This window comes from Azoarcus indigens (assembly GCF_004361735.1).
GTDB lineage: Bacteria > Pseudomonadota > Gammaproteobacteria > Burkholderiales > Rhodocyclaceae > Azoarcus > Azoarcus indigens.
In genome coordinates this window covers 1-55876 of sequence record NZ_SNVV01000003.1, presented here as the reverse complement: position 1 = coordinate 55876, position 55876 = coordinate 1, and the positions used below count along the sequence as shown (strand labels likewise).

Below are 55876 nucleotides of genomic sequence, written 5' to 3'. Positions count from 1 at the left end.
CGGCGGAGGCAATCGGGTTGCTGGCCAGCCACAAACCGGCGGGCTGTTGCTCGGATTGGGCGAGGTAGTGGCTGAAGACCTCGGCGATGCTGTCGCCCTCCAGCGGCACCAGGCTCTGGTAGGGCTGGTCCAGCCCGGCGATGTCCAGGCTGAGCTGCAGCCGGCCGTCGCCCACGAGTTCGCCCAGCGTGCTGCCGTGTAGTGCGCCCTCCGCCTTGGCGTAGCCGCGCAGGTTGAGTTCCTCGGTACAGTCCACCACCAGCAGGCTGACCGGGCCGCGGCCCTGGATCTGGAAGGTGAGGCGGCCGGGCTGCTTGAGGTTGCCGGCGATGACGGCGGACACCGCACTCATCTCGCCCAGCAGGCGCGCCAGTTCCGGCGGGTAGCCGCGGCCTTGCTGCAGGGCTTGCCAGACATCGTCCAGGCGGACGACGGCGCCGCGGATGTCCAGCGCTTCGAGCATGAAGCGCTGCACGTAGCTGGAGGGAAGCTTGGGCTTGCTCATGCTTTTTCTCCGGCAGGAAGCGCAGCGGCATAGGCGGCGGGGTCGAAGCCCACCAGCAGTTCCCCATTGGGAAGGACGAGCACCGGCCGGCGGATCAGGCTGGGGTTCTCCACCATCAGGGCGACGGCTTCTTCATCCGAGCCGATGTTCTGGCGCTCTGCCGGAATCTTGCGCCAGGTGGTGCCCCGGGTATTCACCAGCGCCTTCCACCCCAGGCTGGCAACCCAGGGGCGCAGCAGACCGGCATCCAGGCCATTCTTGCGGTAGTCGTGGAAGCGGTATTCCAGGCCTTGGGCCGCGAACCAGGCGAAGGCCTTCTTCATGGTGTCGCAGTTGGGAATGCCGTAGCAGACCGGCACGCCGGCGGGCGCGGCGGCGGTTGGGGAAGAGGCTTGCATTGGATCTGTGTCCGGATTGAGTGCGGCGGAAGCGCGCTAGTTTACTACGCTCGCGTTGCTCCGCCGCCTGGATGCCCTGCTGCCCGCGGGCGGGACGCTCAATGCGGAGGATGGGATCGCCGGCGGGGCTTGCCATAGAGGGAGCGCAGCTCGTCCTTGGCTGCGTTCAGGGTGCGGCGGCGTTCGCCCGGCAGCCGCCGGCCGGCGCGGTTCAGGTAGAAGTTCAGCATGGACATGGCGGAGCGGAAGGGATCGGTCTTGCGGCTATGGCTGGCCTCGGCGGAGTGTTTCAGCGAGCGGGCGATCCGGCGCGGATCGTCGCTGCTGAACACGCCTTTCTCCAGGTCCATCGCGTGGCTGGTTTCGGTGACCTTCTGCGACCAGCGCCGGGGACGATGGCCTGCGTGCTTGCGGGTGCTCATGCGGGGTCTCCTTTTGCGGCCGGCCGTGGCGAAGGCATGCGTGCCCGCGCCGCGGCCGTCGGGGGGGATCTTCGTACGGGCATTTGCCGGCGGCACGGCGGTGCTCGCCGCGGTGCCCTCAGGCCAGCTCCTCCAGCAGCGCCTGGTTGAAGGCGGGGATGTCGTCCGGCTTGCGGCTGGTGACCAGCTTGCCGTCCACTACGACCTCCTCGTCGCGCCATTCGGCGCCAGCGTTGGCAAGGTCCTGGTGCAGGCTGGGCCAGCTCGTCAGCCGCTTGCCCTGGGCGACACCGGCGTCGATCAGCGGCCAGGGGCCGTGGCAGATGGCGGCGATGGGCTTGTCCTCATGGGCGAAGGCACGGATGAAGTCTATGGCCTCGGGGCTCAGGCGCAGCTGATCGGGATTGGCGACACCACCGGGCAGGACGAGCGCGTCGAAGCCGGTAGAGGCGGCGCCACGCACGTCCATCTCCACCGCGAAGCGCCCGGCCGGTTCCAGATGGTTGAACCCTTGCACGTCCGCCCCCTTGGGCTTGGGCGCGAGCAGGGTGACCTGGGCGCCGTGCTCCTCCAGGAAACGGCGCGGCTCGGTGTACTCGACCTGCTCGACGCCGTCGGTCATCAGCACCGCGATGTGCTTGCCCTGCAGGCTTTGTTGCGACTGGGTCTGCATTTCGGTTCCTCCTGTGGCAAAAAAGAAAGGGGAGCAGCCGCTCCCCGGCGTTTGCTCCCCTTTCCTTGCATTTGGCGGTCCCGGCCCGCGTCGGCCTGGATGGCCAGGCACGCGGGGTAGAAACGACAGCGCGGTGCAGCCCTCAGCGACCCTTGGCGCGGGCGAAGGCGGCGGCCAGCGCACCGCCGGCCGCAGGCCGCTGTTCTTCGCGGCGCTGCGGCGGGCGGTTGCCGCGGCTGCCGCCGTTGCCGTCGCGACGGCCATTGTCGTCGGCCCGCCGCGGTGCGACCTCGTCGGACAGGCGCATGGTCAGCGCGATGCGCTTGCGCTGCAGATCCACCTCCAGCACCTTGACCTTGACCACGTCGCCCGCCTTGACCACCGAGTGCGGATCCTTGACGAAGCGCTCGGACAGCGCGGAGATGTGCACCAGCCCGTCCTGATGCACGCCGATATCCACGAAGGCCCCGAAGTTGGTGACGTTGGTGACCACGCCTTCCAGCAGCATGCCGGGCGCCAGATCCTTCACCTCCTCGACGCCGTCGCGGAAGGTGGCAGTGCGGAACTCGGGGCGCGGGTCGCGGCCGGGCTTCTCCAACTCGGCGAGGATGTCCTGCACCGTGGGCAGGCCGAAACGCTCATCGGTGAACTCGGCCGGCTTCAGCGACTTGAGGAAGCTGCCGTTGCCCATCAGCTCGCGCACCGTCTTCTGCACCCGGCCTAGGATGCGCTCCACTACCGGATAGGCTTCCGGGTGAACCGCGGAGGCGTCCAGCGGGTTGTCGCCGGTGGGCACGCGCAGGAAGCCGGCGGCCTGCTCGAAGGTCTTCGGGCCGAGGCGGGCGACCTCCTTCAGCGCTTCCCGGTTGGGGAAGGGGCCGTTGGCGTTGCGGTGCTCGACGATGTTGGCCGCCAGCGTGGCGTTGAGGCCGGAGATGCGCGCCAGCAGCGGCGCGGAGGCGGTGTTCACATCCACGCCGACCGCGTTGACGCAGTCCTCCACCACCGCGTCCAGGCTCTTGGCCAGCTTGCCCTGGTTCACGTCGTGCTGGTACTGGCCGACGCCGATGGACTTGGGATCGATCTTGACCAGCTCCGCCAGCGGGTCCTGCAGGCGGCGGGCGATGGAGACGGCGCCGCGCAGCGACACGTCCACATCCGGAAATTCACGGGCGGCCAGCTCGGAGGCGGAGTAAACGGAGGCACCGGCCTCGGACACGGTGATCTTGGTCGCCCGCAGGTCCGGATGCCGCTTCAGCAGGTCAGCGGCCAGCTTGTCGGTCTCGCGCGAGGCGGTACCGTTGCCGATGGCGATCAGCTCCACGTTATGGCGCTTGGCCAGCACCGCCAGCGTGGCGATGGAGGCTTCCCAGTCGCGGCGCGGCTCGAAGGGATAGACGGTGGCGGTGTCCACCAGCTTGCCGGTGCTATCCACCACTGCGACTTTGACGCCGGTGCGGATGCCGGGGTCCAGGCCCATGGTCGGGCGGGCGCCGGCCGGCGCGGCCAGCAGCAGGTCCTTGAGGTTGCGGGCGAAGACGTGGATGGCCTCCTCCTCGGCGCGCTCGCGCAGCTGGCCCATCAGCTCCAACTCCAGATGCAGCGAGATCTTCACGCTCCAGGCCCAGCGTACCGTGTCGGCCAGCCAGCGGTCGGCCGGGCGGCCCTGGTTGCGGATGCCGAAACGGGCGGCGATGCGGCCTTCGCAGGGGTGGGGCGCGGTTTCATCCGGCCGGTCCACGTCCAGCGACAACTTCAGCACACCCTCGTTGCGGCCGCGCAGCAGCGCCAGCGCGCGGTGGGAGGGCATGGCGGCGACCGGCTCGGCGAAGTCGAACCAGTCGCGGAACTTGGCGCCTTCGTTCTCCTTGCCTTCGATGACGGTGGAACGCACCTTGCCGCTGTCCTGCAGGAAGCTGCGCAGCTCGCCCAGCAGCGCGGCGTCTTCGGCGAACTGCTCCATCAGGATCTGGCGGGCGCCGTCCAGCACGCTCTTGGCATCGGCGAAACCGGCCTCGGCGTTGAGGAACTTGGCGGCCTCCTGCTCCGGTTCCAGCAGGGGATCGGCGAGCAGGGCTTCGGCCAGCGGTGCGATGCCGGCTTCGCGGGCGATCTGCGCCTTGGTGCGGCGCTTCTGCTTGTAGGGCAGGTAGAGGTCCTCCAGGCGCTGCTTGGTGTCGGCGTGGTCCAGGTCGGCGCGCAGCGCGGGCGTCATCTTGCCTTGCTCCTCGATGGAGGCGATGACGCTGGCGCGGCGGTCTTCCAGCTCGCGCAGATAGCCCAGGCGCTCTTCCAGCGTACGTAGCTGGGTGTCGTCCAGGCCACCGGTGGCTTCCTTGCGGTAGCGGGCGACGAAGGGCACGGTGGCGCCTTCGTCCAGCAGTTGGACGGCGGCCATGACCTGGCGCGGAGAAACGCCGATTTCCTCGGCAATACGGTGTTCGATCGGAGGCAGCATGCTCTTGGGAATGGATGCCCGGGCTGAGGCCGGGTCGTTCAGGGAAGGCAGGAGGCGCCGCCAGGGTGGCGCCGGAGGAAGGCGGCGATGGTGCCAGCAAGGCGGCCGCGCGGGCAAGCCCGGCGGCGCCTGCGGCACCGGCTCAGCGATTGAGCAGCGCGGCCAGCTCGGCGCGGAACTCGCGTACCCGCGGGTCGGCACCCATGAGGTCGAACAGTTGCAGCATGGTCTTGCGGCCGATGTCGTCGCGATAGCCGCGGTCGCGGCGGACGATTTCCAGCAGATGCCGCAGCGCCGGCTCGTAGTCGGCCTGGCCGGCGAGCAGGGTCGCGAGGGCGAAACGGGCGTCGAGGTCCTCCGGCGCTGCCACCAGGCGGGCCTCCAGTTCGGTGGCGGAGGCAGCCTGCGGCTGGTTGTTGCGCAGGGCGAGGCGGGCCTGCAGGGTCTTCAGCCTGTCCTCGTCGCGGGCGCGGTATTCCAGCGCCTTGAGCAAGGAGGCGGCGGGTTCGAGGTCGCCGTTGTCGATGCGCAGTTCGATCTGGTCCAGCCGCGCGGCTTCGAAGGCCGGATCCTGGGCCAGGGCCTCGTCCAGCACTGCGAGCGCCGCCGGAATGTCGCCGGCTTCGGCGAGGCGGCGGGCTTCCAGCCGCAGCGGTTCGGCCAGGGAAGGCAGGTGCGGCTCGAGGAAGGCGCGGATGCGGCTTTCCGGCAGCGCGCCGCTGAAGCCATCGACGATCTTGCCATCGACGAACAGGCGCACGTCGGGAATGCCGCGCACGCCGTAGCGCTGGGCCAGCGCCTGCTCTGCGTCGGAATCGACTTTGGCGAGCCGGAAGCGGCCGCCGTACTCCTCGGCCAGCTTCTCCAGGATGGGTTTGAGTGCGCGGCAGGGGCCGCACCAGGCGGCCCAGAAATCCACCAGCACGGGAGTGTGATAGGAGGCCTGGATGACCTTGACCTCGAAGTCGTCGCCGCGGACGTCGTCTGCGTAAGGGTTCATGCGTGTTCTCCTGGTGACAACCACAAGGAGATGGGGATGCGGGCGCGAGTATCAAGCCCGGCGGCACTGAGGGCATGGAGCGGCGCGGCTGCGCCGCATGAAGGAGCGCCCCACGCGGCGGCAATGCCGGGTCAGAGCGCGATCAGCGTCTGCCGGCCCCACCAGCGCTGGCCGGGCGCCAGATGGATGGGGTGGTGGGCGGCGGCCGCCTCCACGCACAGCATTCGGCGGAAGCCATCCGGCGGCATGTCGGACAGCGCGGCGCAACGCTCTTCCCAGGGATTCCACACCACTACGTCTGGAAAGCCTTCGTTGTTGATGCCCAGGCTGCGGTCGTACTCGCGCACCAGCAACGGCCGCACGCTGTTGTGGTAGATGCGGTCGGTCTCGTCCTCGACCAGCACCGCTTCGCCGCTCTCGCGCTTGAGCTTGCCGCCGTCGGCGGTATCGCTGTATGTGAGGCCGTAGAGGCCTTCGAGGCGCGATTCCTCCACCTCGCGCACCCGCAGATAGGTGTGGAGCGCCGTGGTGAAATCGAACGGCGTATCGCCGGTGTTCTGCACGTCCAGTTCCATGTCCAGCCGGCTTTCCTCGACGATCACACTCAGTTCGAGCGCGAAGCCCTGCGGCCAGAGGGCACGGGTTTCCTCGTCGTCGCCCAGGCAGAGGGTGACCAGGGCGAAGTCGTCACCGGTGCGCTGCTCGGCCACGCTCCATTCCCGGTTGCGGGCGAAGCCATGCTTGGGTAGTGCGCCCTGGCCGGCGAACTGGGGGAAGCAGACCGGCACGCCGCCGCGGATTGGCGTGTGGCCGTCGAAAACCGCCCTGTCGCTGAGGTAGAGCCGTTCTTCCCCCTGGGCCGGTGCCCAGGAAAGTACCTGCCCGCCGAACAGGCTGACCACCGCGCGGGCACCGGCGCGGGTAGCCAGGCGCAGGGCAGGGACGCCGTGAAAATCGAGGGTGTCTATGGAAGGACCCATGCATCAATCCTGCAGGGAGAGGACGCCCAGCTTGATCGTGCTGTCGTCCGGGTCGTTGGAGAGCACGAAGCCCAGGCCTTGCACGAAGCGCAGCATGCGCTCGTTGTTGGCGAGGAAAACGCCGTTCATGTAGGTAAGGCCCTTGTTGCGGGCGGTTTCGATGAGAGTGCCCATGAGGCGTCGTGCCAGGCCGCGGTGCTGCCAGTCGTCGGCGACCACCACCGCGAACTCGCAGGACTCGCCGTCCGGATTCACCGCGTAGCGGCAGACGCCGATTTCCTTTTCCACACCGTCCTGCTGGACGGTGGCGAGGAAGGCCATCTCGCGGTCGTAGTCGATCTGGGTGAGGCGGGCCACCATGGCCGGCGGTAGCTCGCGCATGGTGTTCATGAAGCGGTAGTACTTGGTCTCGGCGGAGAGGCCGCGGACGAAGTCGATCTCCAGCTCCGCATCCTCCGGCTTGATCGGGCGGATGGTGATCTCGGTGCCGTCCGGCACCGTCCAGCGGCTGATCAGGTGGGACGGATAGGGGTGGATCGCCATGTGGTCGTAGCGATCCGCGGTGGGGGCGACGTTCTCCACCACGATGCGGGCATCCACCGCCACGGTGCCGGCTTCGTCCACGATCAGCGGGTTGATGTCCAGCGTCGCGATCCACGGCAGTTCGCAGACCATTTCCGACACCCGCAACAGCACCAGCTCCAACGCCTCCATGTTGATCGGCGGCAGGTTGCGGAACTGGCCGAGCAGGGGATAGACGCGGGTGGAGCGGATGAGGTCGTGCACCAGATAGTTGTTCAGCGGCGGCAGCGCGACCGCCAGATCGCGGTTGGCCTCGACCCGGTTGCCGCCTTCGCCGAAGGTGATCACCGGCCCGAACACCGGGTCGCGGCGCACGCCGACCACCAGTTCGCGGCCGTTGCGCTTGAGGATCATCGGCTCGATGGCCACACCGTTGATGGTGGCGTCCGGCCGGTTGCGCTTCACCTCGTCGAGGATTTCCTGGTAGGCGGTACGCACCGCCGCCAGGCTGCCCAGGTTGAGGCGAACGCCGCCGGAATCCGATTTGTGGATGATGGAGGGCGAGTCGATCTTCATCACCACCGGCAGGCCGATCTCCTCGGCCAGCACCATGGCCTCGGTGGCGGAACGGGCGATCACCGTCTGCGCGATGGGAATGCGGAAGGCGGCCAGCAGCGCCTTGGATTCCATCTCGTTCAGCACGTTACGGCGCTCGGCCAGCGCGGTCTCTATCACCAGCCGCGCGCTCTCGATGGATGGCGGCGACAGGTGGGACAGCGGCGCCGGCGTCTGCATCAGCAGCTTCTGGTTGCGGTAATAGGCGGAGATGTGGCTGAACAGCTCCACCGCCGGCTCCGGTGTGCGGAAGGTAGGAATGCCGGCCTCGATGAAGCGGTGGCGGGCCTTGATCACCAACTCGTCGCCCATCCAGCAGGTCACCACCGGCTTGTCGGCGGTGCGCTCCAGCTCGATCACCGCGTCGGCCACGCCGTCAGGGTCGGTCATCGCCTGCGGCGTCAGCATCACCAGCACGCCATCCACATTGGGCCCTTCCAGCACCGCCTGCAGCGCCTTGCGGTAGTGGTCTACGTTGGCGTCGCCCAGTACGTCCACCGGGTTGCCGCGCGACCAGTTGGGTGGCAGGCAGGCGTTGAGCTTCTCCATGGTCCCTTCGGAGAACTCCGACAGCGGAATGCCGAGGTCGCCGGCCCGATCGGCAGCCATCACACCCGGCCCGCCGCCGTTGGTGATGACGGCCAGGCGGTTGCCGCGCGGGCGGAAATGGGAGAACAGCGCATTGGCAGCGGAGAACAGCTGCCCCATGTTGTACAGCCGGATCACGCCGGCGCGGCGCAGCGCGGCATCGAACACCGTGTCGTCGCCGACCTGGGCGCCGGAATGGGACAGGATGGCGCGCGACACGTCCGGATGGCGGCCCACCTTCATCAGCAGCACCGGCTTCACCCGCGCGGCGCCGCGCAGCGCGCTCATGAAGCGGCGCGCATCCCGGATGCCCTCGACGTAGAGGAAGATGCTCTCGGTGCGCGGGTCGGAAATCATGTACTCCAGCACTTCGCCGAAGTCGATGTCGGAGGAAGAGCCCAGCGACACCACCGCCGAGAAGCCGACGTTGTTCGGCTTGGCCCAGTCCAGGATGGCGGCGCACAGTGCGCCCGACTGGGAGATGAGGCCGATGGACCCCTTGTTCGCCCGCGCATGGGCGAAGGTGGCGTTGAGGCCCAGTTCCGGCCGCATCAGGCCGATGCAGTTCGGCCCCAGCATGCGGATCCGATGGCGGCGGGCCGCCTCCAGCAGCTTGCGCTCCAGCAGGGCGCCGCGGGGGCCGGCCTCGGAGAAGCCGGAGGAAAGCACGATGGCCGCACGCACGCCGGCGCGGCCACAAGCGTCCATCAGGGCCGCGGCCTTTTCCGCCCGTACCGCGATGACCACCAGGTCCAGCCGGTGCGGCACATCCTCCACCGACTTGTAACAGGGCACGCCGAGCACGGTTTCGTGGCTCGGGTTGATGGCGAAGAGGCGGCCCTTGTAGCCCGCTTCCAGCATGTTGCGGATGAGCACGTTGCCGAGCGAGTTTTCCCGCTCGCTGGCGCCGATGATGCCGACTGAGCGCGGCTCGAAGAGGGAAGTGAGATAGTGTTTTTCTTTCATCGGACGACGACCTCGAAGGAAGCGGTTCGAGGCGGGCGGCGCCGTACAGGAAAGCTGCCGGGCGCGCCTCGCCGTGGCGCGAATTGTACTGCAGTGCACCATGTTACGTCCTGAGCACGCACGCTCACGGTGCATTCCAACGGACTTGCCCGGCCTGCGGCCGTTCCCTGTTCAGCTGCCCAGCGTGAAATAGAAGCGCGCGCCCTGTCCGGGTTTCGACTCCGCCCAGATCAGGCCGCCGTGGCGTTGGATGATGCGCTGTACGGTGGCCAGGCCGATGCCGGTCCCGCTGAACTCCCCACTATTGTGCAAACGATGGAAGGGCCGGAACAGGTTGGCGGCGAAGGCCATGTCGAAGCCGGCACCGTTGTCTTCCACGCAGAACACGCGGCGGTCGCGCTCCCGCTCGGCGCGGAAGGAGATGCGCGCCACCGGCTGGCGGGCCGAGAATTTCCAGGCGTTGCGCATGAGGTTCTCGATGAGGACGCGGGCCAGCGTGCGGTCAGCGGTGACCATCAGACCTCGCGTGATCTCGACCTCGACGATGCGCTCGGGCTCCTCGGCGCGCAGTTCATCGATGACCTGCAAGGCCAGCTCGGAGAGGTCGAAGGTCTCCTTGTGCAGGGACTGTCGGGTGAGCCGTGCCAGCTCGATCAGCGCGTCGATGAGATGCGCCATGCGCTGGGTGGCCTTGCGGATGCGCTCGATGTGGCCACGGGAGGCCTTGTCCAGCGCACCGTCCAGTTCCTCTTCGAGGATGCGGGCGAAACCGTCGATGGCACGCAGCGGCGCGCGCAGATCGTGAGACACCGAGTAGGAGAAGGCTTCCAGCTCGCGGTTGGAGGCCTCGAGTTCCGCGGTGCGCAGCCGCACCCGGGCTTCCAGCTCCTGGTTCACATTCTTCAGTGTCAGTTCGGCGACCTTGCGGGAGGAGATGTCGTCCAGCGTGCCGGCCAGGCCCTGCGGCATGCCGTCCATGTCGGTGACCGGCCGGCCGGCGGCCTCTATCCAGCGGATTTCGCCTTCGCGGGTGCGCAGGCGCAACTCGCAGTTGCACTCCGGCAGTTCTCCATTGCCGACCTTTGCCAGCTTGGTCTGGGCTTCCTCGCGGTCGTCCGGGTGCAGAAAATCCACCAGCGGCTTGCCCAGGCTCTGTTCGACGCGGTAGCCGCTGATGGTCTGCCAGAAACGGTTGAGGAAGGTGAGACGGCCGTCGGGATCGGTACGGAAGATCACCTCGTTCACCGACTCCACTACTTCGGAATAACGCTGCTGGCTCTCCTGCAGCGCGCGGGCGGTCACGATCCGCTCGGTCACGTCGCGGCCGATGCCGTGATAGCCGAGGAAGGTTCCCTTCCGCATCAGCGGGCGGCCGATCAGCTCAAGGTGGTGAATGCGGCCATCTGCACCGCGCAGGGCCAGCGTGCGGGTGACGGGCTCACGTTTCTCGATGCGTTCGCGGTAAGTGATCCAAGTGGCGGAAGTGGCGTCCACCCAGGGCAACTCCCAGGGACGCAGGCCCACCAGATCGGCCGGGACCAGTCCAGTGCGGTTGCGCAGGCCCTCGCCGACACGGGTGTAGCGATGCGAGACATCGGTGCTCCACGACCAGTCGGACGCCAGATCCACCAGTTCAGCGAGAGCGTGGGGATCGCCTTCCTCGCCCGCCTTGGCCGCGCTGCGTCGGCGGTCCACTAACAAACCGAGCGCGATACCCGTCAGCAAGGTCAGGAGAAACAGAACGTAAGACCACATCATCGCGACGGGGAGGAAAACCTTTAGAGGCCGACCCGGACAAGCGGTGCATCTGACTCGCCGTGGCGACGCGTTATAGATTCAGAGTATCCAGCGCCCGCGCGAGCCGGGCTGCGCATCTCTATAACATAGTTCCCGCCCTTCCGGGATGATCACCCGCCGGCATAGCCAGCTGTCGCGCAGCAGGGGCGGCAGGCGGGCTTGCTAGAATCCAGGCGTCTTCCGGTTCAGGGCCGGGAGCACTAGCCAAGCGCATTCCACCCGCTGCTCGTCTCGACCTGCAGGCCGGCGAGGTGCGCTCTTCCTTTCTGAGGATTGCCCTATGCATACCAGCCTGGCCACACCTTCTCCCTGGGTGATGCGCTTTGCCCCCCTGATCGCCGCCGGCGGCGAGGTTCTCGATTACGCCTGCGGCGGCGGCCGGCATGCTCGCTGGTTGGCGCAGCGCGGTTTCCGGGTGGAAGCGGTGGACAAGGACGGCGTGGCGCTGGAACTGCTGCAGGGTGCGCCGCACCTGCGCACCCGTCAGGCGGACCTGGAGCAGGGACCTTGGCCATACGGCGGCCGCCGCTTCGACGCGGTGGTGGTATGCAACTACCTCTTCCGGCCGCGCTTCGATCTGATGCTGGCGATGCTCTCCCCGGGCGGCGTGCTGATCTACGAAACCTTCATGCAGGGCAACGAACGCTTCGGCAAACCCAGCAATCCGGAATTCCTGCTTGCGCCGAACGAGTTGCTGGCGCGCCTGGGGCAGGGCTGGAGCATCGTGGCTTTTGAGCAAGGCGAAGTGGAAACTCCCAAGCCGGCAGTGATCCAGCGCATATGCGCGATCAGGGGCGAAGGCAGGGAGGCGGTCAAGCTCGGACGGTGACATGAAATAAATTTGCTATTTAATAGCGCACTATGTAAATTACTCGCCATGACGCTGCCAGAAAAAACCACGCCCTCCTTGCTTCTCGATCACCAACTCTGCTTCGCGCTTTACTCCACCGCGCTGGCGATGAACAAGGTGTATCGCAAGCTGCTGAAGGAACTGGACCTTACCTATCCCCAGTACCTGGTGATGATGGTGTTGTGGGAACGTGAGGGGGTGACGGTGTCCGAGATCGGCGAGCGCCTTTTCCTGGATTCTGCGACGTTGACACCCTTGCTCAAGCGCCTCGAAGCCGCGGCCCTGCTGAAACGGCAGCGGGCCGCCAACGATGAACGCCAGGTCATCATCACCCTGACCCCGGAAGGGCGCGCGCTGAAGGATCGGGCGACTGCAGTGCCAGCCGGCGTGCTATGTGCCACCGACTGCGAGCCGGACAAGCTCCTCGGCCTGAAGAACGAGCTGGAAACCCTGAGGCGTAATCTGATGCGCAGTGGATAGGCAATCCGTTTTTTTTTTCGCAAATACATAGCACACTATTTAATCGCATCAATTTACTCCGACATCATTTGCATGATGCCGGCTCATCCCCCCCTAGAAAGGAGTTCATCATGTCCATCGAAAAAGTCCTCTACCGCGCCACTGCAACTGCCACTGGAGGCCGCGACGGTCGCGCGCAGTCCTCGGACGGCGTGCTCGATATCAGGCTGACGACGCCGCGCGAACTCGGCGGAGCCGGTGGCGAAGGGACCAACCCGGAGCAGCTTTTCGCCGCCGGCTATTCCGCCTGCTTCCTTGGCGCATTGAAATTCGTCGCCGCGCGGGAGAAGGTGGCGCTGCCGGCGGAGGCCAGGATAGAAGGTCAGGTTGGCATAGGCGCCATCCCCACGGGTTTTGGCATCGAGGTGGAACTTCGAATCTCGCTGCCGGGCGTGGACGCTGGCGTTGCTGAGGACCTGGTGAAGAAAGCGCACGTCGTCTGCCCGTACTCGAATGCCACCCGCGGCAACATCGATGTGACGCTCACGCTGGTCTGATGCAACCCGCTGGCCGGGCCAGGCGCCTGGCCAGCGGCCTCAATCAGCCGCCAGGGCGCTCGCCGAGCCGGGTGGCGAGGATGTCTTCGGCCAGGCGGGCTATGCCGGCGGCCGAAAGATCTTCAGTGATGAAGCGCGGCGCACTGGTGAAGGCGCTGAAGTGGCTGGCCTGCGAGCGTCTGTACAGCGGGTCGTAATGCAACTCCATCAACTCGCTGAAAAGCTGTGGCAAGGCGCCGGCCTCGGCGAGCGAGAGCCAGCGCGAGATGGTCTCCTTGCTCTGCAGTTCCTTCAGCCGCTCCAGGCGCGCCTGCAGGGCGCCGACATCGTCGCCGAGGTAGGCGTAGTCCCGTACGAGGAAGGCGAGCCGGGCGTCGCGGCTGGCCTCCAGGACCGCGCAGGGCGCAGCCCGCATGGCCAGCACCAGCGGCTCCGGCAACTGGATGCGGCCGATCTTGCGGCTCTCAGCCTCGACGAATACCGGGCGGCCCGCGTCGAATCCGCGCATCGCATGATGCAGCTGCGTCTCGAAAGCCTTCTGGCTCGGCTGCTCGGCGCCAGGAATGGCGCCCAGTACCGAGCCCTTGTGCTGCGCCAGCGCCTCCAGATCCAGCACCTGCGCGCCGCGCGCGGCCAGCGCCTCCAGCACGCGAGTCTTGGCGCTGCCGGTCGGGCCGCAGAGCACCACGAAGCGCAACGCCGAGGTCAGCCCGTTCAGGCCATCGATGACGTGGTTGCGGTAAGTCTTGTAGCCGCCCTCCAACTGACAGGCGTCCCAGCCCACCATGCGCATCCAGGTGACGAAGGAGCCGCTGCGCATGCCGCCCCGCCAGCAGTACAGCAGCGGGCGCCAGTTCTTCGGTTTGTCGGCCAGGTGGCCGGCGAGGTGGCGGGCGATGTTCTCAGCCACCATGGCGCCGCCAACCCGGCGGGCTTCGAAGGCGGAGACTTGTTTGTACAGGGTGCCGACGATGATGCGCTGCTGGTTGTCCAGCACAGGTAGGTTGATCGCGCCAGGGATGCGATCTTCGGCAAACTCGGCCGGTGTCCGGACGTCGATGATCTCGTCAAAGGAAGACAGCTGTGCTACGGTCGCAACGCCTTTTCGCATACTTTCGGGCGCCGGTTCCGGCTTTCCCGCCTCGTTCTCATGGATCAAATCAAGCTCACCCAATTTTCCCACGGCGGCGGCTGCGGCTGCAAAATCGCGCCTGGCGTGCTGAGCGATCTGCTCGCCCGCATGCCGGCCGGCGTGCTTCCGGCAGATTTGCTGGTCGGCACCGATACCGCGGACGACGCCGCGGTCTATCGCCTGAACGACCGCCAGGCGGTGGTCGCCACCACCGATTTCTTCACGCCCATCGTCGACGATCCTTACGACTTCGGCCGCATCGCTGCGACCAATGCCCTGTCCGATGTCTACGCCATGGGCGGCACGCCCATCATGGCGCTGGCCATCGTCGGCATGCCGCTGGACAAGCTGCCGCCGGAAGTGATCGGCCGCATCCTGGAGGGGGGTGCCTCGGTTTGCCGGGAGGCGGGCATTCCGGTTGCCGGCGGCCATTCCATTGACGTGCTGGAGCCCATCTACGGACTGGTCGGCATCGGCGTGGTCGATCCGGCGCGGGTACGCACCAACGCCGGTGCGCGCGAGGGCGACGTGCTGTTGCTGAGCAAGCCGCTGGGAGTGGGCATTCTTTCCGCCGGCTTGAAGAAGGGCATCCTCACGCCCGCAGGCTATGCCGAGATGGTGAAGTGGACGACCACGCTTAATCGCGTGGGCGCCCGCCTGGCCCACATCGACGGCGTGCACGCGATCACCGACGTCACCGGCTTCGGCCTCGCCGGCCACTTGCTGGAGATGTGCCGCGGCGCGAACCTCGAAGCCCGGCTGGAGTTCGACCGCCTGCCGGTCATCGACGAAGCGCTGCACCTGGTGCGCGATGGCGTCGCCACCGGTGCCTCCAGCCGTAACTGGGCGAGTTACGGAGCCTCGGTACGACTGCCGCCGCAGGCCGAGGAGTGGAAGCGCAAGCTGGTCACCGACCCGCAGACGTCCGGCGGCCTGCTGATCGCCTGCGCGGACTCCGCGGTGGATGAGGTGCAAGCGGCGATCGCGGAAGTACAGGGGGAAAGCGGCGCCGTCATCGGCCGCCTGGCAGCGGGTGACGCGGAGGTGGTGATCGGCTGAGCCGGCGAAGCTCGAGCATGGGGAGGCGCCGGAAGGCGCCTCCGCGTTTTCAGGCCTACTTTCCGGCGCGCGCGTTGAGCAAGGGCTTCAGACCTTGCCAGACGGTTTCCAGAATCGTGGGCTGCGCGGCAGCGGTCGGGTGCGCGCCATCAGCCTGGAACCACTCCGCCTTGTCAGCAAAACCTTCCAGCAGGAAGGGCACGTAGGCGATTTTCTCGCCGCTCGCTACATCGACGAAGGCCTGGCTGAAGTTGCGGGTGTAGGCGGGGCCGTAGTTGGGCGGCATCTGCATGCCCACCATCAGCACGCGCGCGCCGCTGGCTTTCGAGGCCTGCACCATGGCGCGGAGGTTGTCAGCCATCAGCGCGGGCTTCAGCCCGCGCAGGCCGTCGTTGGCGCCCAGTTCGAGGATCACGATGTCCGGCTTGTGCCTTTGCAGCGCGGCCGGCAGGCGGGAGCGACCGCCGGCGGAGGTTTCGCCGGAAACGCTGCCATTGACGACCTCGTAGCGGAAACCTTCCTGCACCAGGCGCGTCTGCAACAGGGTGGGCCAGGCTTCGCCGCTCTTCAGGCCGTAACCGGCGGAGAGGCTGTCGCCCCACACCAATATGGTTGCCGCTTGCGCGGAACTGGTAAAGACAACGAACAAGAAGGTCAAGATGGATCGCAGCGGCATTGAGTTCTCCATTCCGGTCATCGAAGTCGAAGGCCTGGGCAAACACGTTCCCATGGCCGACGGACAAGGTGAATTGCACATCCTGCGCGACGTCAGCTTCGCCGTCCGCGCGGGGGAGTCGGTGGCCATCGTCGGCGCCTCCGGCTCGGGAAAATCGACCTTGCTGGGATTGCTCGCCGGACTGGACGTTCCCGCCAGCGGCACCGTGCGCATCCAGGGCAGCGACCTTTTCGCCCTGGACGAGGACGCCCGCGCGGCCTTGCGCGGCGAGACGGTCGGCTTCGTCTTCCAGTCCTTCCAGCTGTTGCCGGCGCTGACCGCGCTGGAGAACGTGATGCTGCCGCTGGAGCTGGCCGGCGCGGACAACGCCTCCGCCCAGGCGACGCAATGGCTGGAGCGGGTTGGCCTTGGCCCGCGCCTGCGCCATTACCCCAAGCACCTCTCCGGCGGCGAGCAGCAGCGGGTGGCCCTGGCCCGCGCCTTTGCCGCCAGGCCGCGGCTGCTGCTGGCGGACGAGCCGACCGGCAACCTGGACGCCGAAACCGGCCGCGCCATCGTCGAGTTGATGTTCTCCCTCAACCGCGAGGCCGGCACCACCCTGCTGCTAGTGACCCACGACGAGACCCTGGCCAGCCGCTGCGACCGCGTATTACGCATGAGCGCCGGCCAGTTGAGCGAAGCGGTGGCGGCAAGCCACTGAAGTCCTGGCGCGGTGGCCGTTCAGCCGCCGCGCTCCAGTTGCCCCCAGACAGCTTCCGCGCAAGCCACGCCGGACCGCACCGCCGACTCCAGCGTCGCCGGATAGTCCGATTCGATGTAGTCTCCGGCCAGCCACAGGCCGGCAAGTGGCGTGCGTATGCCGGGGCGGAACACGCCCGGCCGGCAGGCGATGGTCGCCCGCTTCTCGACGATGGCCTGGGACCAGACCGGCGCCGGCAGCCGGCGGCCGAGCTCTCTTTCCAGCTGGGCATGCACCGCCAGGATGAGCTCGTCCCGCGGCAGCGCCTCGTGCGCGCCATGGGCACTGATGACGCAGGCGATCAGCCCATCCCGGCCGCCCAGGCGGCCACGGTCGAATGCCCACTGCGCCGGCCCTTGCGACAGGCCGATCATGCTCTCGGGCAGGTGCTGGCCCGGCCCCAGGGCCAGGTAGACGGTGACGATGGGCTCGTGCGGCAGCTCGTCGATCTGCTTGGCCAGCCGGTCGCAGGCCCCGGTGGAGGCGAGCAGGGCGCCGGCGTGATAGGGCGCGGTGGCCAGCACCACCTGGCGCCAGGGCTTGCCGCCGGGGTCGCCCTCCAGCAGAAAACCCTCCGGCGTGGGCCGGATCGCCTCGATGGCGTTGCCGGTGCGCAGCCGTCCGCGCCGCGTTGCGAGGTAGCGGGCCGCCGGCACCGGGAAGAGCTCGGACAGATCCACCCGCGGGATCAGCAGCTCGCTGGCGGCGGCATCCGCGGCGAGGGAGTCGCGCAGCACGTTGACGAAGACCTGGGCGGAGGCCTCCTCCACCGGGGTGTTCAGCGCGGCGATGCACAGCGGTGCCCAGATCAGTTCGCACAGTAGCGGCGACTGCCGGTACTGCCGCAGCAGGCCTTCCACCGTGGCGCCCGGCGCGACCTTGAAGCCTGACTTCTTCAGCCCGCGCATCAACCGCAGCATGGCGAAGCGGTCGCTCCAGCCCAGCCCGCGGGCGCGCAGGATACCGATGCCCAGATGCAGCGGCGCCGGCAAGCCGGCCGCTGCGCGCAGATCCAGCCGGCCGGGTACATGCAGCGTGAGCGGCAGGTGCATCAACTGCTTGGGCGTGCCGCCGGTGAGGCGGAGCAGGCGGGTGAGTTCGCGATAGGCGCCGACCAGGATGTGCTGGCCGTTGTCCACCAGCCATTCGTCCTTGTGCACCACCCGGGCGCGGCCGCCCAGGGTGTGGGAGCGCTCGAACACGGTGACGTGCACGCCGCGCCGCGCCAGTTCGACGGCGCAGGCCAGGCCGGCGTAGCCGGCGCCGATGACTGCGGCGGTCGGGGCACTCATCGCTTCAGCCCTTCATCCAGGTCCAGCCGGCCAGCCAGACCTTGCGCAGCGGGGTCAGCGAGGTACGGCGATCCAGCACCCTGAAGCCGTCGGCGGCGATCTCCTTCAGCAGCGCGCGGTAGATGGCGGCCATGATAAGGCCGGGGCGCTGTGACTTGCGATCTCCGGCCGGCAGCTGGGCGAAGGCCTGGTCGTAGAACTGTTCGGCGCGCTGGGCCTGGAACTGCATCAGCTCGCGGAAGGCGTCGCTGTAGCGGGCCTCGAGGATGTCCTTGGCCGGCACGCCGAAGCGTTGCAGGTCTTCGATCGGCAGGTAGATGCGGCCACGGCGGGCATCCTCGCCGACGTCGCGGATGATGTTGGTGAGCTGGAAAGCCATGCCCAGGTCGTGGGCGTACTTCAGCGTCTGCCTGTCCTTGTAGCCGAAGATCTCGGCTGCGAGCAGGCCAACCACGCTGGCGACCCGGTAGCAGTAGAGCTGCAGGCCCTTAAAGTCGAGGTAGCGGGTCTGGCTGAGGTCCATCGCCATGCCGTCGATGATCTCCAGCAGCTGTTCGCGCGGCATGGAGAAGCGGCTGCCGACGTCCTTGAGCGCGTGGCCCACCGGATGCGTCGGCTCGCCGCCGTGCACCCGCTCCACTTCCTGCCGCCACCATTGCAGCTTGGTCTGGGCGAGGGAGACGTCCTTGCACTCATCCACCACATCGTCCACCTCGCGGCAGAAGGCGTAGAGCGCGGTGATGGCCTGGCGTCGTTCCGGCGGCAGGAACATGAAGCTGTAGTAGAAGCTGGAACCGCTCTTGGCGGCCTTGTCCTGGCAATAGTCGTGCGGATTCATCTGAGCTGGCCGGCGTGGGCGAGGGGCGCGGCGGAACAGGTGGAAGGGGAGGCGGAGGTCATCCTTGTCCTTGTACATGGGTGCTGCCGGACGAGCGGGGCCGGGAAAGCAGCGCGCGCCAGCCTATGCGCAGCCAGTCTGCGCGGCCGAGCTCCGGGCGGCGGCGGAATACGTCATAGCCGGCGGCTTCGATGCCTTCCAGGATGCGCAGCCCGCCCTGCACGATGAGGCGCAGTTCCCAGCCGATGCGGCCGGGCAGGCGATGGGCCAGGGGGGCGCCCTGCAGCATCATTTCGCGGGCACGCCCGACCTGGAAGGCAAGCAGGGCGCGCCAGCGTTCGTCGCAGCGGGCGGCGGCGATGTCGGCCTCGGTAACGCCGAAGCGCGCCATGTCGTCGGCCGGCAGGTAGATGCGCGGCTTGCGCCAGTCGATCGCCACATCCTGCCAGAAGTTGATGAGCTGGAGTGCGCTGCAGATGCGGTCCGAATCGCGCAGGGAGACTTCATCCGTCGCCTCGTAAAGATGCAACAGCAGGCGGCCGACCGGGTTGGCGGAGCGGCGGCAGTAGTCCAGCAACTCGGCGAAGTCGGTGTAGCGGATCTTGACCACATCCTGGCCGAAGGCATCCAGCAGGTCGTACAGCGGCAGCAGCGGCAGCCGGTGGTCGGCGACCGCCTTGCCCAGGCGCGCGAACATCGGCGCCAGCGCTCCTGCGGCAGGGGGCTCCTGCCGGGCGATGCGATCCAGGCCATCGCGGAAAGCCTGCAGGCCGGCGAGGCGGATTTCGGTTGTCGCGTCGCCCTCGTCGGCCACATCGTCCGCGCCGCGGGCGAAGGCGTAGATGGCCTCCACCGGTTCGCGCAGGCGCGCCGGCAGGAGCAGGGAAGCGACGGGGAAATTCTCGTAGTGGTCGACGGGCATGCGGTTGGCGCGGAAGGGCGGCCGGAGTATAAGCGAAGGTTTCCGACAAAACTGCCCTGCATGCTGGAAATCTCTCGCCTTTCGAAACGCCGGCCGGGCGACGCCGAACGCAGCCTGTTCCGCGGCCTGGAACTGCGCATCGCCGCCGGCGAATGCGTGGCGGTGGTGGGGGAGTCGGGCTCCGGCAAATCCACCTTGCTGAATTGCCTCGCCGGCCTGGAGCCGGTGGACGACGGCGAGCTCCGACTTGGCGGCACCACGCTCACCGGCCTGGACGACGATGCCTATGCCCGCATCCGCCGCGAACGCTTCGGCTTCGTTTTCCAGGCCTTCCACATCCTGCCGCACCTCACGCTGGCGCAGAACGTGGCGCTGCCACTCTGGCTGCTGCAGCGCCCCGCCGCCCAGGCCGAGCGGGAGGCGCTGGCGATGCTGGAACGGGTAGGGCTGCGGGATCGCGCAGCTGACTGGCCGGCGGGCCTCTCCGGCGGAGAACAGCAGCGCGTCGCCATCGCCCGTGCGCTGGTTCATAACCCGCAACTGGTGCTGGCCGACGAGCCCACCGGCAACCTGGACCCCGCCCGCGCCGACGACGTCCTGGACTTGCTGCTGGCCCGCATCCGCGACAGCGGCGCGGCCGGCATCCTGGTGACGCACTCGCGCCGCGCCGCGGCACGCTGCGATCGCATCCTGCGCCTGAGCGAGAGCGGCCTGCTGCCGGCGGACGAGGGATGAGCCCGGTCCTGCCGCGCATCTTCCTCGCCAGCCTGAAGCGCCGCCGTCTGGCGAGTGCGCTGTCCTTGCTGGCGATCGCGCTGGGGGTGGCATTGGGGCTGGCGGTGCAACTGATTCACGATGCGGCGCTGGGCGAGTTCGGCCGCGGTATCCGCCAGCTTGCCGGCGGAGCGGATCTGCAAGTGGTCGGCCCGCGCACCGGCTTCGACGAGCAGTTGTATTTCCAGCTGGCACAGCGCGCCGAGGTTGCGGCAGCCAGCCCGGTGGTCGAGGTGGATGCACGCATGCCTGGCCGCGAGGGCACGCTCAGGATCCTTGGTATCGACGTCTTCCGCCTCGCCGGCATCCAGCCGGAGCTGATGCCCTCCGCCGAGGGCAATGACACCTTCGCCACACTGCGCCCGGACGCGGTTTTTCTCAGTGCCGCCGCGCGACAGGAACTCCACGAAAGCGCCGGGCTGATGCTGCAGGCCGGCACCACACTGCAGCGTCTCCGAGTCGCCGGCGATATACCGGGTGTTGCCGGCCAAGTGCTGGGCGTGATGGACATCGCCGCTGCCCAGGAGCGCTTCGGCATGCTGGGCCGGCTGACACGCATCGACCTGCGCCTGGCGGACGGCTCGAACAGGGCGCAAGCAACGCGGGCGCTGCAGCCGCTGCTGCCGGCCGGCGTGGTGCTGCGGCCTGCCGACGCGGCGGCGGGCGAAGCCGACCTACTGTCGCGCGCCTATCGGGTCAACCTCACCATGCTGGCGGCAATCGCCTTGTTGACTGGTGGCTTCCTTGTATTCTCCAGCCAGTTTCTGTCCGTCGTCCGGCGCCGCCGGGAATTCGCCTTCCTGCTGGCGCTGGGGATGACGCGGCGCAGCCTGATGCGCGGCCTGCTTACAGAAGGAGCGGTGCTGGGCCTGGTCGGCGGAGCAGCTGGAGTGGGGCTGGCCTACGGGCTGGCCGCGCTCGCCTTCCGTTTCGTCGGCGCTGACCTCGGCGCCGGCTATTTTTCCGGCCTGAGGCCGGCGCTGGTCTTCGCGCCGCTGGCCAGCGCGGCCTACCTGCTGCTCGGCGTGTTCGCCGGCGTGGCCGGCACCTGGGCGCCGGCTGCCGCCAGCCTGCGCATTCCGGTAGCACGCGGGCTGCATGCGGGCGAGGGAGCAAGCGAGGCCCTGGTCGCGCGCGCGCGTCCCGGGGTCGCCGCGGGCTTCTTGCTGGCGGCCTTCCTCCTGTGCCAACTACCGCCCTGGCAGGGCGTGCCTGCAGGCGGTTATCTGGCGATTGCCTGCCTGCTCGTCACCGCGGTGATGCTGGTTCCTGTCGCAAGCCATGGACTGACCGCGCTGTTGCAACCGCGGCGCTCGCCGGTGCTCAGGCTGGCCACCGCAAGGCTGGCTGCGGCCCCCGGCCAAGCGGTGGTCGCCAGTGCCGGCGTGGTGGCCAGCGTCGCGCTGGCAGTGGCGATGGCGATCATGGTCAGCTCCTTCCGCTCGTCGGTGGATCACTGGCTGGATGCGGTGCTGCCGGCCGACCTCTATGTGCGCGCCTCCCTGGGCAGCGGCAGCGGCTTCCTCACCCCGGGAGACGTCGCCCGCATCGCCGCCGTGCCCGGCGTGGCCTCGACGGATGCGGTGCGTGCCGACAGCGTGCGGCTGGATGCCCAACGGCCCGCTGTCACCTTGATCGCCCGCGCCGTCCATAGCGGCTGGGGCCTGCCCTTGGTGGCTGGCAGCCTGGCCTATGAGGGCAGCGGCCAGCCGGCGTGGATCTCCGAGGCGGTGGCGGATCTGCACCAGCTCTCGGTCGGGCAGCCCCTGGAACTGCCGCTGGCCGGGGAGCCGCAACGCTTCATGGTCGCCGGCATCTGGCGCGACTATGCGCGGCAAAACGGCTCGGTGGTCATCGACCGCCAGTGCTACATCCGGCTCACCGGCGACGAGCGGGTGAACGACCTCGCTCTGCGGCTGGCTCCCGCGATCGAGCCTGGCCAGGTCGCGGCAGCCATCCGGGAGCGCTTCGACGCGGACACGCTGGAGATCGCCGTACCGGCCAAAATCCGGCGCATCACCCTGGCGATCTTCGACCGCACCTTCTTCATCACTTACCTGATGGAAGCGGTTGCGGTGCTGATCGGTCTGTTCGGCGTTGCCACCACCTTCGCCGCCCTGAGCACCGCCCGCCGCAGCGAGTTCGGCATGCTGCGCCACCTCGGCATGACGCGGGCGGACATCGCCCGGCTGCTGGCGACGGAAGGGGCATGGACAGCCGGCGTGGGCGTCGTCACCGGCATATTGGCCGGGCTGGCGGTGGCCTGGGTACTGATCGAGGTGGTCAATAGGCAGAGTTTCCACTGGAGCATGGATTTCCACCTGCCTTATCTGCCGGTGGGCGCCTTTGGTACGGGGCTGGTGGCGCTTGCGGCCGCGGTCGCGGTGCTGGCCGGGCGCAGAGCGATGAGCCATTCGGCGGTCCGTGCGGTCAGGGAGGACTGGTGATGAGGCGGCTGGCCGTCATGCTGCTCGGGCTGCTAATGCTGGCGAACGTCGGGGCGGCGGAGGCCGCCGGCCCTGGAGGGGAGGGCGCGCCCTATCCTGAAGTCCGTCCTGGCCGCAGCTTCAGCTTTCCTGCAGACCTGGGCGCCCATCCCACCTACCGGACCGAGTGGTGGTACGCCACCGGCTGGCTGGAGGATGAGACCGGCCAGGCGCGCGGCTTCCAGGTCACTTTCTTCCGGGTGCGCAGCCGCATCGGCGAGGGCAGCGCAAGCCGGTTCGCTCCCAGCCAGCTGATCATCGCCCACGTTGCCCTGGCGGATGCGGCGCAAGGACGCCTGCTGCATGCAGAGCGCAGTGCGCGGGCACAGCCCCCGCTGGCCGGTGCGGAGGAGGGCCGTACCCACGCCTGGATAGGCGACTGGCGTTTCTCCTTCGAAGACGGTCGCTATCGCGCCATCGCTCGCGACCCCGCCTTCGGCATCGATCTGGAACTTCATCCGGAGGGTGCGCCGCTGCTCAACGGCGAGGGCGGCTACAGCCGCAAGGCTCCCGCGCCGGAGCACGCCAGCTATTACTACAGCCGCCCGCAGCTGCGGGTGGCCGGCGAGATCATCATCGCCGGCGAGCGCCGGACGGTGAAAGGCCACGCCTGGCTGGACCATGAGTGGTCCAGCCAGGTCATGCCGGCGGAGGCAGCCGGCTGGGACTGGGTTGGCCTGAATCTGCTGGACGGCGGAGCGGTGATGGCCTTCCAGATGCGTGACCGCTCCGGCAAACCGTTGTGGGCCGCGGCAACCGTGCGCGAGGTGGGAGGAGAGGCGCATCGCCTACCGCCGCAAGCGGTTAGCTTCCAGCCTGGAAGGCGTTGGCTCTCGCCGCGGACAGGCGCCGAATACCCGGTGGAATGGTCCATCAGCCTGCAACTGCCTGGCGGGCGCCGCAGGCTTGATCTTCGCCCCTTGATGGACGACCAGGAGCTGGATGGCCGACGCTCCACAGGGGCGGTGTACTGGGAAGGCGCGGTGTCGGTGACGCAGGAAGACGGCACCGCGCTGGGCCATGGCTATCTGGAAATGACCGGCTACGCCAACCGCCCCCGCCTGTGAGGCGGAAAGGGCTCAGATGGGCAGCGGCGGCACCGGCAGACGCCACTCCTCGATGGCCTGCGGTAGCGCTATCGCGCGTCCTTGAGCATGGCTGAAGCCCAGGTCCGCCAGGCTGTCCAGCCAGAAGGCTTCCTCCACCTCGGAGGCGATGGCGTTGATTCCCAGCACCGCCGCCATGCCGCAAAGCGCCTGGCTGAGACGGTAGCCGGCTTCGAGGCCGTAGGCGTCCACCAGCCCTTTGAAGCTGATCTTGATGTAATCCGGACGCAGCTCGCTCAGATAGCCCACCTTGTTGCCATCCACCCGCTCCAACGCCACCCGGTGACCCGCCCGGCGCGCGGCTTCCACCAACTTCAAACTGGCCTCGGGTTGCTGCTCGGCGATGGAAATCGGAAACTCCAGCAGGACCTGGCGGGGCAGTAGCGCATGCCGGCGCAGATGGTTGCCGAGTTGGGCGAGGTAAGTAGCCGCATCCAGGATGGATGCCTCACTGAGATTGAGCCCGAAGCTGAGGGTGACGCCGCGCCCGATCTCCCGCTGGTGGCGGGCAATGGACGCACAAGCGTGGGAAGCCACCCAGTCGTCCAGATCCACCGCGGTGCCGCTCAACGCGAACTGGTGGAGCGATGCCTGCGGCGGGTGAGGGCGCCCCTCTTCGTCCGCCAGACGCAAGAGCACTTCGAGCAGTGGCTCTTCGCTACCACATAGCGGCAGCACCGCCTGGGCGTGCAGCATCAGCCGATCCCGGACCAGGCTACCGACCGGTACAGGCGTAAGGTCGCCCCGGGCCTCATGCTCGGTGTTGCAGCCCGAAGCAGGATCGTGTTCGACAATGCGGTTGCGGCCGTTCTTCTTGGCGGCATAGCAGGCCATGTCAGCGGCGGCGAGCACGTCGGAGGCACTGTCCAGGCTGCCGTCGATACGGATGAGGCCAATGCTCGCGCCTACCGAGAACTGCTTGCCATCCCAATGGAAACGGTAACTGGCGACCGCTTCCCGGAGGCTTTCCGCGATGCGCTGGGCATCGCCGCCCTGGCATCGGCGCAGCAGGAGAGCAAACTCGTCGCCACCGACGCGGCAGACCATGTCCTCATTGCGCACCCGCAGGCGGACGATGCGGGCGATGTGGCGGAGCAACTCATCGCCCGCGGCATGGCCACAACTGTCATTGACGATCTTGAAGCGGTCCAGGTCGATGAAGCACAGCACGCAGTTGTCGCCCGCCCGCCGGGAACTGGCGACCGCCTCTTCCAGCGCCTGCTCGAACGCGCGGCGATTCGGCAGGTCGGTCAAGGGGTCGTGCAGCGCCTGGTGGGCAAGCTGGGCGGTAGCGGCATCTACCTTCGCCTGCAGCGTCTTGTGGGCATCCTCGATGGAGCGCGCCATGGCGTTGAAGCCGGTTTCCAGGGCACGGAGTTCGTCGCTGGAGGCGCTGTCCTGCACGGTGACGTCCAGCCGGCCGCCGGCGATCTGGGTAACGGCCTCCACCAGACGTGCCACCGGCTCGCCCACCGAGCGGGCCAGCCGTAACGCAAGCGTGGCGGTGAGCCCCAGGCCGAAGGCAACCAGAAGGATGGTGCTGAGTACGACTTCCGTCTTACGCTGGGTCAGCGGATGCGTGTCCATCTCCACGTGCACCCATCCCACCGGGGCGGAGCTCGGAGCCTGCGCACCACCGGGCAGCAACAGGTCGTCCAGGTCCAGCGGTGCCGGCTGTACCGGCACGACGACCGCCAGGCGGCCACCTTCGGGGAAGTAATCCTGCGTCTTGCGTACTGCAACGATCTGCGCGGTTTCCAGCGGCGTAAGACGCCCGCTGACGGCCAATACCCGGCCTTCGCTTCCGTACACCGCGGCCGCCACCACATCGCGCTGGCCTAACGCAGCCTGCAGCAGGCTGGCCAGGCTGGCGCGATTACCGGTGATGACGCCATATTCAGCCGCCGGTGCGAGGAAGCTTGCAATACCGATGCCGCGCTCGCGCAGACCTTCGTCCAGGGCACGGGTACCACTGATGAGGAAGAGGACGGTAACCGCACAGGTGATCAACGCCGCCGGCAGCAAAGCCACCAACAGTACGCGCTGCCTGAGCGAAAGTGAGGAAAACCGCCTCAACACCTATCCTTAGTCCCACGAATAAAGGCATGCCCCCCGGCCAGGCTCTTGTCCTGTGAGGAGGGCGGTGGGGAAGAGGGGGCCAAGACTGCCACCACGCAAGAGAAGCGAGCCTCTTACCGTCGTGACCACACTTCAGCAGTTGCTGTCCGCTTTACCAGCCCAAGCGTAGCGACGCGAAGATGCGGGGTTCATGACGGAAACTCTCCTCGTGGAATTCAGGATAGGCGCCCCCGAGGCTTTGCGCAGTAATGGAGAACTCATCCTCCGACCCGGTCGCACCAAAGCCTTTCGCGAGCTTTATGTCGAAGCGATCCCGGGCGGGCACCTTGCCACCGTCGTTGAGCCACGACATTTCACTATTGTGATAGTAACCGAGGCTGAAACGCCAGCGTTGTGGCAGTTCCTTGATCAAGAGCAGAGAAGTGAGGGAGGCGGGCGCACTGTCCACCAGGCTGGCATCGGGCACATAGCCATCCTCCCGGATCTTCACGAAGGCCTGAGAGAGCAGGGCGCGACCTATCCCCGCGACTTTCCAATCGACCCCCAACTCCAGGCCATGCATCACGAAGGCGCCACTGTTCAAGAACATGAAGTTCCTATCTGAACGGGGAGGGTTCGCGAAGTTCTCGGGCGGCGGAACCCGACAGGCTCTACGGGAACTCGTGTAGCTGCAGGTCTGGTCGTCGAGATAGCGCGAGTAGCGCTCATGAAAGTAACGCGTATCGACATTCAGCCCCAAGGCGGGAAAGCGGGCCAGATAGCCGATTTCACTGTAACGGACCTTCTCGGGTTCAACTTTGAGACCGGCTCGATAGAAGATTCCCAATATCTTCCCATCGTTCTGCAAGGTTTCAAACGAATCCGACTCCATGAATGAGGGGGCTCGGTAGGCGATTCCCGTAGAGAGTCGGAGAGCGGAGTTCTCGGTTAGCGCAAAGTTAAAGGCTAAGCGAGGCGAGAACAGGGAGCCGCTGTAATCATGACGCTCGAAGGTCCCGCCAGCGTTGATCGAAAGTGCCTGTACGGGCTGCCACGTCACGCTGCCAAAGGTCTGCCATTGACGCGCGACGATAGTTCTGCCGGTAGAGAAGTAGCGTTCGGATTCCGCGGTATCACGTCGCACTCCCGCTCCGACTAAGACATGCCACTGCGGATTGAACCGCCTGGTGAGTTGAAGTTCGAGATCGTCTCTGGTGGTATCTATGTCACCATTTGCCGGGACCAGCGGATCATTGCCCTTACCTGCCAGCCAATCCCCGCGGACGCTACGTCCCTGGTGGTAATACTGGAGAGAAAACTCTGACTCCGCATCGAAGCTTCGTATCCATGCAACGTGCAGATAGCTCTCGTCCAGCTTCTCCGAACGGATGGGGTAATTGTTCGCGGTGGCCGGGGGATAGCCCCGCCGATCGACCCCGGCTGTCACGCCGAACTGCAGGCGGATCAAGTCCTGTGGCGACAGATGGGCCGAGAACTGTGAATTCAGGACCTTGCGGACGATGGACTCGGACGACTGCTCGTTATAGCTATCGAAGTTATCCGCAGTGCGCCGGGAAGCGGTGATGCGCCAGTCGAGAGGCGTGCCGCCGCGGCTGTTCAGACGTACGCCCACATCACGGATGTTCGGTTCGCCGACACGCGCGATGAGCGCAGCACCACTCTCGCTTGCCGTTGCGCGAGTGATGATGTTGACCACGCCCTGAAACGCATTCGCCCCGTAGGCGGCGCCATTGGGACCCCGCACAACCTCTATGCGCTCGATGTCATCGACCCGCAGCGGCATATCCTGCCAGTTGACGTTGCCCCACAGCGGATTGTTGATGGTCCGCCCATCCACCAGCACCTTGATCCGGCGTCCGTAAGCATCGCCCACGCCATGATTGGCAATGGTCGGCGAACCGTCAGGCCAGTCGGCAACGAGGAAGCCCGGCGCGAGGCGAAGAATGTCGTGGATTTCGGTGAAGCCGGAAGCGTCTATGGCCTCGCGGTCGATTACCGTCACAGGAGCAGGAGCATCCAGCGGGGACTGAGCCATCCGCGACGCGGTAAGGACGATGGGCAGATCGTCAAAGAAGAGATCTGAATCCGTCTGCCCCAAGCCGGAACTCGACACACCAGTCCCAATAGCCGCCAGCAGTGCGCCCATCCCGAGTTGCCGCCGTCGCATGATGGGGCCAACCCTCCATATGGTGTTCGTTTCTTCTTCTTGTCCTGCCGGACGCAATACAAGCGGTCTGGTGCGAGGGAAGAGACTCGAACTCTCACGCCTTTCGGCGCTGGAACCTAAATCCAGTGCGTCTACCAATTCCGCCACCCTCGCATCAACGCGTCAGCGCTGAAGCCGGCGCGGATTATACATCGGGCCACTTCAGCAAAAGTCATGGAAAGCGGCATAGTCGATACATAGGTCACAGCTTCCTTTCCGCCGAGCTATAACCGCGATAATTTGTATTATGTAAACTACGTTGCCCGCAGGGACGAGCAGTTCGCCAAGCAACCCAACCTCCTTCCTATTCGAAAACCTCTGTCGAGAGAGCTTCTTCCAGGCGATCCACGGCGAACACCCGCATGCCTTCCACAGGCTGCTTGGGGGCATTAGCCTTGGGAACCACTGCCGACGTGAAACCAAGCTTCGCAGCTTCCCGCAAGCGCTCCTGCCCCCGAGGCGCGGGTCGAATCTCGCCTGCAAGTCCCACCTCGCCGAAAATCGCCAAGCCTTTGTCCAAAGGTTTGCTCTTGAGCGACGACACGATGGCAAAAAGGATCGCCAGATCCGCAGCGGGCTCGGAAATCTTCACGCCGCCCACTGCGTTTACGAAAACATCCTGATCGAAGCAGACAATCCCCGCGTGCCGATGCAGTACGGCCAGCAGCATCGCGAGCCGGTTCTGCTCCAGGCCAACGGAGAGCCGCCGTGGATTCGGCGTGTGGGCACTATCCACCAGCGCCTGGATCTCCACCAGCAAGGGGCGCGTGCCCTCCTGGGTTACCAGCACGCAACTGCCCGGTACCTGCTGGCTGTGCTGGGAGAGGAAGATGGCTGACGGATTGGAGACACCTCGCAGTCCACGCTCGGTCATGGCGAATACGCCAAGCTCATTCACGGCGCCAAAACGGTTCTTGAAGGCTCGAACCAACCTGAAGCTTGAGTGGGTATCGCCTTCGAAATAGAGAACGGTGTCAACGATGTGCTCCAGAACGCGCGGGCCAGCCAGAGTGCCATCTTTGGTAACGTGGCCCACGATGATCAGCGCGGTGCCGCTCTGCTTCGCGAAACGCGTGAGTTGCGCGGCACACTCGCGCACCTGAGCAACCGAGCCCGGAGCCGACTGCAGCGCTTCCGAGTAGATGGTCTGGATTGAGTCAATCACCGCAACCCGAGGCTTCGCGGTATTCAGCGTAGCCAGGATGCGCTCAAGATTGATCTCCGGCAGCAATTGCAGGCCTTCAGTGCGAACCTGCAGGCGCAGGGCCCGGAGGGCAACTTGCTCGCCTGACTCCTCACCGCTGACGTAGACGACCGGATGCTGCGCGGCGAGGTGAGACAGCGCTTGCAGCAGCAGCGTTGACTTTCCTATCCCAGGATCACCGCCGATGAGCACGACACCGCCGGAAACGAGCCCTCCACCCAGCACCCGGTCGAATTCGTCGATGCCGGTGAGCGTCCGCGGCTCTTCCCTCGGCTCCAGCGCAGACAGGGGCTGCAACTTGCCAACGTTGCCGGCCAACGCGGCAAAGCGGCTATTGCTGGCCCCCCCCTGCTCCACCACGCTTTCCACCAGCGTATTCCAGGCCTGGCACTGAGGACACTGGCCCTGCCAGCGCAACATCTGCGCGCCGCATTCCGTGCAGATGAAAGCCGTCTTGCTCTTTGCCATTATTCGATTCCCGTACCGCCCTGGGCCATGCGGGCGAACTCCTCGCAGGCATGGTCGGCGAAGGTCGTGATGAGGCGCGAGCGGAACTTGTCGCGTGGGGTAATGACCTCCAGGGGCGTATACAGTCGGGGCTCCAGCGGGATGCCGGCCAGCCGCCCTTCCCTCACGTCGCGGCGAATGGCGGCACTGGAAGCAATGGCGTAGCCCATGCCTTCTGCTGCGAGATGCTTTACCGTCGCCAGGCTGCCCAGCTCGGCGGTGATGTTGAGCTCTGAGGTCGAAATGCCGGCGGCTTCGAAGAACTCTTCGGCAAGCTCACGTATCGCATTACCGGGATCGCGGGTGATGAAGGGATGCTCGAGCAGATCCTGTGCCTTGAGCTCAGAGGCACGGGATAACGCATGGCCGGGTTGGCAGATGACCAGCAACTCGTCGCGGGCCGCGCTGCGGCGTTCGATGGCCGGCTGGTCAGTGACGATCTCGATCAGGCCGATATCCAGTTCGCGGGCGGCCACCCGATCTTCCGTCAGTTGGGAGTTGCCCACTGCCACCCGCGGAATCACCCGTGGATAACGGCGCTTGAAACTATTGAGGAGCGGCGGCAGCCAGTAGGCGGCAATCGTGGTACTGGTGCCGATGTTGAGCACACCGGAGAGTTCGTCCGTGAGCTCGGCGACACGAGACTCAAGCTCTTCGCTCAACCCCAGAATGCGTTCGGCGTAGGCATACACCAACTCCCCCGCTGGGGTGAGGCTGATCTTGCCGTGTCCGCGATCCAGCAAGCGGGTGTTGTATTGCTCCTCCAGTTGCTTGATCTGGAAGGTCACAGCGGGCTGGGTCATGAAGAGATGCTCGGCAGCCCGGGTAAAGGAGCCGTGCTTTGCCACGGCATGGAAGACTTGTAGTCTGCGGTCGGCCATGTTCTCGATAAGCTGGTTTTATTTCGTCAATTACATCACAAATCGGCGTCCGTCGAACCGAGGACCGAAGCTCCCGTTGTGCCGCCGCACAACACGCTTCCTGGCTTCGTGTTATAAACCGCGCTTCCGCAATCGCCCATGCGTTTCAGACGATGCCGCTCGGCTTCTACATCATCATGGCAGCGCAGTTTTTCTCCGCGCTGGCCGACAACGCCTTGCTCATCGTCGCCATCGCCCTGCTCCGCGACATGCACGCACCGGCCGAATACGAGCCGCTGCTGAAGCTGTTCTTCACCGTCTCCTATGTTGCATTGGCCGCCTTCGTCGGCGCCTTTGCCGACTCGATGCCCAAGTGGCGGGTAATGTTGATCAGCAACACCATCAAGATCGGCGGCTGTCTGATGCTCTTCTTCGGCGTCCATCCACTGTTCGCTTACGCGGTGATCGGCCTGGGCGCCGCGGCCTACTCTCCAGCGAAGTACGGGATTCTTACCGAGTATCTGCCACACCGCCTGTTGGTGGTGGCGAACGGTTGGATCGAGGGCCTCACGGTGGGCGCCATCATTCTCGGCACCGTCATGGGCGGGATCCTCATCCGGGGTGACGTGGCTGGCTGGCTGGCACAACTCCATCTCCCCGGCGTGACCAACCCGTTCGAAGCCAGCGTGCTGGCCATCGGACTGCTCTATGTCGTGGCCGCCTGTTTCAACGTCTATATCCCGGATACCGGCGTTGATCACAAGCCGCTGAAGAGCAATCCCCTGTACCTGATTCACGACTTCAACCACTGCCTGAAGCTGCTCTGGCGGGATCGTCTGGGCCAGATATCGCTTGCGGTTACCACCCTGTTCTGGGGCGCAGGCGCGACGTTGCAGTTCATCGTGATCAAGTGGGCGGAGCACAATCTTGATTTCGACCTGTCCAAGGCTTCCATGCTGCAGGGCGTGGTGGCGATAGGTATCGCGGCAGGTTCTATGATGGCTGCCAGGATGATCACGTTGCGCCGAGCTGTGAATGTAATTCCCCTCGGTATCGCCATGGGGCTGGTAGTCATGCTGATGATCTTCGTCACCGGGCCGACGCTGGCAATGCTGCTGATGGTGATCGTGGGGGCGCTTGCCGGCTTCTTCGTCGTGCCGATGAACGCGCTGCTGCAGCATCGCGGCCATATCTTGATGGGGGCGGGTCACTCGATTGCAGTGCAGAACTTCAACGAGAACCTGTCCATCCTGATCATGACCGGCACCTACGCGGTCCTGCTGATGTGGGGGCTGTCGATCAATACGGTGATCGTGCTCTTCGGCCTCTTCGTGGCCAGCTCCATGCTCTTGGTCAAGCGCCGGCATGAAGCCAACCAGCGGGAGTTCGATTCCGTGGCATTGCTGGAAGACCGCTGCCACTAAGGCTGGGGAAGGCCTCCCATGATGCGGCGGGCAAAGCATAGATCCTCCCAGGCCTTGGACTTGTCCTGTGGATTGCGCAGCAGATAAGCCGGGTGGTAGGTAATCAATACAGGCGTATCCCGGTAGCGGAAGACGTGACCACGTGCCGCGCCTATTCTTACCTCCATGTTCAGCAAGGCTTGTGCAGCAGGGCGCCCCAGCGCCACCAGTAACTTGGGCTGCACCAATTCGATCTGTCGCGCCAAGAAAGGCAGGCAGCTGTCGATCTCCCCGGATTCCGGCGTACGGTTATGCGGGGGACGGCATTTGACAGCATTGGCGATATAAACCCCCTCCCCGCGCTTCAGACCGACCGCAGCAAGCATGTTGTCCAACAGCTTGCCGGCTTGGCCTACGAAGGGCTCGCCACGCAGGTCCTCTTCGGCGCCGGGTCCCTCGCCTACCAGCATCCACTGAGCGTTACGATCGCCAACGCCAGGTACAGCCTGCTTGCGCCGCTCGCAAAGCACACAGGCCCTGCATGAGCGGATCTCTTCCTCCAATCCCTCCCAGTCGAGGCTTGCAATGCGCTGCTCGCGCCCCGCATCTCTTTGCGGAGCCGCTTTCCCGGCAGTAGCGCCAGCAGGTACCGCCGATGGTTGCAGGCGCGACGGGGCCTGAGGGCCCGGAAGAATCGCTTGAGGCGCTGCCGGCTGAGGGCGAGCAGCGCTTGGAGAGATTTCCACATCGGCAGCCGACGAGGCGGGCAATGCGGCTTTGGCCTTAAGCGCCGCTTCAGCTCGCGCCGCATCACGGCTGCGTAGGAGCCACAAGGGGCCCAGCCCAATTTCGCGGAGAATCGCAGCACGTCGCGGAGGCTGTGCAGGCAGGGCCGGATTCATAGTGCTTTCCTCATTACCAACGCGTCTTCCCGCCCAGCAAGCGCAGGGTAGTAGTTCTTGCGGCGCCCGATTTGGAGATAGCCGCTACGTTGGTACAAGCATAGGGCTGCCGTGTTAGAAGGCCTTACTTCAAGGAAGAACTGGGTGGCGCCTCGCAAGCGTGCGTCCTTCTCGAGCCAATCGAGCAGTCCTGCCCCCAAACCTTGGCGCTGCCTGGCACGTAACACACTAATGTTGAGCAAATGCGCTTCATCCAGTACATGCAACACGACCGCGTACGCCACCGGCACCCTCCCTTCCTCCATGACCCATCCAGCCTGCCCGGCGGCAAGGGAGTCGGCAAAGTTACCGCGCGTCCATGGAAAGGGATGAAGGTCGCGCTCCTCGCGTTCAACCCAGTCGAGATCATCCTCCCGCATGCCCCGGAAATGGAGAGACAACTCATGAAAGCTCACGCCTTGCCACCTCTGGCGAGGCGTTCCGCAGTGGTATAAGCCACCTTGTCACGAACGTAGAGCAGCGCAGCTTCTTCGGGTGAGACGCATTCTCCCCCGAGTACGCGAGGCGCAGCCAAGCGGGCCACCTCCTCAGCTCTGGGGACCTTGTCTGCGTCTATTCCTCTGAACCTCTCACCTAACCGGCCTTGCAACACGTCGGGGTATGCGCGGAAAGCGGAGCCGATGCCCAGCCACTCGCCTTCCATAAGCTCAAGGGCCGCAGCCGGCACGCAACGCGCTTCGAACAGAGGACTGACACGACTCCCACGCACCTGAAAGCCGGCGAAGTACACCTCTTCCATGCGAGCGTCGGTTGCCGCAAGAACCTTGCCCTCCCCGCCCTGCAGAGCCAACGCGGCAAGGCTATCTATAGGGAGCACTCCGATTCCCGCCCCCAACGCTATTCCTTGAGCGACGCCGCAGGCCAGCCTCAGGCCGGTGAAGGCTCCCGGGCCACAGCCAAACGCAACCGCACTCAGGTCCCGGGCGCGGATACCAGCGTCTGCCAGAAGCGAAGCGATGGACTGGAGAATGCGTTCAGAGTGATTGCTATGGCCTTCAAGCGAGACACTGCGGACGTCCTGACCACAGAGCAAGGCAATGCTGGCCTGCTCGCAAGAGGTTTCTAGGGAGAGAACATTCATGGGCCGGTATTCTACCGGCAGCCCTCCGAGCGTTGTAACGCTCAGCGCGGATCGCGGTAACGCGTCTCGCTTTCGGGGTAGGCGCCACGCATTGCCGCGCGCAGGTCGCGATGGAGTGCATCGCGCTCCTCCGCACTCAACTTGCGCTTGCTCGACGGCTCGGGGGATCGTTCGGAATCGGCCGCGATTGCGCGGCGCAGATCGGTATGACGCAGGGCCGGCGCCGGGTACTCGACAGTAGCGCCAGCTTCCCCAGCCATCAGGGGAGGCAGCGGCGCTGCCGATACCTGGGCCAGAGCCTCAGAAGAGAAACTCGCGACCGCCATACAAAACAGCAGCACGGCGCTGTCTCGGCTTCTGGCGGCACGGCCGCTCCAGGATCGAGGAGTGCCGGGGATGTGCTGACGCTTCTTCATGGGAGGCGGAGGGGGAGGATCTGCACGTCTTTAAGATGTCGAGCAAAATACCGGTAAGCCCTGCCAAGGGGGAAGAACTATGTCACGCTCCCCTACGCCTTTTGTAAGAGGATGTTGCCTCTGGGTTAACGCCTTACGAAGCGTTACCAGCACGGGAAGCAGGCCCGCTGAGGGCGACTGGCAAGGTTTAAGTGACACGGGATAGGATGCGCGCCATGAATGGAAAAACACGATATCGCGTACTGCTGGTGGACGACGACGCGCGTTTGCGCGATCTGTTGTCCCGTTACCTGCAAGAGCAGGGGTTTGCCGTGAAGGCGGTGGTGGATGCCCCGACCATGGACCGAGCGCTGCACCGGGAGCACTTCGACCTGATGGTGCTCGACCTGATGCTGCCGGGCGAAGACGGATTGGCAATCTGCCGGCGCCTGCGTGCGGCGGAGAACCGGATGCCCATCATCATGCTGACCGCGAAGGGAGACGATGTGGATCGCATCGTCGGCCTCGAGATGGGCGCGGACGACTATCTTCCCAAGCCTTTCAACCCTCGGGAACTGGTTGCCCGTATCCAGGCGGTCATGCGTCGCCAGCCTCCGCCGCTGCCAGGAGCGCCGACAGCCGAAGACGAAGTAGTGGCTTTCGGCCGCGTCCAGGTCAATCTGGGAACCCGTACGCTGGTTCGGGATGGCGAGGAAATTCAGTTGACTACCGGCGAGTTCTCGCTGCTCAAGGTCCTGCTCCAGCATCCGCGACAGCCACTGTCCCGCGACAAGCTGATGGAACTCGCCCGTGGCCGGGAGTATGGGGTGTTTGATCGCGCCATTGACGTGCAGGTGTCTCGTCTGCGCAAGCTTGTGGAGGACGATCCCGCAAAGCCGCGCTACATCCAGACGGTCTGGGGCTTCGGCTACGTTTTCGTTCCGGACGACACCAAGGCCGCTGAGGAAGAGTGACCTTTAAGTGCCGCGCCCTTTGACTTTGCGCCGGGTGCGCGCGCTGGGACGCTTTCTCGCGGGCTGGTTGCCACGTACCCTTCTGTGGCAGACATTCCTTCTGGTTGCAATCCTGCTATCGCTGGCCCTGTTCGCCTGGTCGCAGATTTTTCGCTACTTCGAGGAAGAACCCAGGGCGCGCGATCTAGCGCAGATGGTCGTCAGCGTGGTCAATCTCACACGGACCGCGCTGATCAACGCCGATGCGGCGCGCCGGACCGAGTTGCTGATCGAACTGGCCGCGCTGGAAGGAATCCGTATATACCCGGCCGAGCCTTCGGATGAGATTGCCCCCTTGGGCAATGACAGACCGATGCGCTTGATGATGGCCGAGGTGCGCCGTCACCTCGGCGCGCACACCCGCTTCGCCCTCAAGTGGAAGTCTTTGGAAGGGTTCTGGGTCAGCTTCCGGCTGGACCCGGAGGATAGGGACGAGTACTGGGTGATGCTTCCGCCGGATCGTCTGGAAAAGCCACACGCGCTGGAATGGCTTGCCTGGGGAGGCGCTGCCCTGCTGGTAGCTCTGCTGGGCGCTTTCCTCATCGTCTCCCGTATCGGGACCCCTCTCCGGCAGCTTGCGCGTGCCGCCCGCATGGTAGGCAGCGGGCAGACACCACCCAAACAGGCGGAAAGCGGCCCGCAGGAAATCGCGGTCGTTGCCCGAGCCTTCAATCAGATGGCCGGCGATCTGGCCCGGACGGATGCGGATCGCGCCTTGATTCTCGCTGGCGTATCCCACGACCTCCGAACACCGCTTGCCCGCTTGCGTCTGGGAGTGGAGATGTCCGGAGCACCGATGGGCGAGGTGACTGCCATGGTGGCAGATATCGAGGAAATGGACCGCATCATCGGGCAGTTCCTCGATTTCGGCCGCGGTGATCCACAGGAACCACTGCAGCAGATCGACCTCTGCGGTCTGGTGGCGGACGTCATCGAGCCCTACCGCCTGCGGGGCGTGAGCGTTAACCTGCACATGCCCGAACCCATCCTCGCTCCTGGTCGTACGCTGCCACTGCGCCGCGCGCTCGCCAACCTGGTAGACAACGCCTTGCGCTACGCCGGCGAGAACAAACCGCTGGATGTCAGTGTCTTCCGGCAAGGAGAAGGCGTCGCCATCGAGGTCGCTGATCGCGGTCCAGGCATTCCCGAGGCAGATGTCGAACGGTTGAGGCGGCCCTTCACCCGACTGGAGGCCGCCCGCTCGAACACCAAGGGCGCCGGGCTGGGGCTGGCCATCGTCGAGCGGGTGATGCGCTCCCACGACGGCCGCCTGGACCTCCTGCCACGCGACGGCGGCGGACTCAGAGCCATTCTTTGCCTGCCGCTGGAGCCCTCTGCCCCGGGTCGCTAGAATGCGTTCAGCCGACTGGAGGAGATGACAAATGAGCATCGTGTTCCGCCAACTGTTTGACGAAGAAACCTGTACCCTCACCTACCTGCTTGCGGATGCGCTTTCCGGAGATGCGGTGATGGTGGACTCGGTGAGAGAGCACGTCGGCCGCTACCTCGCCTTGCTTCAGGACTTGAACTTGCAATTGCGCTGGTTGCTTGAGACCCACGTTCACGCCGACCATGTGACTGGCGCTGGAGGCCTAAGTGAACTCACGGGGGCACGCATCGTCGCTGCAGCCGCAGCCGGTACGCAGTGTGCGGATCATCCGGTTTCTCACGGCGACAGCCTCGTTTTCGGCGGTGAGGTAATACGGGTTATTGCCACCCCGGGCCATACGCCGGGCTGCCTAACCTATCAGTGGCGCGACCGGATCTTCACCGGTGATGCCCTCCTGATCGGCGGTTGTGGCCGTACCGATTTCCAGGGGGGAGATGCGGGAACCCTGTTCGACAGCATCACCGGCCACCTCTTCACGCTCCCGGACGAAACCCTGGTCTTCCCGGGGCATGACTACAAAGGAATGAGGGTCAGCTCCATCGGCCAGGAGAAGGTCTCCAATACGCGCTTCAATGGGCGCAATCGGGAGGAGTTCATCGCCTTGATGGACACGCTCAACCTGCCCACACCGAAGTACATGGATGAAGCCTTGCCCGCCAACCTTCGCTGCGGTCGTACCGACTCCACCTTGATCCATCATGCCGCCTGAAATTCCCCCCCTTCCCGTCCTCACCCCCTATGAACAGATCGGCGGCGCCCCGATAGTGCGCGCCTTGGTCGACCGCTTCTACGACCTGATGGACAGCGAGCCTGAGACCTGGGAGCTTCGCAAGATGCATCCTGAAGATCTCAGCGGCTCCCGCGAGAAACTGTTCATGTATCTCAGCGGCTGGCTGGGTGGTCCGAACCTGTATGTGGAGCGCCACGGCCAGCCTTTCCTGCGGGCCCGTCATCTGCCCTTCTCCATCGGCGTCGCCGAGCGCGATCAATGGATGCGCTGCATGCGCCGGGCGCTGGACGAGTTCGTGAGTGATCCGCAACTGCGGGAGAGGCTGCACACCGCCATCGGTGGGCTGGCCAACCACATGCGGAACCGGGCCGAAGCTCCTGAGCGCTAAACGCAGTCCGCTGCCACTCTCGCTATAATCCCCGCGCATGAAATTCCTCTTCGACCTGCTGCCAGTCATCCTGTTCTTCGGTGCTTACAAGATCGCCGGGATGAATCCGGAGGCTTCGCTGTCCCTCGCTTCCTCCTGGCTGGGGGATGGTATTGTCGCCACGCAGGCTCCCATACTCATTGCCACTGCCGTCGCCATGGTGGCCGCTGCGATTCAGATCGCGCTGGTCTGGTTCAAGCGCGGCAAGGTGGACGGCATGCTGTGGGTGAGCTTTGCCATCATCGTCGTATTTGGCGGCGCCACCCTCTTTTTCCATAACCCGACCTTCATCAAGTGGAAGCCCACTGCTCTTTACTGGCTATTTGGCGCCGTTCTGCTCATTGCGGGCCTGGCGTTGAAGCGCAACCTGATCCGCAAGATGCTGGAGGCACAGATCCAGTTGCCGGATGAGGTCTGGAACAAACTGAATCTCGCCTGGGCATTGTTCTTCGTCATGATGGGCGGGCTGAACCTCTATGTCGCCTACAGCTTCTCCGAAGAGTCCTGGGTCAATTTCAAACTGTTCGGGATGACAGGCCTCATGATTGCCTTCGCCGTCTTGCAGGGTTTCTACCTGTCCCGCCACATAGAGGAAGATGCACACTGATGATGTTCTATGCACTGATAGGCGAGGACGCGCCTGACAGCCTCGAAACCCGCATGGCTGTCCGGCCGGCGCATCTGGCCCGGCTGCAGAACCTGAAGGACGAAGGGCGCCTGCTGCTCGCCGGCCCCATGCCGGCCATCGATGCGCTGGAGCCAGGGCCAGCCGGTTTCGCCGGCAGCCTGGTCGTCGCAGAGTTCGCTTCCCTCAAGGAGGCAGAGGAATGGTTGGCCAACGACCCCTACACCGTGCAGGGCGTTTTTGCCCGAACCACCGTTCGGCCCTTCCGCAAGGTTCTGCCGTGAACACCATCGAGCAGATCCGTCAGCGTCTGCAGCCTCTTTCGCCACTGATGGTCGAAGTCGAAGACGACAGCGCTCTGCACGCTGGCCATGCTGGCGCGCGCGCCGGTGGCGGACATTACGATCTGCACATCATTTCCGATGCTTTTGCCGGCAAGAGCACGGTGAGTCGGCACCGGATGATCTACCAGGCACTGGGCGAGATGATGAAGGGAGACATCCACGCCCTCGCCATCCGCGCTCAAACGGCCGAAGAGGCCTCTATGCAACCCACCAACAAGGAACACCGATGAAACGATTTCCGAGCCGCCTGGCCATTGGCCTGATTGCTGCTTTTCTGGCACAGGGAGCCATGGCTGCTGCGCCCTACGCCACCGTCAATGGCACGGCGATTCCGGCCAGCCGGGCGGAAGCCATGCTGAACGAACAGCGTGCCCAGGGCGCCCAGGACAGCCCGCAGTTGAACGACGCAGTGCGTGAAGAACTGGTGCGCCGCGAGGTGTTGAGCCAGGAAGCCACCAAGAAGGGGCTGGAAAAGAAGAGTGACGTGCAAGCCCAGATGGATCTCGCCAAGCAGGCCATCCTGATTCGCGCCTATCTGCAGGACTACGTCAAGACCCACCCGGTCACCGATGCCGAGATCCGCAAGGAATACGACACGATCAAGAGCCGCATGGGCGAGAAAGAGTACAAACCGCGCCACATCCTGGTCGAGACTGAAGACCAGGCGAAGGCCATCATCGCCAAGCTTCAGAGCGGATCCAAGTTCGAGGATCTGGCCAAGGAGTCCCGCGACCCGGGCTCCAAGGACAAGGGCGGCGAGTTAGGCTGGAGCAATCCCGGCATGTTCGTGCAACCGTTCTCCGATGCCATGGTGAAGCTGGAAAAGGGCAAATTCACCACCACGCCGGTGAAGAGCGACTTCGGTTATCACGTCATCCTGCTTGAAGACGTCCGCGACCTGAAAGCGCCCTCCTTCGACGAAGTCAAGCCGCAACTCCAGCAACGCCTCCAGCAGCAGAAGGTCGAGGCTCACATCCTAGAGCTGCGCGAAAAAGCCAAGGTCCAGTAAGAAACAGGCCCCGGCTGAAAATAGAAATGGCGCCACTCGGCGCCATTTCTATTTGGATTTCGCAGTATTCAGAAAAGCTCCTCAGGCAGATCCAGCGTACCTGCAGCACCGTATACGACCGCATGGGAGAGCCCAGCCGAAAGCGACAGGTAGTGATCGGCAAAAAAGCGGGCTGTAATGATCTTCCCCTGGTAGAAACTGCTTTGCTCTTTCCCGGACGCCAAAGCGTTCCGGGCGACGATGGCGGCCCGCGCCATCTGCCAGCCACCGGCAACGATTCCCAGCAACTTGAGGAAGGGCACCGAGCCCGCCGAGGCGGCCTTGATATCGGTGCCATAGGTGTCCAGCACGAAATCCACCGCCTGCTCCAGGGCCCTTGCGGCATCTGCAAGGGCATTCTGTATGGCCTTGAAGGCAGGGCCGTCCAGTGACCCAGCCTCGGCAGCCGTCTGCCGCACAGAGGCGATCACCGCCTTGATCGCCTGACCACCGTCCCTGGCAACCTTTCGCCCCAGCAGATCATTGGCCTGGATTGCCGTCGTCCCCTCGTAGATCGAGGTGATACGGGCATCCCGCAAGTGTTGGGCTGCACCAGTCTCTTCGATGTAGCCCATGCCACCGTGCACCTGAACGCCGGTGGAAGCGACGTCGATCGCGTTCTCCGTGCTCCAGCCCTTGACCACAGGAATCATCAAATCGACGAAGGCCTGCCTTTCGGCTCGCACTTCAGGATCAGGATGGTGGTGAGCCAGGTCGGTGGCCGCAGCCACGACGTAGGCCAGCGCCCTCATCGCCTCCGTCTGGCTCTTCATGGACATCAACATGCGGCGCACGTCCGGATGCCGGATGATGGCGACCTTGCCGCCCCCCCGTACGCCGGCCTCCGTACCTTGCACGCGTTCACGGGCATAGCCCAGCGCATGCTGGTAGGCGCGCTCGGACAACGCGAGGCCCTCCATGCCCACCGCGAAGCGCGCCTCGTTCATCATGATGAACATGTATTCCAGACCACGATTCGCCTCCCCTACCAATGTGCCAACCGCACCACCCTTGTCTCCAAAAGCAAGCACGCAGGTCGGGCTCGCATGAATGCCCAGCTTATGCTCGATCGATACGCAATGGACGTCGTTGCGTGCCCCCAGGCTTCCGTCCGCCCCAACCAGGAATTTCGGGACCGCGAACAGGGAGATACCCTTCACACCCTCGGGCGCGTCCGGCAAGCGGGCGAGCACCAGGTGGATGATGTTGTCGGTGAGGTCGTGGTCACCATAGGTAATGAAGATTTTCTGGCCGAAGAGTTTGTAGCTGCCATCGCCCTGCGGTTCAGCCCGGGTCCGGACGGCGGCGAGGTCTGAGCCAGCCTGCGGCTCGGTCAGGTTCATCGTGCCGGTCCATTCGCCGCTGATCATCTTTGTGAGATAGAGCGACTTCTGTTCATCGCTACCTCGTAGCATCAAGGCTTCGATGGCGCCACCGGTCAACATCGGGCAGAGAGAAAAGGCCATATTGGCCGATTTCCACATCTCCATTACCGCAGTCGACAACAGCTTCGGCAGACCTTGGCCACCGTACTCGGGGGCGGCTGCAATTGCGGTCCACCCCGCAGCCGAGAACTGACGGTACGCCTCTTTCCAACCGCTGGCGGTCTTGACCGCGCCTTCGCTCCAACGAGCACCTTCCTGATCACCGGAATGGTTCAGAGGCGAAAGCACCTCGGTGGCAAAGCGGCCGGCTTCTTCGAGGATGGCATCGACGAGATCGCTGCTGACTTCCTCGTTGCCCGGCAGTGCGGCCACTTCGTCCAGCCCGGCCAACTCCTTCATCACGAACTGCATGTCGCGTATCGGTCCGATGTAGGTGCTCATTCGATGCCACTCCTCGTTGGTGTTATACGCCGGGCGAAGCCGGCTCCCTCTCACTTGTTCAGCAAGTAACGCTTATCGTCGAATGCCGCAACCCAGTCCGGCCGATAGACCACCAGCAAGGTCATGGCAGCGCCCCCCAGCCAGGCTTCGGCAAAACCGAGCAGCAGGAAGAAGGGGAGATACTCCGCCAGCAGGAAATCAAAGCTGTAAGCCCCGGCGAGCGACATCGCCCCGGAAGCGATAAAGCCTTGCAGCAGCACCGTGAGCGCCGAACCGACAAAGCTGGTGATGAAAATGAAGACAAAAAAATGCGCCGGCAGGAAACGCACGACTAGGCGATGCAGCACGGAGGCGATGCCGATGGGCGCAGCCACCATGAAGATGAAATTCACCGGCCACGCCGCCCACTCCACCGCGCCGTTCAGCGTAATGCCGGTGAGCGCGAGGCCGAGGACATACAGCGCCAGTTCGGGCCCCAGGGCCAAGGTGGCCGCCATCGCGCCCAGCATGTGCAGATTGAGCCCGGGCTTCACGCCAGCCTTCAGGCTCCACATCAACATCAGCACCACCGCGATACCCAGGGCGAGGTTCAACTGGGAAGAGGCCAGCAGCTTTTTCCAGGGCGCAGTGCGGGCCGCTAGGGCCAGGACGACGATACTGAGCACGGCCATGAACACGTGCCAGGCAGTCGGGAAGAGCGACGCCGACAGGTTCATGTCCGTGCTCGGGACGGAAAGTCCGACTCAGCCCACCGCGGCGGTCAACTGCGGCACCGCTTCAAACAGGTCTGCAACCAGGCCGTAGTCCGCCACCTGGAAGATCGGGGCTTCCGGGTCCTTGTTGATGGCCACGATCACCTTGGAGTCCTTCATGCCAGCCAGATGCTGGATCGCACCGGAGATGCCCACCGCAACATACAGCTGCGGCGCCACGATCTTGCCGGTCTGACCGACCTGGTAATCGTTCGGTACGTAACCAGCATCGACCGCCGCCCGGCTTGCGCCCAGGGCCGCGCCCAGCTTGTCGGCCAGCGGCTCCATGATGGCGTGGTAGTTCTCGCCGTTGCCCAGGCCGCGGCCACCCGAGACGATGATCTTGGCGGCCCCCAGTTCAGGACGGGCGCTCTTGGTAAGCTCCCGTCCGACCAGGCTGGAGATGCCAAGATCGGCAGCCGCCGCGATGCTCTCCACAGCAGCATTGCCGCCAGCCTCGGCAACCGGCTCGAAAGCGGTGGTACGAACGGTGATCACCTTCACGGAATCACTGCTCCTCACCGTGGCGAGCGCATTACCGGCATAGATCGGCCGGACGAAGGTATCGGCCGATTCCGCTCCGACGATGTCGCTGATCTGCGCGACATCGAGCAGCGCGGCGACGCGCGGCAGCGTGTTCTTGCCAGCGCTGGTGGCCGGCGCCAGGATGTGGCTGTAGGAGCCGGCCAGGCCCTTGATCAGTTCAGCCACGTTCTCCGCCAGTTGCGCATCGTAGTGCGGCGCATCCGCGACCAGCACCTTGGATACCCCGGCGATCTTGGCGCCCGCTTCAGCGGCGGCGCCGCAGCCTGCGCCGGCAACCAGCAGATGAACATCACCGCCAATCTTGGCCGCAGCACCCACGGTGTTCAGGGTTGCGGCCTTGATCGACTGGTTGTCGTGTTCGGCAATAACCAGGATCGTCATGTTCGCTATTCCTCTCTCTATCCCGGTCTCAGAGGACCTTGGCTTCGTTCTTGAGCTTGTCGACCAGTTGGGCGATGTCGGCAACGCGGACACCGGCACCGCGCTTAGGCGGCTCCTCCACCTTCACCGTGCTGAGGCGGGGAGCGACGTCGACCCCGAGGTCGGCGGGATTGGTCACATCCAGCGGCTTCTTCTTCGCCTTCATGATGTTCGGCAGCGTGGCATAACGCGGCTCGTTCAGGCGCAGGTCGGTGGAAACCACTGCGGGCAGCGAAATGGAGAGCGTTTCCAGGCCGCCATCGATTTCACGAGTCACCGTGGCGCGGCCGTCTGCGATGGCCACCTTGGAGGCGAAGGTCGCCTGCGGCCAGCCCATCAGCGCAGCCAGCATCTGGCCGGTCTGGTTAGCGTCATCGTCGATGGCCTGCTTGCCGCAGATCACCAGTTGGGGCTGTTCCTTGCCCACTACCGCCTTCAGCAGTTTGGCGACCGCCAGTGGCTGCAGTTCGGCATCGGTCTCGATCAGGATGGCGCGGTCGGCGCCGATGGCGAGGGCGGCGCGCAGGGTTTCCTGGCAGGCGCCAATACCGGCGCTCACCGCCACGACCTCGGTCGCAATTCCCGCCTCTTTCAATCGCACGGCTTCTTCCACTGCGATCTCGTCGAACGGGTTCATGCTCATTTTCACGTTCGCGACGTCAACACCGCTGCCGTCCGCTTTCACGCGGACTTTCACGTTGTAATCGACCACGCGCTTGACGGGAACAAGAATCTTCAATGCCGCGCTCCTTCGGTTGTTCGATCTCTCTGCCGGCCGCAGGGCCGACTTGTGCGATTATCGCACCCCGAAAAGGAATGCGCACTTTGCCGGCTCGGGGCGCGGATTGACACTTGCGTGCCTAGTCACCCACAATTCAACCATACGCAACAGTATGGATGGCGTACGGTAGCGTATGGAACCCTCATCGTCAAGACATCTCCATATGGACAGCACGCCCGCCAAACCCCGTACCCAACTGGATCGCGACAGCTGGATCGCCGCGGCCACCGATGTTCTTGCGGAGGAAGGCATTGCTGGGCTGAGGGTCGAAGTCCTGGCCAAGCGGCTCAAGGTGACCAAGGGCAGCTTCTACTGGCATTTCCAGGATCGCCGCGATCTGCTGCTGGCCATCCTGACCCAGTGGCGCGATGGCCGAATCCGCGACATCGTGAAGCAGACCAAGGCGGCGCCGGGAGAAGAACTGGCGCAGATCTATCACGTCATCGAGGTCTATAGTGCCAACCGCAGCCGGCGGGGGATGATGATAGAACTGGCCGTACGCGACTGGGCCCGCCGGGACCCTGATGCCGCAGCCATCGTCGCCGAGGTCGACGAAACTCGCCTGCGCTGTGCCCGCGAGCTTTTCCTCGCCTGTGGCGTGCCGCCGCAGGAAGCGTCCAGCCGGTGCATGCTGCTCTACGCCTACGTGTTCGGCGTGTCGTTGATGATCTACGACAACTTTGACAACGACGTGGCGCGCCTCAAGCAAGACATCTCCGACCTTATCGCCTGTTCGCGCTCGCCTCGCACCGACCACACTGCCGTCTAGGCCGACGCTAGCCGCGGCAAGGCCGTACAGGCGTTTCGGGTGGTGGCAAGCACGATCTCCTCCATCGGCACACCTCGCAATTCCGCCAGGATTTCGGCATAGCGCGGAAGATTGCCCGGCTCGTTGCGTGTCCCCCTGGCCCAAGCGGGCGGAATGTCGGGCGCATCCGTTTCCAGCACCAAAGCGTCGAGAGGCAATTCGGCAGCCAGTCGGCGGATACGCTTCGAGCCGTCATAGGTCATGGCACCGCCGAATCCCAGCTTGAAACCGAGGGAGATAAAGACGTCCGCCTGCTGGAGGCTGCCGTTGAACGCGTGGGCAATGCCGCCTGGAACCTCGATTCGCCGCAGCTGCTTGAGGATTGCATCCTGCGCGCGGCGCACATGCAGGATCACCGGCAGGCCATGCTGGCGCGCCAGCCGCAACTGTGCGGCAAAGTAATGTTCTTGCAGGCCGGGATCGATGTCCTCCACATAGTGATCCAGGCCGATCTCGCCAACCGCAACCACACCGGGCTCGGCAAGTCGTTGATCCAGCAGTTCCAGATCCTCGTCCCGGCTCTCCCCTACGTAGAGAGGATGGATGCCGTAGGCGCGGTGGATGTCGGGATGGGCTGCGGCCAGCGCTGCAACCTCGGGGAAGCTTGCGGCAGATACCGCCGGCAGCACGAAGCGCCCCACCCCGCTCTGGCGGGCACGCGCCAGCATCGCCTCCCGATCGGCGTCGAACTCGGCGGCATCCAGGTGCGTGTGAGTGTCGATCAGCATTGCGCCGTTCCCCGGGATGCCTATCTTCCCTTCCAGATGGCCGGCCGCTTGGCAATGAAGGCGTCGATGCCTTCTGCGGCATCTTCCGCCATCATGTTGCAGGCCATGGTCTCGGATGCCAGTTGGTAGGCCGCGTCCAGGCCGTTCTCAAGTTGGCGGTAGAACATCTGCTTGCCCATGCGGACGGCGACCGGCGACTTGGCGATGATGGAATCCGCCAGCCGGCGGATCTCCCCGTCCAGCCCTTCGGCGGCGACCACCCGGTTGATGAGACCACGGCGCTGCGCCTCCGCGGCGTCGATGAAGTCGCCGGTCACCAGCATTTCGAAGGCCTGTTTGCGCCCGATGTTGCGTGACAGCCCCACGCTGGGCGTGGCGCAGAACAGACCGACGTTGATACCGGATACCGCGAAGCGGGCAACATCCGAGGCGACCGCCAGGTCGCACATGGACACCAGCTGGCATCCGGCGGCGGTGGCGATGCCATGCACCCGTGCGATCACCGGTTGGGGCAGCTCCACCAGCTTCATCATGAATTTGCTGCAAAGCCGGAACAGCGCCTGCTGGAAACCCAGCGTGTAGTTGCCGCGCATTTCCTTCAGGTCGTGGCCTGCGCAGAAGGCCTTGCCCTCGCCGCCAATGACGACGACGCGTATCCGCTCGTCGGCGGCAATCCTGTCCAGCTCGGCGATCAGCGCATTGAGCATCGCCTGGGACAGTGCGTTGAATTGCGCCGGCCGGTTGAGCTGAAGGTGGGCAACGCCGCCGATGTCCTCGCGCAAGAAAAGGGGCTGCTCGGCAGCCTGGGGAACGGCGCTCATGGCATCTCCTGTGGGGTTCTTGTTGTGGATGACGCCAGGGGCCGACAGCCCCCGGCGCCCGGCCTCACCCGAAGGAGGCGGTAGACTTGACCTGTTCCCGCAGTGCGAACTTCTGGATCTTGCCGGTCGAGGTCTTGGGAATGGCGGCGAAGATGATGCGCTTGGGCACCTTGAAGCCGGCCAGATGCGCACGGCAGTGAGTCACCAACTCCTCAGCGGTGACGGTCACTCCGTCCCGGAGCTCGACGAAAGCGCAGGGCACTTCTCCCCACTTCTCGTCGGGGGCCGCCACCACAGCGGCGGACATGACTGCCGGATGCTTGTAAAGCGCATCCTCCACTTCGATGGAGGAAATGTTCTCGCCACCCGAGATGATGATGTCCTTGGATCTGTCCTTGATCTTCACATACCCGTCGGACTGCATCACCGCCAAATCGCCGGTGTGGTACCAGCCGCCCCGGAAGGCGTCGGCCGTGGCCTTCTCGTTCTTCAGGTAGCCCTTCATCACCAGATTGCCACGGAACATGATCTCGCCCATGGTCTCGCCGTCCCAGGGCACCGCCTCCATCGTTTCAGGATCCAGCACAGTGATGCCTTCCTGGGCGTGATAGCGCACACCCTGGCGACCATTCTTGGTCACCTGGTCGGCGAGGGGCAGGTTCGCCCACTCGTCGTGCTTGGCGCAGACCGAGGCGGGGCCGTAAGTTTCCGTCAAACCATAGACGTGGGTGAGATCAACACCGATGCGCGCCATGCCTTCGATGACCGAGGCCGGCGGCGGCGCCGCGGCAACCAGGCCGGAAACCTTGTGGTTGATGCCCTTGCGCCACTCTTCCGGGGCATTGGCCAGCATGGAGTGCACAATGGGCGCGCCGCAGTAATGGGTGACGCCCTCGTCCCTCATCGCATCGAAGATGAGCCGCGGATCCACTCGCCGCAGGCAGACGTTCACCCCGGCATTGGCCGCCATCGACCAGGGGAAGCACCAGCCGTTGCAGTGGAACATTGGCAGCGTCCACAAATAGGTGGAGTGCGGCGGCATGCCCCAGGAGACGATGTTGGACATCGCGTTCAGGTAGGCGCCACGGTGATGGTAGACCACGCCCTTTGGGTTGCCGGTGGTGCCAGAGGTGTAATTCAGGGAGATCGCATCCCACTCGTCGGCGGGCTGCTCAAGCAGGAAGTCGGGGTTACCAGAGGCCAGCAAGGCCTCGTAGTCCTGGCTGCCGATCTTCTCGCCAGGACCGGTGTACTCGCTGTCATCCACGTCAATGACGATAAGCTCCGACCGGTCTGCCAGCTCCACCGCCTTGGCGACCACCCGCGAGTATTCGCGGTCGGTGATCAACACCTTGGCCTCGCCGTGGTTCAGAATGAAGGCGATGGCCTCCGGGTCCAGACGGGTATTGATGGTGTTCAGTACGGCGCCGGCGCCCGGCACGCCGAAGTGGCATTCGTACATTTCCGGCGTGTTGTTGAGCACCACGGCGACAGTGTCGTCCTTGCCGATGCCCAGCTGCTTCAGCGCGGAAGCCAGCCGCCGGCTGCGGGTGTAGGTTTCGCTCCACGTCTGACGCCGCTTGCCGTGCACGACGGCGACCCGGTCCGGATAGACATAGGCGCTGCGCTCGATGAAAGTGAGCGGCGTGAGCGGTACATAGTTTGCAGCGTTCTTCTCCAGGCCCGCTTGATAGGGCGATGGCTTGTTCTCGGTCATGATGACTCCGCTGTTATGTTTGTCGCAGGGCGCCGCAAAACTCCCTCCAGCTTTCGCGGCGCGCAAGTATTCAATCCCTGATGCATGCCGGGGTCAAGGCCCCAGCCCAGCCCTGGATGTCCCTGCCGAGCTGGGCCAGCGCGACACGGTATGCCTGGACTCCACCCTCTGCGTCCGCGCTGGGCGCCGGACTTGAAACTCGCAGATTCGTGGTGGCAAGCGGCCTTCGCTCACCACGACGCAGCAGCGTCGCCCTCAGCGCGACTGCGGCATGGCTGCGGTCGGCGGAGTCGAACACCTGGATGAATTCATCCAGTTCCAGGCTGAGCACGCAGCGTCCACCCGTGCCCTCACCCGCAGCCAGGCTGCGCGTCAGGGCAAGGCTGAGCATCTCGGCCGGCTGGGCTACCCAGCGGCTGTCAGCGTAGCTGCGTCGCTGCAAGCCCCGCTCGCCATCCAGGCGGTACTGCATGGCAGCACTGCGCAGCCAGGTCGGAGAAGTGATCTCGACGGCGAGCAGGCCAGCGAGCGGCCTCTCCGCCTGCGCCTTGTCCGGCAGCGGCAAATCGTACAGCGCAGGGGTACGCGGTACCGGCACGATGGAGTTGCAGGCGGTCAGCGCGATCGCGCCGAGCAGCGTGGAGACACGGAGCGGGGATGAATGAGGCATGGTGGCAATCAGCTCAGGGGGCCGGGCGGGAATATCCTGGCTCACCCGGGCCAGGCACCCGCTCTCCACGGCCGGTGATGAGGATCTGCGGACTGCCTTCGATCTGATCGATGAGGATGCCGAGACGTTGGGTGGTCACGGTGAGCTCCTTCAGCAGCAGAGTGACTTGCGGCAGGGTTTCGCCAGCCAGGTTGTCGCCGGTGCGCCCCACCGTCCCCTCAACCTGCTCCGCAGTCTGCGCCAGCTGCCCCATGAGCTGGCGCAGTTCGACCAGCGTCGGTTCGGCCTGGCGACTGGCGCGCTCCACGCTCGCCAGGGTGTTCGAGATCCGCTCGACGTTGGCAGGATTCAGGATTTCGCGGACCGACTCCAGCGTCTGCGGCAGTTGGGAAAAAGTCTTGTCCATGCCGGCAGAGGCGGATTCCACCCGCGCGAGCGTGTTGCGCAGGCGCTGCACGCCCTCCTCGTCCAGCACGGTGCTCAACTGGTCGGCGATGGTCTTGAAACGCTGGGCGATTGCCAGGGCGGTGTCGGTGATCTGCTCGACGGTGCCTGCCTCCAGTGGCAGGCGCGGCAGATCGCCGCCGGCAGCGCGCAGCGGGGTCTGATCACCGCCCTGGTCGTCCAGCTGGATGTAGGCAAGGCCGGTGAGGCCCTGGGTCGCGAGGCGGGCGCGGGTTCCCTGCGTCAGCGGAATCTCCTCCCGGATGCTGATGCGGACCAGGATGTTGCGGCTATCCTGCGGGTCCAGCCGGATCTCGGCCACGTTGCCAGCGGGAATGCCACGGAAACGCACCCGCGCCTGGTGGTTCAGGCCGTTGACCGAGCCCTGGGATACAAGCAGGTACTCATTCATACGCTCCCGGTGGCCGGAAAACCACCACAGGGCAAGCACCAGCGCGGCGCCCATCGCCAGCACGAAGAAGCCGGCCGCGAGGGCGTGGGCCCGGTTTTCCATCTCAATGGTCCTCCCCGGCGGCGGCCTCGGCACGGCGGTAGTGGCCGTGGAAGAAGCGTTGGACGAAAGGGTGCTCCAGGACCAAGGTTCGCTCCAGGGTATCGTGGCTCACGATGCGCTTGTCCGCCAGGATCGCGACGCGTGTGGCCAGGGCGGCCAGGGTGTCGAGGTCGTGGGTGATGAGGATCACCGTCAGATGGAGTTGCCGGTGCAGAGTTCGGATGAGCTCGATGAAGGCCACGCTGCGGTCCGGATCCAGGCCTGCGGTGGGCTCATCCAGCAGCAGTAACTCGGGCTCCAGCGCCAGCGCCCGGGCGAGCGCGGCGCGCTTGACCATGCCGCCGGAGAGTTCGGCCGGCATCAGCGCCGCATGGGCGGGCTCCATTTCCACCATCGAGAGCTTCAAGCGCACCAGGGCGGCGATTTCCTCCTCGCTCGCCACGCCCTGCTCGCGCAAGGGAAAGGCAATGTTCTCGCCGACGTTGAAGGCCGAAAACAAGGCGCCATGCTGGAACAGCACGCCAAAGCGCCGGCGGCGGGCCATGCGTTCTGCCAGCTGGCCGGCGTGCAGCGCCTCGCCGAAGAGGCGAATGCTGCCAGCCTCCGGGTGGGTCAAGCCGATGATGTGGCGCATCAGCGTGGTCTTGCCGCTGCCCGAACCACCGACCAGGGCGACGATTTCCCCTGCCGGCACAGCGAGATCAACGCCATCGTGTATCAGCTGATCCCGAAAACGGGTGCGTATGCCCTGCAACTCGATCACCGGCGTGTTCACGCCACCACTCCCACAGTGCGGGTGGCAATGGCGAAGGCCGCATCCGCGAGGATGACGATGGTGATGGCCGACACCACCGAGGCGGTGGTGCTGGCCGACAAACTCTCGGTATTCGGCTGCACACGCAGGCCGAAATGGCAGGCCACCAGCGCGATCAGCAATCCGAACGCCATCCCCTTCAGCAAACCGATGTAGAGATTGGCAATGGGTACCACCCGCGGTAGCGTCTCCAGGAAGAACGACGGCGCGATGCCCAGCTCCACCCAGGCGGATAGGGCCCCGCCCAGCAGCGCCACCGCAGAGGTCCACAGCACCAGCAGCGGCATGGCCAGCATCAGCGCGAAGACTTTGGGCAGCACCAATCGCTGGCTGCGGGAGACGCCCAGGGCCGCCAGCGCATCGATTTCCTCGGTGACCCGCATCACGCCCAACTGCGCCGTCATCGCCGAGCCCGAACGGCCGGCCACCAGCACGGACACCAGGACCGGCCCCAACTCGCGGATGATTCCCAGGCCGAGAATGTTGATGATGAAAATGTCCGCGCCGAAGGTCTTCAGTTGCAATGAAGAGAGATAGGACAACACCACGCCGATCAGGAAGCCGACCATCGCCGCCACCGGCATCGCCTTCACACCGACCTTGTAGACACTGGCCGACACCTCTGCCAGCGGAAACTGGCGCGGATGCCGCAGCAAGTGAATGCAGTCGAGGAACAATTGCCCCAGCAGGGCGACGAAATGCAGCGCATGATCGACGAAGCCCAGCAGCGCATCGCCAAGAGAGGCCACCGCCGCCCGGGGACTGAAAGCGGCCGTTTTCGGCAAGGCGCCCGCCGGTATCGCGGCAGCCCGCTCGATGATGCGGCGGTGCTCCGGCTGGAGAGAAACGTTCGCCGGCCAGCACTCTCCCCAGGCGCGCCAGATCAGGATGGCGCCGAAGCTATCCAGCCGGGCGACGGCGCTCAAATTCCATTCCGTACTGGGCGAGGCCTGCGCCAAGGTACGGCGGATCTGGTCTATATCCCGGCCGAGGCTGTTCAGCGACCAGTCCCCCGCCAGTTCCAGCCGCATGCCCGCCGCTCGAATGCTGGCGGCAGCAAGGTGTGGCGCCATGGAGAGCGCAGATCGACTCAGGCAGCCGCTGCCGGCCGGACAGCGGCCGAACGGATGAACAGCCCACGGCCTACCGATAGCCACTGGCGCTGCTCCTCTTCCAGCGCAGCCGCAGTGAGTGGCAGCTTCTGCAGCCATCCGGCTGCGGTGTTCACCGAGAAACCGCGACCTTCCCGTGCAATCTTCACGGGCGGCAGCCCGCGCTTGTCCCGCGCGCGGTGGATCACCACTGCCAACCGCAGGCAGGCGATCAGCAGCCAGTCGGAACTGCCGGGATCAATGGCAGCCACCCGCTCCAGCTTGCCGCGATGGGCGAGCACGATGCGCGCCAGCCGGCCCTGGTCCATGCGGGAGAATCCGGGCATGTCCGCATTCGCCAGGATGTAGGCGCTGTGCTTGTGATAGCTGGAGTGGGCCACCGAGATGCCGATTTCGTGCAACAACGCAGCCCAGCGCAGGAATCGGCGATCCAGATGATCCGGCTCGGCGGCTTGCGGATCCAGTTGCTCGAGGAAATAGCAGGCGGTGTCCGCCACCTGCTCGGCCTGCCGCATGTCCACCCGGTAGCGGGAGGTGAAGGCGTTGACGGTTGCGTCCCGCAGATCGGCATGGTGATAGCGGCCCAGCAGGTCGTAGAGCACGCCCAGGCGCAGTGCCCCCTCGGAGAACACCATACGGTCCAGGCCGAACTCCTTGAACACCGCGCTCATGATCGCCAGCCCGCCGAGCAGCACAGGCAGACGGTCACCCTTCAAGCCGCTTAGTTCAAGGGCATTGATGTTGCCGGCACGCAGCAATAGCGTCTTGAGCTTCTCCAGGCCGTCGCGGGTAATTCCGCCGTTGGAAAGGCCATTCTGCTCCAGTATCTCCGCGAGCGCCTTCGCCGAGCCGCTGGAACCAACCGCCAGTTCCCAGCCGACCTCCCGGTAGGCATGGGCAATGGCCTGCAGCTCGCGGCGAGCAGCCAGCTCCGCCTCCTTCATGCCGCGCTTCTCTACCCGGCCGTCGGGGAAATAGCTGAGGCTGTAGCCCACGCAGCCCATGTACAGCGACTCCAGCATCAGCGGCTCGAAGCTCTTGCCGATGATGAACTCGGTGGAACCGCCGCCGATGTCCACCACCAGTTGCTGGCGGTGCGGGTCCGGCAGGGTGTGGGCCACGCCAACATAGATCAGCCGTGCTTCCTCCCGGCCGGCGATGACCTCGATCGGGAACCCCAGCGCGGCCTCTGCCCGGATGAGGAAATCCGGCGCGTTCTTCGCCACCCGCAAGGTGTTCGTCGCCACCGCCCGCACCGCGCCGGCAGAGAAGCCGGCCAGGCGTTCATGGAAGCGCTGCAGCGCGGCGACGCCCCGCTGCTGGGCGGCCATGTCCAGCCACTTTTCGGGGGACAGACCGGCAGCGAGCCGCACCGGCTCCTTCAGACCATCCAGCGGATAGATCTGGTTATTGACGATACGCCCCACCTGAAGCCGGAAGCTGTTTGAACCCAGATCGATGGCGGCGATCAATTCTTGCATCGTGTCGGACTTTGGCTTGCGATGTTCGCAGGAGGGCCGATTCTAGCACTGCGGCCGGCGCTGCCAGCCGCCTTTCCGGGCGCCGTCGCTGTCATCTAAATGCAAAGGAAATGTCACATAATCGGCGGCGACTTTCCCGTCCCGGACGCCTCATGAACAGACCGCTCAACCTCAAGCGTTTTCCAACCGAGCACTTCATCAATCGCGAACTTTCCCTGCTGCAGTTCCAGCGCAGGGTACTGGCCCAGGCAGCCGACAAAGGCGTCCCGCTGCTGGAGCGCCTGCGCTTCCTCTGCATCGTCTCCAGCAACCTGGACGAGTTCTTCGAGATCCGCGTTTCCGGCATCAAGGAACAGATCCGCCTGCTCAGCGGCGCCTCCGGCAATGACGGTCTGTCGCCCGCCGACCTGCTCGCCCGGCTGAGCACCGAGGTGCATAAACTGATCGCCGAGCAGTATTCCCTGCTGAACGACGACATCCTCCCCGCATTGCAGGCCGAGGGCGTGGTATTCCTGCGGCGTCGGCAGTGGAGTGAAGCACAGCGAGCCTGGATCGCCGATTACTTCCAGCGCGAGGTGATGCCGGTACTGACACCTATCGGCCTAGACCCGGCGCACCCCTTCCCCCGCGTGCTCAACAAGAGTCTGAATTTCGCCGTCGAACTGGAGGGCCGCGATGCCTTCGGCCGCGACTCCGGGGCGGCCATCGTGCAGGCGCCGCGTGCCCTGCCCCGCGTCATCCGCCTGCCGTCCGACATCTGCGAGGCGGAATACACCTTCGTCTTCCTGTCCTCGGTCCTGCACGACCAGGTCGGCGCCCTGTTCAGCGGCATGAACGTACTCGGCTGCTACCAGTTCCGTGTCACCCGCAATTCCGACCTCTTCGTCGACGAGGAAGAAGTGAAGGACTTGCGCGCCACGCTGAAGGGCGAGTTGCAACAGCGCCATTACGGCGACGCGGTGCGCCTGGAGGTGGCCGACAACTGCTCCGAGGAAATGGCTGATTTCCTGCTGCAGCATTTCCGCCTCGGCCGCGACGATCTCTATCGCACCCCGGGCATCGTCAACCTGGTACGGCTGATGCAAGTACCCGACTGGGTAGACAGGCCTGACCTCAAGTACCCGCCCTTCCTCCCCGGTCTGCCGCGCGCGCTGGACAAGCGCCGCGAGATCTTCGCCGCCATCCGCAGCCAGGACATCCTGCTGCACCACCCCTTCCAGAGCTTCGCGCCGGTCATCGACCTGCTGCGCGCGGCCGCGGACGACCCCCAGGTTGTGGCCATCAAGATGACGGTGTACCGCACCGGGACGGATTCGGTGCTGATGGAGCACCTAGTGCGCGCCGCGCAAAAGGGCAAGGAAGTCACCGTTGTGCTGGAACTGATGGCCCGCTTCGACGAGGAAGCGAACATCTCCTGGGCCAACCGCCTGGAAGAGGTCGGTGTGCACGTGGTCTATGGCGTGTTCGGCTACAAGACCCACGCCAAGCTGCTGATGCTGGTGCGCCGCGAGGAAAGCGGCCTGCGACGCTACGTTCATCTGGGCACCGGCAACTACCACCCGCGCACCACCCGCTTCTATACCGACTTCGGCCTGCTCACCTGCAACGAAGATATCGGCGAGGACGTCGCCGAACTGTTCAAGCAGCTCACCGGCCTGGGCAAGGCGTCGGCGCTGCGTCACCTGTGGCAAGCACCCTTCTCGCTGCAGCCCAATGTGGTGGCTGCCATCCAGCGGGAAACGGAGATTGCCGCCGCCGGGCGCAAAGGCCGCATCATCGCCAAGATGAACGCGCTGCTTGAGCCAGAGACGATAGAGGCGCTGTACGGAGCCTCGCAGGCAGGAGTGGAGATCGACCTCATCGTCCGCGGCCCCTGCGCCCTGCGCCCCGGCGTGCCGGGCCTGTCCGAGAACATCCGGGTACGGTCGGTCATCGGCCGCTTCCTGGAGCACCACCGCATCTTCCACTTCCATGCAGACGGCGAGGACGTGATCTACCTCTCCAGTGCCGACTGGATGGACCGCAACTTCTTCCGCCGCATCGAGATTGCCTTCCCGGTACTGGATCCCCGCCTGAAGCGACGGGTGATGAAGGAAGGCCTGCGCCCCTATCTGGGTGACAATTGCCAGGCTTGGGAGATGCAGCCAGACGGCAGCTACCGCCGGAAGACGCCGCGGGGCACGCGCCGTGCCGCGCAGATCATCCTGCTCGCGGAACTGTCGGCGGCAAGCTGATTCAGGACAGCAAGGCAAAAAAAGGGGTTCATCGCGCCTTTCCGGGGAAGGCGGCCTTGATCTTCAGGAAGAAATAGGCTGAGTCGCGGAATCCGTAGGCCATGCGCTTGATGACCTTGA

53 protein-coding genes and 1 tRNA gene (1 of these 54 cut by a window edge) are annotated in these 55876 nt (G+C 65.2%); 19 read left to right on the top strand and 35 right to left on the bottom strand.

Annotated elements, in window-relative coordinates; genetic code table 11:
• The 9 genes from hslO to C7389_RS04665 all read right to left on the bottom strand — a co-directional run.
• Window positions 1–505, bottom strand: the 5' portion of a protein-coding gene (gene hslO / locus C7389_RS04705) for an Hsp33 family molecular chaperone HslO (protein WP_133588888.1). 362 nt of this gene lie to the left of the window's left edge; the window shows 505 of its 867 coding nt (coding positions 1–505); the start codon lies at window positions 503–505; its stop codon lies off the left edge, out of view.
• Window positions 502–903, bottom strand: a complete 402-nt coding sequence (locus C7389_RS04700) for an ArsC family reductase (RefSeq protein WP_133588886.1) — start codon at window positions 901–903, stop codon at window positions 502–504. The genes hslO and C7389_RS04700 overlap by 4 nt, the downstream gene beginning before the upstream one ends.
• Window positions 904–1001: 98 nt before the next feature.
• Window positions 1002–1325 (bottom strand): DUF3175 domain-containing protein, encoded by a 324-nt coding sequence (locus C7389_RS04695; RefSeq protein ID WP_133588884.1) that lies wholly within the window; start codon window positions 1323–1325, stop codon window positions 1002–1004.
• A 118-nt stretch (window positions 1326–1443) separates the two neighbouring features.
• A complete protein-coding gene (locus C7389_RS04690; RefSeq protein WP_133588882.1) occupies window positions 1444–1998 on the bottom strand; it encodes a type 1 glutamine amidotransferase domain-containing protein in 555 nt (184 codons plus the stop codon).
• Window positions 1999–2140: 142 nt separating this feature from the next.
• Window positions 2141–4456 (bottom strand): Tex family protein, encoded by a 2316-nt coding sequence (locus tag C7389_RS04685; RefSeq protein ID WP_133588880.1) that lies wholly within the window; start codon window positions 4454–4456, stop codon window positions 2141–2143.
• Between the two features lie 142 nt (window positions 4457–4598).
• Window positions 4599–5456, bottom strand: a complete 858-nt coding sequence (locus C7389_RS04680; protein ID WP_133588878.1) for a thioredoxin family protein — start codon at window positions 5454–5456, stop codon at window positions 4599–4601.
• 131 nt (window positions 5457–5587) lie between these two features.
• A complete protein-coding gene (locus tag C7389_RS04675; protein ID WP_133588875.1) occupies window positions 5588–6436 on the bottom strand; it encodes a D-hexose-6-phosphate mutarotase in 849 nt (282 codons plus the stop codon).
• Between the two features lie 3 nt (window positions 6437–6439).
• Entirely contained in the window at window positions 6440–9127 is a 2688-nt protein-coding gene (locus tag C7389_RS04670) for a bifunctional acetate--CoA ligase family protein/GNAT family N-acetyltransferase (RefSeq protein ID WP_133588873.1), read from the bottom strand.
• Between the two features lie 171 nt (window positions 9128–9298).
• Window positions 9299–10822 (bottom strand): sensor histidine kinase, encoded by a 1524-nt coding sequence (locus tag C7389_RS04665; protein ID WP_246034633.1) that lies wholly within the window; start codon window positions 10820–10822, stop codon window positions 9299–9301.
• A gap of 382 nt (window positions 10823–11204) precedes the next feature.
• Here C7389_RS04665 and C7389_RS04660 point away from each other — a divergent pair, with 382 nt between their 5' ends.
• From C7389_RS04660 to C7389_RS04650, 3 genes are all read left to right on the top strand, one after another.
• Window positions 11205–11753, top strand: a complete 549-nt coding sequence (locus C7389_RS04660) for a class I SAM-dependent methyltransferase (RefSeq protein WP_133588871.1) — start codon at window positions 11205–11207, stop codon at window positions 11751–11753.
• Between the two features lie 48 nt (window positions 11754–11801).
• Window positions 11802–12254: a MarR family winged helix-turn-helix transcriptional regulator gene (locus C7389_RS04655; RefSeq protein WP_133588870.1), complete on the top strand. Its 453-nt coding sequence runs from the start codon at window positions 11802–11804 to the stop codon at window positions 12252–12254.
• Window positions 12255–12364: 110 nt separating this feature from the next.
• Window positions 12365–12790, top strand: coding sequence for an organic hydroperoxide resistance protein (locus tag C7389_RS04650; RefSeq protein WP_133588868.1), 426 nt, complete (start codon window positions 12365–12367; stop codon window positions 12788–12790).
• A gap of 43 nt (window positions 12791–12833) precedes the next feature.
• On the opposite strand, the gene mnmH is transcribed toward C7389_RS04650, so the two are convergent.
• A complete protein-coding gene (gene mnmH, locus C7389_RS04645) occupies window positions 12834–13901 on the bottom strand; it encodes a tRNA 2-selenouridine(34) synthase MnmH (RefSeq protein ID WP_133588866.1) in 1068 nt (355 codons plus the stop codon).
• A 39-nt stretch (window positions 13902–13940) separates the two neighbouring features.
• On the opposite strand from mnmH, the gene selD reads away from it, so the two are divergent.
• Window positions 13941–14981, top strand: a complete 1041-nt coding sequence (gene selD, locus C7389_RS04640) for a selenide, water dikinase SelD (RefSeq protein ID WP_133588864.1) — start codon at window positions 13941–13943, stop codon at window positions 14979–14981.
• A gap of 55 nt (window positions 14982–15036) precedes the next feature.
• Here the strand turns inward: selD and C7389_RS04635 are convergent, their stop codons facing one another.
• Window positions 15037–15657: an arylesterase gene (locus C7389_RS04635; protein WP_133588862.1), complete on the bottom strand. Its 621-nt coding sequence runs from the start codon at window positions 15655–15657 to the stop codon at window positions 15037–15039.
• On the opposite strand from C7389_RS04635, the gene C7389_RS04630 reads away from it, so the two are divergent.
• The gene (locus tag C7389_RS04630; RefSeq protein ID WP_133588860.1) at window positions 15641–16357 is read left to right on the top strand and encodes an ABC transporter ATP-binding protein; all 717 of its coding nucleotides are present in this window, start codon (window positions 15641–15643) and stop codon (window positions 16355–16357) included. The genes C7389_RS04635 and C7389_RS04630 overlap by 17 nt on opposite strands.
• Before the next feature lie 20 nt (window positions 16358–16377).
• Here C7389_RS04630 and hpnE read toward each other — a convergent pair whose 3' ends face one another.
• From hpnE to hpnC, 3 genes are read right to left on the bottom strand one after another with little or no spacing between them, the layout of a single operon-like run.
• Window positions 16378–17688: a hydroxysqualene dehydroxylase HpnE gene (gene hpnE, locus C7389_RS04625; RefSeq protein WP_133588858.1), complete on the bottom strand. Its 1311-nt coding sequence runs from the start codon at window positions 17686–17688 to the stop codon at window positions 16378–16380.
• Between the two features lie 4 nt (window positions 17689–17692).
• Window positions 17693–18526 (bottom strand): presqualene diphosphate synthase HpnD, encoded by an 834-nt coding sequence (hpnD, locus tag C7389_RS04620; protein ID WP_133588856.1) that lies wholly within the window; start codon window positions 18524–18526, stop codon window positions 17693–17695.
• Between the two features lie 58 nt (window positions 18527–18584).
• Window positions 18585–19448 carry a squalene synthase HpnC gene (hpnC, locus tag C7389_RS04615; RefSeq protein WP_133588854.1) on the bottom strand — a complete coding sequence of 288 codons (864 nt, stop codon included), beginning with the start codon at window positions 19446–19448 and terminating at the stop codon, window positions 18585–18587.
• Window positions 19449–19508: 60 nt separating this feature from the next.
• On the opposite strand from hpnC, the gene C7389_RS04610 reads away from it, so the two are divergent.
• Genes C7389_RS04610 through C7389_RS04600 form a run of 3 tightly spaced genes read left to right on the top strand, consistent with a single transcriptional unit; the run spans window position 19509 to window position 23775 of the window.
• Window positions 19509–20183: an ABC transporter ATP-binding protein gene (locus tag C7389_RS04610; RefSeq protein WP_133588852.1), complete on the top strand. Its 675-nt coding sequence runs from the start codon at window positions 19509–19511 to the stop codon at window positions 20181–20183.
• Window positions 20180–22669 carry an FtsX-like permease family protein gene (locus C7389_RS04605; RefSeq protein WP_133588850.1) on the top strand — a complete coding sequence of 830 codons (2490 nt, stop codon included), beginning with the start codon at window positions 20180–20182 and terminating at the stop codon, window positions 22667–22669. Before C7389_RS04610 ends, C7389_RS04605 begins: the two co-directional genes overlap by 4 nt.
• Window positions 22669–23775, top strand: a complete 1107-nt coding sequence (locus C7389_RS04600; RefSeq protein WP_246034632.1) for a lipocalin-like domain-containing protein — start codon at window positions 22669–22671, stop codon at window positions 23773–23775. The genes C7389_RS04605 and C7389_RS04600 overlap by 1 nt, the downstream gene beginning before the upstream one ends.
• 12 nt (window positions 23776–23787) lie before the next feature.
• Here C7389_RS04600 and C7389_RS24800 read toward each other — a convergent pair whose 3' ends face one another.
• From C7389_RS24800 to C7389_RS04575, 5 genes are all read right to left on the bottom strand, one after another.
• Complete coding sequence (locus C7389_RS24800; protein WP_246034647.1) at window positions 23788–25845, bottom strand: diguanylate cyclase; 2058 nt, start codon at window positions 25843–25845, stop codon at window positions 23788–23790.
• Window positions 25846–26044: 199 nt separating this feature from the next.
• Window positions 26045–28039 carry a TonB-dependent receptor plug domain-containing protein gene (locus C7389_RS04590; protein WP_246034631.1) on the bottom strand — a complete coding sequence of 665 codons (1995 nt, stop codon included), beginning with the start codon at window positions 28037–28039 and terminating at the stop codon, window positions 26045–26047.
• A gap of 89 nt (window positions 28040–28128) precedes the next feature.
• Window positions 28129–28213, bottom strand: a tRNA-Leu gene (locus C7389_RS04585).
• 190 nt (window positions 28214–28403) lie between these two features.
• Window positions 28404–29771, bottom strand: coding sequence for a DNA repair protein RadA (gene radA, locus C7389_RS04580; RefSeq protein ID WP_133588847.1), 1368 nt, complete (start codon window positions 29769–29771; stop codon window positions 28404–28406).
• The gene (locus C7389_RS04575; RefSeq protein WP_133588845.1) at window positions 29771–30691 is read right to left on the bottom strand and encodes a LysR substrate-binding domain-containing protein; all 921 of its coding nucleotides are present in this window, start codon (window positions 30689–30691) and stop codon (window positions 29771–29773) included. The genes radA and C7389_RS04575 overlap by 1 nt, the downstream gene beginning before the upstream one ends.
• Before the next feature lie 152 nt (window positions 30692–30843).
• Between C7389_RS04575 and lplT the strand changes: the two genes are divergently transcribed.
• The gene (gene lplT / locus C7389_RS04570; protein ID WP_133588843.1) at window positions 30844–32094 is read left to right on the top strand and encodes a lysophospholipid transporter LplT; all 1251 of its coding nucleotides are present in this window, start codon (window positions 30844–30846) and stop codon (window positions 32092–32094) included.
• Here lplT and C7389_RS04565 read toward each other — a convergent pair.
• From C7389_RS04565 to C7389_RS04550, 4 genes are read right to left on the bottom strand one after another with little or no spacing between them, the layout of a single operon-like run.
• Window positions 32091–32975: a uracil-DNA glycosylase gene (locus C7389_RS04565; protein ID WP_133588841.1), complete on the bottom strand. Its 885-nt coding sequence runs from the start codon at window positions 32973–32975 to the stop codon at window positions 32091–32093. The two genes, lplT and C7389_RS04565, sit on opposite strands and share 4 nt — an antisense overlap.
• A complete protein-coding gene (gene rimI, locus C7389_RS04560) occupies window positions 32972–33394 on the bottom strand; it encodes a ribosomal protein S18-alanine N-acetyltransferase (protein WP_133589299.1) in 423 nt (140 codons plus the stop codon). The genes C7389_RS04565 and rimI overlap by 4 nt, the downstream gene beginning before the upstream one ends.
• Before the next feature lie 32 nt (window positions 33395–33426).
• Window positions 33427–34116, bottom strand: coding sequence for a tRNA (adenosine(37)-N6)-threonylcarbamoyltransferase complex dimerization subunit type 1 TsaB (gene tsaB, locus C7389_RS04555; RefSeq protein WP_133588839.1), 690 nt, complete (start codon window positions 34114–34116; stop codon window positions 33427–33429).
• A 41-nt stretch (window positions 34117–34157) separates the two neighbouring features.
• Window positions 34158–34532 carry a hypothetical protein gene (locus tag C7389_RS04550; protein ID WP_133588837.1) on the bottom strand — a complete coding sequence of 125 codons (375 nt, stop codon included), beginning with the start codon at window positions 34530–34532 and terminating at the stop codon, window positions 34158–34160.
• A gap of 215 nt (window positions 34533–34747) precedes the next feature.
• On the opposite strand from C7389_RS04550, the gene ompR reads away from it, so the two are divergent.
• The 8 genes from ompR to C7389_RS04510 are packed head-to-tail and all read left to right on the top strand — an operon-like array spanning window position 34748 to window position 40049.
• Window positions 34748–35485 (top strand): osmolarity response regulator transcription factor OmpR, encoded by a 738-nt coding sequence (ompR, locus tag C7389_RS04545; RefSeq protein ID WP_133588835.1) that lies wholly within the window; start codon window positions 34748–34750, stop codon window positions 35483–35485.
• Between the two features lie 7 nt (window positions 35486–35492).
• Complete coding sequence (locus tag C7389_RS04540) at window positions 35493–36875, top strand: ATP-binding protein (protein WP_425455555.1); 1383 nt, start codon at window positions 35493–35495, stop codon at window positions 36873–36875.
• 31 nt (window positions 36876–36906) lie between these two features.
• Window positions 36907–37623 carry an MBL fold metallo-hydrolase gene (locus C7389_RS04535; RefSeq protein WP_211168208.1) on the top strand — a complete coding sequence of 239 codons (717 nt, stop codon included), beginning with the start codon at window positions 36907–36909 and terminating at the stop codon, window positions 37621–37623.
• The gene (locus tag C7389_RS04530) at window positions 37613–38032 is read left to right on the top strand and encodes a group II truncated hemoglobin (protein ID WP_133588833.1); all 420 of its coding nucleotides are present in this window, start codon (window positions 37613–37615) and stop codon (window positions 38030–38032) included. Before C7389_RS04535 ends, C7389_RS04530 begins: the two co-directional genes overlap by 11 nt.
• Window positions 38033–38069: 37 nt before the next feature.
• Window positions 38070–38678, top strand: a complete 609-nt coding sequence (locus C7389_RS04525) for a septation protein A (protein ID WP_133588831.1) — start codon at window positions 38070–38072, stop codon at window positions 38676–38678.
• A gap of 2 nt (window positions 38679–38680) precedes the next feature.
• Complete coding sequence (locus C7389_RS04520; RefSeq protein ID WP_133589293.1) at window positions 38681–38980, top strand: YciI family protein; 300 nt, start codon at window positions 38681–38683, stop codon at window positions 38978–38980.
• Window positions 38977–39270: a BolA family protein gene (locus C7389_RS04515; protein WP_246034630.1), complete on the top strand. Its 294-nt coding sequence runs from the start codon at window positions 38977–38979 to the stop codon at window positions 39268–39270. Before C7389_RS04520 ends, C7389_RS04515 begins: the two co-directional genes overlap by 4 nt.
• A complete protein-coding gene (locus C7389_RS04510) occupies window positions 39267–40049 on the top strand; it encodes a peptidylprolyl isomerase (RefSeq protein WP_133588827.1) in 783 nt (260 codons plus the stop codon). Before C7389_RS04515 ends, C7389_RS04510 begins: the two co-directional genes overlap by 4 nt.
• A gap of 68 nt (window positions 40050–40117) precedes the next feature.
• Here the strand turns inward: C7389_RS04510 and C7389_RS04505 are convergent, their stop codons facing one another.
• Genes C7389_RS04505 through C7389_RS04490 form a run of 4 tightly spaced genes read right to left on the bottom strand, consistent with a single transcriptional unit; the run spans window position 40118 to window position 44371 of the window.
• On the bottom strand, window positions 40118–41914 hold the full coding sequence (locus tag C7389_RS04505; protein WP_133588825.1) for an acyl-CoA dehydrogenase C-terminal domain-containing protein: 1797 nt from the start codon (window positions 41912–41914) through the stop codon (window positions 40118–40120).
• A gap of 50 nt (window positions 41915–41964) precedes the next feature.
• Window positions 41965–42630: an energy-coupling factor ABC transporter permease gene (locus C7389_RS04500; protein ID WP_133588823.1), complete on the bottom strand. Its 666-nt coding sequence runs from the start codon at window positions 42628–42630 to the stop codon at window positions 41965–41967.
• 27 nt (window positions 42631–42657) lie between these two features.
• Window positions 42658–43593, bottom strand: coding sequence for an electron transfer flavoprotein subunit alpha/FixB family protein (locus tag C7389_RS04495; protein WP_133588821.1), 936 nt, complete (start codon window positions 43591–43593; stop codon window positions 42658–42660).
• Between the two features lie 28 nt (window positions 43594–43621).
• Window positions 43622–44371 (bottom strand): electron transfer flavoprotein subunit beta/FixA family protein, encoded by a 750-nt coding sequence (locus tag C7389_RS04490; protein ID WP_133588819.1) that lies wholly within the window; start codon window positions 44369–44371, stop codon window positions 43622–43624.
• 205 nt (window positions 44372–44576) lie between these two features.
• On the opposite strand from C7389_RS04490, the gene C7389_RS04485 reads away from it, so the two are divergent.
• On the top strand, window positions 44577–45182 hold the full coding sequence (locus C7389_RS04485) for a TetR/AcrR family transcriptional regulator (RefSeq protein WP_133588817.1): 606 nt from the start codon (window positions 44577–44579) through the stop codon (window positions 45180–45182).
• Here C7389_RS04485 and C7389_RS04480 read toward each other — a convergent pair.
• From C7389_RS04480 to ppx, 8 genes are all read right to left on the bottom strand, one after another.
• A complete protein-coding gene (locus tag C7389_RS04480; RefSeq protein WP_133588815.1) occupies window positions 45179–45949 on the bottom strand; it encodes a TatD family hydrolase in 771 nt (256 codons plus the stop codon). The genes C7389_RS04485 and C7389_RS04480 overlap by 4 nt on opposite strands.
• A 20-nt stretch (window positions 45950–45969) precedes the next feature.
• A complete protein-coding gene (locus tag C7389_RS04475; RefSeq protein ID WP_133588813.1) occupies window positions 45970–46770 on the bottom strand; it encodes an enoyl-CoA hydratase in 801 nt (266 codons plus the stop codon).
• A gap of 64 nt (window positions 46771–46834) precedes the next feature.
• A complete protein-coding gene (locus tag C7389_RS04470) occupies window positions 46835–48487 on the bottom strand; it encodes an acyl-CoA synthetase (RefSeq protein WP_133588811.1) in 1653 nt (550 codons plus the stop codon).
• 70 nt (window positions 48488–48557) lie between these two features.
• On the bottom strand, window positions 48558–49202 hold the full coding sequence (locus tag C7389_RS04465) for an ABC-type transport auxiliary lipoprotein family protein (protein WP_162851664.1): 645 nt from the start codon (window positions 49200–49202) through the stop codon (window positions 48558–48560).
• On the bottom strand, window positions 49171–50115 hold the full coding sequence (locus C7389_RS04460) for an MlaD family protein (RefSeq protein WP_133588807.1): 945 nt from the start codon (window positions 50113–50115) through the stop codon (window positions 49171–49173). Before C7389_RS04460 ends, C7389_RS04465 begins: the two co-directional genes overlap by 32 nt.
• Window position 50116: 1 nt before the next feature.
• Window positions 50117–50890, bottom strand: a complete 774-nt coding sequence (locus C7389_RS04455) for an ABC transporter ATP-binding protein (protein WP_246034629.1) — start codon at window positions 50888–50890, stop codon at window positions 50117–50119.
• Window positions 50887–52002 (bottom strand): MlaE family ABC transporter permease, encoded by a 1116-nt coding sequence (locus tag C7389_RS04450; RefSeq protein WP_133588806.1) that lies wholly within the window; start codon window positions 52000–52002, stop codon window positions 50887–50889. Before C7389_RS04450 ends, C7389_RS04455 begins: the two co-directional genes overlap by 4 nt.
• A gap of 17 nt (window positions 52003–52019) precedes the next feature.
• Window positions 52020–53522, bottom strand: coding sequence for an exopolyphosphatase (gene ppx, locus C7389_RS04445; protein WP_133588804.1), 1503 nt, complete (start codon window positions 53520–53522; stop codon window positions 52020–52022).
• Between the two features lie 152 nt (window positions 53523–53674).
• On the opposite strand from ppx, the gene ppk1 reads away from it, so the two are divergent.
• Window positions 53675–55756, top strand: a complete 2082-nt coding sequence (gene ppk1, locus C7389_RS04440) for a polyphosphate kinase 1 (protein WP_133588802.1) — start codon at window positions 53675–53677, stop codon at window positions 55754–55756.
• Window positions 55757–55876 lie beyond the last annotated feature (120 nt).

Excerpts from the sequence above, each read along its gene's own strand:
- C7389_RS04700 (WP_133588886.1), bottom strand. The coding sequence starts at position 903 with ATGCAAGCCTCTTCCCCAACCGCCGCCGCGCCCGCCGGCGTGCCGGTC.
- C7389_RS04695 (WP_133588884.1), bottom strand. The coding sequence starts at position 1,325 with ATGAGCACCCGCAAGCACGCAGGCCATCGTCCCCGGCGCTGGTCGCAG.
- C7389_RS04690 (WP_133588882.1), bottom strand. The coding sequence starts at position 1,998 with ATGCAGACCCAGTCGCAACAAAGCCTGCAGGGCAAGCACATCGCGGTG.
- C7389_RS04685 (WP_133588880.1), bottom strand. The coding sequence starts at position 4,456 with ATGCTGCCTCCGATCGAACACCGTATTGCCGAGGAAATCGGCGTTTCT.
- C7389_RS04680 (WP_133588878.1), bottom strand. The coding sequence starts at position 5,456 with ATGAACCCTTACGCAGACGACGTCCGCGGCGACGACTTCGAGGTCAAG.
- C7389_RS04675 (WP_133588875.1), bottom strand. The coding sequence starts at position 6,436 with ATGGGTCCTTCCATAGACACCCTCGATTTTCACGGCGTCCCTGCCCTG.
- C7389_RS04670 (WP_133588873.1), bottom strand. The coding sequence starts at position 9,127 with ATGAAAGAAAAACACTATCTCACTTCCCTCTTCGAGCCGCGCTCAGTC.
- C7389_RS04660 (WP_133588871.1), top strand. The coding sequence starts at position 11,205 with ATGCATACCAGCCTGGCCACACCTTCTCCCTGGGTGATGCGCTTTGCC.
- C7389_RS04655 (WP_133588870.1), top strand. The coding sequence starts at position 11,802 with ATGACGCTGCCAGAAAAAACCACGCCCTCCTTGCTTCTCGATCACCAA.
- C7389_RS04650 (WP_133588868.1), top strand. The coding sequence starts at position 12,365 with ATGTCCATCGAAAAAGTCCTCTACCGCGCCACTGCAACTGCCACTGGA.
- mnmH (WP_133588866.1), bottom strand. The coding sequence starts at position 13,901 with ATGCGAAAAGGCGTTGCGACCGTAGCACAGCTGTCTTCCTTTGACGAG.
- selD (WP_133588864.1), top strand. The coding sequence starts at position 13,941 with ATGGATCAAATCAAGCTCACCCAATTTTCCCACGGCGGCGGCTGCGGC.
- C7389_RS04630 (WP_133588860.1), top strand. The coding sequence starts at position 15,641 with ATGGATCGCAGCGGCATTGAGTTCTCCATTCCGGTCATCGAAGTCGAA.
- C7389_RS04635 (WP_133588862.1), bottom strand. The coding sequence starts at position 15,657 with ATGCCGCTGCGATCCATCTTGACCTTCTTGTTCGTTGTCTTTACCAGT.
- hpnE (WP_133588858.1), bottom strand. The coding sequence starts at position 17,688 with ATGAGTGCCCCGACCGCCGCAGTCATCGGCGCCGGCTACGCCGGCCTG.
- hpnD (WP_133588856.1), bottom strand. The coding sequence starts at position 18,526 with ATGAATCCGCACGACTATTGCCAGGACAAGGCCGCCAAGAGCGGTTCC.
- hpnC (WP_133588854.1), bottom strand. The coding sequence starts at position 19,448 with ATGCCCGTCGACCACTACGAGAATTTCCCCGTCGCTTCCCTGCTCCTG.
- C7389_RS04610 (WP_133588852.1), top strand. The coding sequence starts at position 19,509 with ATGCTGGAAATCTCTCGCCTTTCGAAACGCCGGCCGGGCGACGCCGAA.
- C7389_RS04605 (WP_133588850.1), top strand. The coding sequence starts at position 20,180 with ATGAGCCCGGTCCTGCCGCGCATCTTCCTCGCCAGCCTGAAGCGCCGC.
- C7389_RS04600 (WP_246034632.1), top strand. The coding sequence starts at position 22,669 with ATGAGGCGGCTGGCCGTCATGCTGCTCGGGCTGCTAATGCTGGCGAAC.
- C7389_RS04590 (WP_246034631.1), bottom strand. The coding sequence starts at position 28,039 with ATGGGCGCACTGCTGGCGGCTATTGGGACTGGTGTGTCGAGTTCCGGC.
- radA (WP_133588847.1), bottom strand. The coding sequence starts at position 29,771 with ATGGCAAAGAGCAAGACGGCTTTCATCTGCACGGAATGCGGCGCGCAG.
- C7389_RS04575 (WP_133588845.1), bottom strand. The coding sequence starts at position 30,691 with ATGGCCGACCGCAGACTACAAGTCTTCCATGCCGTGGCAAAGCACGGC.
- lplT (WP_133588843.1), top strand. The coding sequence starts at position 30,844 with ATGCCGCTCGGCTTCTACATCATCATGGCAGCGCAGTTTTTCTCCGCG.
- C7389_RS04565 (WP_133588841.1), bottom strand. The coding sequence starts at position 32,975 with ATGAATCCGGCCCTGCCTGCACAGCCTCCGCGACGTGCTGCGATTCTC.
- rimI (WP_133589299.1), bottom strand. The coding sequence starts at position 33,394 with ATGCGGGAGGATGATCTCGACTGGGTTGAACGCGAGGAGCGCGACCTT.
- tsaB (WP_133588839.1), bottom strand. The coding sequence starts at position 34,116 with ATGAATGTTCTCTCCCTAGAAACCTCTTGCGAGCAGGCCAGCATTGCC.
- C7389_RS04550 (WP_133588837.1), bottom strand. The coding sequence starts at position 34,532 with ATGAAGAAGCGTCAGCACATCCCCGGCACTCCTCGATCCTGGAGCGGC.
- ompR (WP_133588835.1), top strand. The coding sequence starts at position 34,748 with ATGAATGGAAAAACACGATATCGCGTACTGCTGGTGGACGACGACGCG.
- C7389_RS04535 (WP_211168208.1), top strand. The coding sequence starts at position 36,907 with ATGAGCATCGTGTTCCGCCAACTGTTTGACGAAGAAACCTGTACCCTC.
- C7389_RS04530 (WP_133588833.1), top strand. The coding sequence starts at position 37,613 with ATGCCGCCTGAAATTCCCCCCCTTCCCGTCCTCACCCCCTATGAACAG.
- C7389_RS04525 (WP_133588831.1), top strand. The coding sequence starts at position 38,070 with ATGAAATTCCTCTTCGACCTGCTGCCAGTCATCCTGTTCTTCGGTGCT.
- C7389_RS04520 (WP_133589293.1), top strand. The coding sequence starts at position 38,681 with ATGTTCTATGCACTGATAGGCGAGGACGCGCCTGACAGCCTCGAAACC.
- C7389_RS04510 (WP_133588827.1), top strand. The coding sequence starts at position 39,267 with ATGAAACGATTTCCGAGCCGCCTGGCCATTGGCCTGATTGCTGCTTTT.
- C7389_RS04505 (WP_133588825.1), bottom strand. The coding sequence starts at position 41,914 with ATGAGCACCTACATCGGACCGATACGCGACATGCAGTTCGTGATGAAG.
- C7389_RS04500 (WP_133588823.1), bottom strand. The coding sequence starts at position 42,630 with ATGAACCTGTCGGCGTCGCTCTTCCCGACTGCCTGGCACGTGTTCATG.
- C7389_RS04495 (WP_133588821.1), bottom strand. The coding sequence starts at position 43,593 with ATGACGATCCTGGTTATTGCCGAACACGACAACCAGTCGATCAAGGCC.
- C7389_RS04485 (WP_133588817.1), top strand. The coding sequence starts at position 44,577 with ATGGACAGCACGCCCGCCAAACCCCGTACCCAACTGGATCGCGACAGC.
- C7389_RS04480 (WP_133588815.1), bottom strand. The coding sequence starts at position 45,949 with ATGCTGATCGACACTCACACGCACCTGGATGCCGCCGAGTTCGACGCC.
- C7389_RS04475 (WP_133588813.1), bottom strand. The coding sequence starts at position 46,770 with ATGAGCGCCGTTCCCCAGGCTGCCGAGCAGCCCCTTTTCTTGCGCGAG.
- C7389_RS04470 (WP_133588811.1), bottom strand. The coding sequence starts at position 48,487 with ATGACCGAGAACAAGCCATCGCCCTATCAAGCGGGCCTGGAGAAGAAC.
- C7389_RS04460 (WP_133588807.1), bottom strand. The coding sequence starts at position 50,115 with ATGGAAAACCGGGCCCACGCCCTCGCGGCCGGCTTCTTCGTGCTGGCG.
- C7389_RS04450 (WP_133588806.1), bottom strand. The coding sequence starts at position 52,002 with ATGGCGCCACACCTTGCTGCCGCCAGCATTCGAGCGGCGGGCATGCGG.
- ppx (WP_133588804.1), bottom strand. The coding sequence starts at position 53,522 with ATGCAAGAATTGATCGCCGCCATCGATCTGGGTTCAAACAGCTTCCGG.
- ppk1 (WP_133588802.1), top strand. The coding sequence starts at position 53,675 with ATGAACAGACCGCTCAACCTCAAGCGTTTTCCAACCGAGCACTTCATC.